The following is a 56,394-nucleotide window of genomic DNA, read 5'->3' as shown; positions in this document are numbered from 1 at the left end:
GACCTGGAGGCCATCCGCGGCGGCGCCGGGGAGGGCCGGGTGCTCGTGGTCTTCCAGCCGCACCTGTTCAGCCGCACCCAGGAACTGGGCACCGAGATGGGCGACGCGCTCACCCTCGCCGACGCCTCCGTCGTCCTCGACATCTACCCGGCCCGCGAGGACCCCGTCCCGGGGGTCACCAGCGCCCTGATCATCGACGCGGCCGCCGCCCGCGGCGCGGACGTCACCGCCGAGCACGACAAGACGGCCGTCCCGGACCTGATCGCAGGAATGGCCAAGCCCGGTGATCTCGTTCTCACCATGGGGGCGGGCGACGTGACCGAACTGGGCCCCCGCATCCTGGCCCGGCTGGAGGACAGCGGCCTCGCCCGCCCGACGAGCTGAGGAGAGGACCGACATGGCGTACGACGTCGACAAGCCGGACGAGCAGTGGCGCGCGGAGCTGACCCCCCAGGAGTACGCGGTGCTCCGCCGGGCCGGCACCGAGCCGGCGTTCACCGGTGAGTACACCGACACCACGACCACCGGGGTCTACGCGTGCCGGGCGTGCGGCGCCGAGCTCTTCCGCTCGGACACCAAGTTCGCCTCGCACTGCGGCTGGCCGTCCTTCTACGACCCGAAGGACACCGACGCGGTCGAGCTGATCGAGGACCGCTCGCACGGCATGGTGCGCACCGAGGTCCGCTGCGCGCGGTGCGGCTCCCACCTGGGCCACGTCTTCGAGGGCGAGGGCTACCCGACCCCGACCGACCAGCGCTACTGCATCAACAGCATCTCGCTGCGGCTCACCCCGGACGGGAGCTGACGAGGCCCACGGGAGCCGACGGGACCGGGCGGGCCGGAGGAGTCCTCCCGCCCGTCCGGGCACGCCGCCCCCGGCTCAGTGCGCCCCGTCCGGGACCTCCGCGGTCAGCGGGATCCGCCGCAGCGGGGTGCGCGGCGGCCGGGGCCGCCACTCGCGCGGGTAGCCGAGCGACACCTCCTCGAACCGGACGCCGTCGTAAGTCGTCACCCGGGGGATGTGCAGATGCCCGTAGACGACGGCGGCCGCCCGGAACCGCCGGTGCCAGTCCGCGGTGAGCTCGGTGCCGCACCACTGCGCGAACTCCGGGTAGCGCAGGATCTCCGTGGGGTGCCGCACCAGCGGATAGTGGTTGACCAGCACCGTGCGGTGGTCCTCCGGAACGGCGGCGAGCCGCTCCTCGGTGCGGCGCACCCGCTCCCGGCACCAGGCGTCCCGCGACGGATACGGGTCCGGGTGCAGCAGGTGTTCGTCCGTGCAGACGATGCCCGAGTCGTGGGCGATGCGCAGCGACTCCTCCTTCGTCGTCGCGCCCGGCGCCCGGAACGAGTAGTCGTAGAGGACGAACAGCGGCGCGACCGTCACCGGTCCGCCCTCCCCGTGCCACACCGGGTACGGGTCCTCCGGGGTGTGGACGCCCAGGCTCCGGCACAGCTCGACCAGGTGCGCGTAGCGCGCCTCGCCGCGCAGCTCGACCGGGTCGCTCGGATGGGTCCACAGCTCGTGGTTGCCGGGCGCCCAGACGACCTCGGCGAACCGGTCCCTGAGCAGCGTCAGCGCCCACTCGATGTCGGCGTACTTCTCCCCGACGTCACCGGCGACGATCAGCCAGTCGGCGTCGGTGCCGGGGCGCAGGGTCTCGACGATCTCCCTGTTCTCCGCGTAGGCGATGTGCAGATCGCTGATCGCCAGCAGGTCTCCGTGGTGCACAACTGCTCCTGATCCTCGTGATGTTGTCCATCATGAGAGGCCCGCCGGGCGGACGCCACGGTTCCGCGGCGCGGCGCGGGGCCGTGTCCTTCGGTCGGCAGAGGTGTCATCGGTGGGCAGGGGGCCCGTCGGCCGGCAGGCGCGACCGTCGGCCGGCGGAGCGATGCCCGCCCGGGAACGGCCCCCGCCGGGCCCCGGTGGCGCCGGATGAGGCCCCTGGACGGACGAGCGCGTCCGCAGGCAGCCGGAACGATTCCGTGCCAGGATCCGGAAAGGTCCAGATGTGGCGTCAGGACCCGTCCGTCCGGCGGAGGGACTCCATGGAAACCGTGCTCTTCCTGCTGCTCCTGCTGATCTGGTGCGCGCTGCTCGCCCGGTGGAGCCGGCCCCGGATCCTGCTGCTCTGGGGCCTCTGCCTGACGGGTGCCGTGCTGCTGCTCTCCTCCCGCCTCACCACCCCGCTGGATCTGAGCTTCTGACGAGGAACCCGTATGCACGACATGACCGTCCTCCGGTTCAGCACCCCGGCCCCGTCCGTCTCCCGGCTCACCAACCTCTGGGGACTCTGGTTCACCCATGTGTACGTGCTGCTGGCCACGGCACTGCTCGCGGGCGCCCTCGCCCACGAGTTCGCCGCCGCGCAGCCGCCCACCGCGCTCGGCGCCCTCCAGCGGCTGTTCCTGGCGCTGGCGGCACTCGGCCCCGCCTCCGTCGTCGCCGTCGCCCGCCACCGACCGGTCACCACCGGGGACTTCGCCACCGGCTGGGGGATGAGCGTCCTCGCGTCCGTCTGCGGGGCGGCCACCGCCGGGCGCCAGGTCCTGCTGCACATCAAGCCCGGAGCGCCGGGCCAGGGCGCCGTCCTGGGGGGCCTGCACCTCTACACCTGGACGTTCCTGGTCTTCGTCGCGGCGACCGTCGCCGCCGGCGTCATGCTCGTGCTGACCGACGAGACCGAACCGCTGGACAACCGCGGCCCGGTCCTGACCCTGTGCACCCTGGGGCTGCTGGGGCTGGTCCTCGCGGCGAACGTCGTCACCGTCTTCGCTCTGCAGGGCTTCCGGTTCGCCCTGCCCGAGATCCCGGCCGGGTACGAGCTGCTCCATCAGCTCGGCATCCGCTGAGCCGCCGGCCCCATAGCCGGCCCCATCGGCGGGGCCGTCCGGGGCGGCCGACGGGGCGGGTGCGCGCTCCGGGGCCGCGTACCGTCACCCGCTGACCGTCAGCACCGCCGCGGACTGCGGAGGCAGCCGGACCAGGCCGTCGCCCTCCGGCGCCCCGCACGGCTCCCAGGCGGCCAGCACCGTCGCCTGCGGGGCCCCCACCGGCACCTTGACCTCGCCCTCCGCGGAGAGGACGACCGCGACCCGCACCCCGCCCCGCCGCACCACCAGCCACCCCTCCCGGGCGTCGTACTCCACCCCGGTCCCGCCGAGGCGGGGGTCGGTCAGCTCCGGGCGGGCGCGCCGCAGGGCGATCAGTTCGCGGTGCCAGGCGAGCAGCCGGGCGTGCGGCTCGCGCCCCGGCTCCGACCAGTCGAGACAGGAGCGGTCCCGGGTGGCCGGGTCCTGCGGATCGGGGAGGTCGGACTCCGCCCAGCCGTGCCCGGCGAACTCCCGGCGACGGCCGCTGCGGACGGCCTCGGCCAGCTCCGGGTCGGTGTGGTCGGTGAAGAACTGCCAGGGCGTCCGCGCTCCCCACTCCTCGCCCATGAACAGCATCGGGGTGAACGGCGAGGTGAGGACCAGCGCGGCGGCGCAGGCCAGCAGCCCGGGGGAGAGGCGGGCGGAGAGCCGGTCGCCCAGGGCGCGGTTGCCGATCTGGTCGTGCGTCTGCGCGTAGGCCAGGAGCCGGTGCGCGGCCGCCCCGGCGCCGAGCGGGCGGCCGTGCGACCGGCCCCGGAAGCTCGACCAGCTGCCGTCGTGGAAGAACCCGCGGGTCAGGGTCTTGGCCAGGGCGGCCGGGGCGTCCTCGGCGAAGTCGGCGTAGTAGCCCTGCGACTCGCCGGTCAGCGCGGTGTGCAGGGCGTGGTGGAAGTCGTCGTTCCACTGGGCGTGCAGACCGTGGCCCCCGGCCGTGCGGGCCGCGGTGGTGCGCGGGTCGTTCAGATCGGACTCGCCGATCAGGAACAGCGGCCGTCCGGTCTCGGCGGCGAGCGCGTCGACGGCGGCGGAGAGCTCGGCCAGGAAGTGCTCGGCGCGGGTGTCGTGCAGCGCGTGCACCGCGTCCAGCCGGAGCCCGTCCAGCCGGTAGTGGCGCAGCATGCCGAGCGCACTCCCGAGCAGGAACGCGCGCACCTCGTCCGACCCGGGGGCGTCCAGATTGACGGCCGAGCCCCACGGGGTCCGGTGCGTCTCCGTCAGATACGGGCCGAAGGCGGGCGCGTGGTTGCCGGCCGGCCCGAAGTGGTTGTGCACCACGTCCAGAACCACGCCCAGGCCCAGCTCATGGGCCCGGTCCACGAACCGCTTGAGCCCGTCCGGCCCGCCGTACGGCTCGTGCACCGCCCACAGCGACACGCCCTCGTAGCCCCAGCCGTGCCGGCCCGGGAAGGGGCAGACCGGCAGCAGCTCGACATGGGTGACGCCCAGCTCCGCCAGGTGGCCCAGACGGTCCGCGGCGGCGTCGAACGTGCCCTCGGGGGTGTACGTCCCGATGTGCAGCTCGTACAGCACCGCGCCGGGCAGTGGCCTGCCGTACCAGGGCCGCCGCCACCGGAAGCGGGTGTGGTCGACGACGGCGCTGAGCCCGTCCGGGCCGTCCGGCTGCCGCGGGGAGCGCGGATCGGGGAGCACGGGGCCGTCGTCGAGCGCGAAGCCGTACCGGCTGCCGTGTCCGGCCGGGGCCGCCACCCGCCACCACCCGGTGCGCGCCGGATCGCGCTCCATCGGGCGGGCACCGCCCTCCAGCGTGAGGACGACCCGCTCCGCCTCCGGTGCCCACACCTCGAACAGCATCGATGCTCCTCGTCGGTCGAGAGGCCGACTGCCGGGAAGGCCGGCTGCCGGACAGGTCAGCTGAGGTCATCCTCGGTCAGCGGGCCGCCGTCGCCCGCCGACACGTCCAGGGTGTGCACCGTGCCGTCCGGCTTTATCTCGATGACCGGCACGGCCTTGCGCCGCGGGGAGCCGTCGTTCTCCAGGGAGATCAGCCCGCTGGCGCCCTTCACCGACTCCACCCCGTGCAGCGACGTCCAGCTCTGAATGGTCTGGGAGCCGGTCACCCGGCTGTTGGACGCCGCGGCCATGCGCACCGCCGCGACCGTGGTGAGCACCGCGTCGTGGCCCATGATGGCCTGGCCGTCGTGCAGCGGCTCGTCGGGGAACGCCGCGCGGTACTGGCCCTTGCCCCCGAACGACTGCGCCGCCCAGCCCGGGTAGGCGCCCTTCATCCGCTGCCATGCCTCGGGGTGCGCGAGACCGGTGTACAGCAGCCGGACGTTGCCGCTCTGCAGCGTCTCCTTGATCTCCTCGAACCCGTCGGCCTGCGACACCTGCGAGGCGTCGTCCCCGGAGACGACCACCAGCTTCCGGTCGGTGCACGGACGGTTCTTCAGCGGCGCGAGGAAGTTCGGCAGGTCCACGCCCCGGCCGGCGAAGTACACGACGTCCGGCTTCGCGGCGCACAGATTGGCCATCCGGCTCTTGAAGGCGGTGGCCACGCCCTCGTGCGAGGAGTCGTACTCCTCGATGTGGTCCACCCGCCGCTCCTCGGGCAGCTCGCGCAGGAACGCCTTGGCGAGGGTGCTGGTGTACTGGTCGCCGGGGCGGGAGTCGCGCACCACCAGGACCCGCCGGGCGTAGGGCTTGTCCTTGAGGTACGCCGCGGCGGCGGCCGCCTCGTCGGAGTTGGTCGGTGCCACCCGCACCAGGCCCTTGATCCTGTGCAGCGTGTCCGCGGTGAGGACGGCGCCCGTGGCGGCCAGGTTCAGCCCGTCCTTTCCGCTGGAGGTGATCCTCCTGATCATGCGTGCGGTGGCGTCGGTGCTGGTGCCCAGGCCCGAGACGGCGACGATGTGGTCGGTCCCGATGCGGTCCCGGATCCGGTCGAGGACGGCCTTGTGCTGCTCGGCGGTGTTGCCGCTGTTCGCCAGCAGCAGCTTGATCTTCGGGGCGTTGCCGTACTTCGCGGTGCGGTTCGCCTCGTACTGCGCGGTGTACGCGCCCTCGATCTCGTGGCGCACGGAGTCCGGGGTGTTGGTGTCCTGCGGCCGGGGCCGCAACGGCATCAGATAGACGATGCCGACATGGCGCGGCGGGGTCTTCCCGCCGGCCTTGGCGTCCTGCTTCTCGTCGGTCTCCAGCTGCTTGTTGAGCTGGTGGATGCGCTGGGAGACCGGGCGCAGGTTCTCGGTGAAGGCGTACGAGCCGTCGGTCACGCCGATGCACTGGTCACCGACCTTCTCCACGCCCTCGGCGCAGGTCCGGTCGGGCGGGACGAGGACATACGCCACGACGCCGGCGACCAGGGCGAGCAGGGCGACGCCGGATACGGCGTTCCAGGGCCAGCGGGCCCACAGCGGGCGGTTCTCCACCCAGGATCCGGGGGACATGGCGGCATCTCCTCGTTCGGCGCGTGCGGTGTGCGGTGGGTTCGGTGCCCGGCCCGGTCCGGCGCCCGGTGCCGCGGCGCGGGCCGGGCGGGGCCGGTCCGCGGCCGGGGCCCGCGGCTCGGCCCGGTGGCGCTCAGTCGTAGCGGGCGGCCTCGTCCAGCAGCGTGTCCGCGTCGTCCGCGGCCATGGCCAGCTGCCGGAACATCGCCCCGATCTTGTAGTTCAGCTCCGGGTCACCGGGCGGCAGCCGGTTGCGCGGGTCACCGGCCAGCCAGAGCGCCGCGCACAGCTCGGCCAGCGGACGGAGCCGGGCGCGGTCCTCGTGCGCCCGGGGCGCGTGCTCCTTCGCCAGCTCCCCGGCCCGGCGCGACGGCGTGGCGTCGGACAGCTGCGCCCGGTACACCGGCGCCGCCGTCACGTGGTACAGCTCGCGCAGCCACGGACGCAGATCCGGAGCGGACAGCCCGGCCGCGAAGTGCTCCACCACCGTCTCCAGCCGGTCACCGGCCAGCCGGTGGTAGAGCGCGTCGAGCGGCTGGCCGTGCTGCTCGTGCCAGTCCGCCAGCCTGCCGTGCAGCGCGTCCCACACCTCCCGCGAACCGTTCGGCGGTCCGGACAGGTCGTCCAGGAGCAGCAGCCGCAGCCAGGGGTGGAGCACCGGGCGGCCGTCCCGCGTCGGGTCCCCGCCCTGGCCGGCCTGCTCGCCCGACAGTCCGGTCGCGGGCAGCAGATAGCCCGACGGGCCCCGGCCGCCGCGGGTATTGGCGTCCTCCGGGACCGGGGTGGACAGCCACAGCCGGTTCCGCAGCTCCCCCATCACGGTGTCCCGGGCGTGCTCCAGGCGGTGGTCCAGCAGGCCGGAGTTGACGGCGGCCTTGGGCGTGCGGGCGGCGGCGATCCGGGTCGCCGCGGCGCGCTGATCGGCGGTCAGCCCGGTCAGCAGCCGGTCGAGGACGGCCCGGCCGATCCGGGGACCCTGGGCCGGCTCCCCGTCCATCGCGGTGCCGGGCAGCGGCACCCGCATGTCCAGCAGCCCGCGCAGGTCCTCCGGTGCCCGCCCCCCTAATCGGTCGATGGCGGCGTGCAGTTGGGACACGCTCCACGGGTGCCCGTAGGTGAGCCGGTGCACGAGCGGGGTGCTGCGCGACAGCACGCCGGTCTCCGGCCGGTCCGCCCGGTGCGCGGCGGCCGACTCGTGGCGCGAGGCCTCCAGCGCCACCTCCACCGCGTCCAGGTCGCGCAGCCGGACCGGGTACCACCAGTCCGACAGCGGCGTCCCGGCCCGCTCCCGCCAGCCGGACCAGCCGGCGGCCGCGGCGTGGTGGAGGTGCGGGTCGTCGGGGCTGCCGTCGCACGGACCGGGCACCGCCTGGGTGGTGCCGCTGGTGGCCACCACGAGCAGCGGGTCGTGGTGGCCCGCCCGGGCCCGCTCGGTGCGCAGCACGAGCAGGGCCTCGAGGAAGCGGGTGGCGCCGTCGTTCAGGTCGATGTCGTCCAGCAGCGCGAGGCTGCCGTGCGCGCGGCGGCCGCGGGCGTACCCGGCGCACAGGTCGTCGAGGAAGGCCCGGCACAGCCGGCGGTCCACGAAGTCCTGACTGGCCTCGACACCGCTGCGGGCGCGCCGGTTGAGCTCCACCAGCTCCTCCAGGGCGCTGCCGGGCCCCGACGAGCCGTACGAGACCAGCGCCCGGTTGAGGAAGGTGCCGGCCGGCATGTACTCGAAGCCGCGCAGCAGCACGCCCACGATCATCTCGACGCCCGGCACCGGCGACAGGCCGAGGGTCTCGACGAGCTTCGCCAGCCCTTCGCCGGCGTCCGCCGCTGCCCCCCGGTTGCGCGCCTGGCGCAGGGCCTGGCGCAGTTCGCGGTTGGCCTGGCCGCGGTCGGTCAGCGACAGCTCGGGCTGGACCGCGAGCAGGCCGAGCAACAGCCGCGGGAAGCGGAGCGGCTTGCTGCCGCGGTGCTTGCGGGACAGCAGGAAGGCGAGGCGCAGGGCCACCTCGTGCGGACGCTGCTCGGCGGCGGACGCGAAGTCGATCCTGGCCGTGGGCGCGCCGTCGGTGACGGCCTCGAAGTGGTCCAGGGCGTGGGTCTTGCCGCTGCCGGGACGGCCCAGCAGCGTGATCACCGGCAGCGGACGGTCCGGCGCGGCCGGATCGCGCAGCCAGCACTCGTGGACCAGGCCCGCCACCTCCCCCAGACCGACCGGTGGAGCCTGTGGGCTCTGCGGCATGGAATCCCCCTTTCCAGCACGCGGACGCCGTGGTGCACAGGTGGCACAACGTGACTTCGGTCATGCATGGTGTCACGAAGTGCGGGACGACAGATAGCGATTGGACGACCTCACGCCGTCATCCCGCGCGTGTCGTGCGCCCGCGCGCCCCCTCGTCACCCGGACCCGCGGCCGGCACGACGGTGACGGACCGCGGGGTGCATGCTGCCGGACAGCGCGTCGTACGGGACAGCTGTGCATTCGGTCCGGCAGCGAGGGACCATGGAGTCATGGCCAGGAAAGTCTGCGCCGGAAGCAGGGCCCGGCGGGCCGCGCTGACCGCGGTCCGGGAGGCACTGGAGCGCGGCGAGGTCCCGGTGGACGCCCCCGAGCTCGTCCAGCTGGACGCCGAGTGCTGGCTCGGGCCCGACGGCAGGCTGTACGTACGGTCCGCGCCGCTCCGCCCCGCCGGTGCGGTCCGGCTCCCGTTCCCCGCCGCTGCGGAGCGGGTGGTCGACCCCCGTGGCTGCTCCGCCGGCGAGCCGTCCTACGCCCCGGACTGGCGGCGGCTCACCCCGTGGATCGACGATCTGTCCCGGCTGTCCCGGTGGCGGGAGGCCGACGGCAGCTGGCTGGTCATCGACGAGGTCTGAGCCCGGCGAGCCCCCTGCGGGCGCGGCGCGGAAGAGCCCCCGGCCGGACGGCACGCCCGGACCGGTCCGGCCCACCGCGCACGCCCCGGCCACTCCTCACTCCCGGACCAGGAGCGCCACCGGCGTGCCGTCGAGCAGCCCGCCGAGCGGTACCCGGCCGCCCCGGACCGGCCGGCCCGACAGCAGGTCCGTCCAGGCCCCCTCCGGGAGTTCGAGCTCGGTGTCCCGCCAGCCCCCCGCCTCCGCCAGACGCAGGGAGAGCCGGGTGACCACGGTGACCGCCCGGCCCGCGCGGCAGAACGCCACCCCGTGCACGGCCCCCGGCCCCGTCGCGAGCAGCGGGCGGTAGCCGCCCGACTCGCCGAACCAGGCCGGGTGTTCCCGGCGCAGCCGCAGCGCGGCGGCGGTCAGCCGGAGCTTCTCCTCCGGCAGGTCCCGCGGCGCCCGCCCGCCGTCCAGCGCGGCGAGCGCCTCCGCGGCGAAGCCGGGCGGGCGGCGGTTGTCCGGGTCCACCAGCGCGGCGTACACCTGCTCCGTGTCCTGGTAGAGGTCCGGGACGCCCGGCATGGTGAGCTGGAGCAGCGCGGCGCCCAGGACGTTGCCGCGGACGCCCGCGGCGACCGACCGCTCGAAGGCCGTGACCTCGGCCGCGTCCATCGCGCCACCGCACGGCCCGGCCGTCACGAACGCCTCCACCGCCGCCTCGTACGCCGGGTCGCCCTCCGTCCACGAGGTGCGCAGCCCGGCCTCCCGGACGGACTTCAGCAGGGACGGCACGAGCCGCTCCGGATCGCCGGAGCCGAGGCCGAAGGCCGTCTGCCAGGCCGTCCAGGCCGTGTGCCGGTCGGGCGCCGGGGCCTCCCGGTCCGCCGCCTTCGTCAGCTCGCCCAGCAGCCCGGCCCAGGCGTGCGGGACCTCGGTCAGCAGCGCGATCCGGCTCCGGACGTCCGCACTGCGCTTGGTGTCGTGGGTGGACAGCACCGTCGAGCCGGCCGGCCAGTCGCGCAGCATCCGGGCGCAGTGGGCGTGGAACCCTTCGACGGACGTCGCCGGGCTCCCCGGGTCGCCGCCCACCTCCCCGGCCGACAGCAGCGGCGCGTACCGGTAGAACGCCGTGTCCTCCACCGACTTGGCGCGCAGCGCGGCGGAGGTCTGGGCGAAGCGGGAGCAGAACGCCCGGTGGTCCTCGCCGTCGCCGAGGACGCCGAGCGCCAGATCGCGGACGCGGTCCACCGCGTCCGCCTCCTCGGTGACGGCGAACGCCCCGCGGGCCTCCTCGGCGGCCGCCCGGAGCAGCTCGGCGTCCCGCTCCGGCAGCCGCTCACCCGGGACGGTGTAGGGGCGGTAGACCGGCATCCGCACCAGGAGTTCGGTGACCGCCGTGCGCAGCGCCCACGGCGCGTGGTCGCGGAGTGCCGGGGCCGCCGCGCAGATCCGGGCCGCCGTCCGGGCGAGCAGCGAGACCTCCGCGGCCAGTTCGTGGGTGACGACCTTGTACCCGGCCCGGCGCACGGTGGCCGCCCACGCGCCGCCCCGGTCCGCGGGCTGGTCCGTGAAGCGCCGGTACGCCCCCAGCAGGTCCGCCGCCCCCGCCGGGTCGACGAACAGGCCGTCGATGCGCCGCAGGGCGTCGTAGCCGGTGGTGCCGGCGACCGGCCAGTCCGCCGGCAGCCGCTCCTCACCGGTCAGGATCTTCTCCACGACCGTCCAGCGGCCCCCGGTCGCCCGGTCCAGCCGCCGCAGGTAGCTCCCCGGCTCGGCCAGGCCGTCGGGGTGGTCGACGCGCAGCCCGTCCACCACGCCCTCGTGGAGCAGCCGCAGCACCGTGGCGTGTGTCGCCTCGAACACCTCCGGGTCCTGCACCCGCACCCCGATCAGCTCGGAGATGGAGAAGAACCGGCGGTAGTTGAGCTCGGTACGGGCCAGCCGCCACCAGGCGAGCCGGTACCACTGGGCGTCGAGCAGCTCCGGCAGCGGCAGCTGCGCGGTGCCCGGCCGCAAGGGGAAGGCGTGGTCGTGATAGCGCAGCAGGTCCCCGTCCGGGACGAGGTGTTCCAGCTCGTCCCCCAGCCGGCCGCCCAGCACGGGCAGCAGGACGCGGCCGCCGTGCCGGGTCCAGTCGATGTCGAACCAGCGGGCGTGCCGCGAGTCCGGCCCGTCCCGCAGCACCTCCCACAGCGGCCGGTTCAGCCGCTCCGGCACCGGCACCGCCATGTGGTTGGGCACGATGTCGATCACCAGCCCGAGGCCGTGCCGCCGGGCGGTCCGGGCCAGTGCCCGCAGCCCCTCCTCGCCGCCCAGCTCGGCCCGGACGGCCGTGTGGTCCACGACGTCGTAGCCGTGCGCCGAGCCGGGAACGGCCTCCAGTACCGGCGACAGGTGCAGGTGGGAGACCCCCAGCGACGCCAGATACGGCACGGCCGCCGCGGCGGCGGAGAAGGGGAAGTCCGGCTGGAGCTGGAGCCGGTACGTGGCGGTCGGCGGGGCGCTGGGGCCGGGGCCTGGGGGACCTGCGGCGGCCTCCGGAGCCGCGGACGGCCGGGACGGCCCGGGCTGAGGCTGCTCGGGGCGAGGCTGCTCGGGGTGGGACGGCTCGGGGTGGGACGGCTCGGGCTGAGGCGGCTCGGGCTGAGGCGTCATGGCCAGTAGGTACCCGCCGCTACGGGATCCGTGCCTGCCGTGAGCACCCGGGTGGCGGGTACGCACCCCGCCCGGCCCGGCCCGCTCGGGGAGCGTCCCCCGCCGACCGCCGACCGCCGACCGCCGACCGGTGTCAGGCCGGGCGCTGGAGCACCGTCAGACTCCGGTCCACCAGGGTCAGCCGGTCCCCGGCCTTCACCCGCCGCCCGGCGCCCGGCTCCGGCACCTCCGTCCGCGCGGTGTCCACCACGATCCGCCACTGCCGCCCGTGGTTCACCGGCACCGTGAAGTCCAGGGGTTCGTCGCTCGCGTTGAACATCAGCAGGAACGAGTCGTCGGCGATCCGTTCACCGCGCGGGCCCGGCTCGGAGATGGCCCGGCCGTTGAGGAAGACCGTCAGCGAGCGGGCGGACGCCGCCTGCCAGTCCCGCTGCTTCATCTGTTCACCCTCATGAGTGAACCAGGCGATGTCCGACAGCTCGTCGTGCGTCCCCTCCGCCGGGCTGCCCTGGAAGAAGCGGCGCCGCCGGAAGACCGGGTGGTCGCGCCGCAGCCACACCATCGTCCGGGTGAACTCCAGCAGGTCCCCGTCCCCGTCCGCGTCCGGCCAGTGCACCCAGGACACCTCGCTGTCCTGGCAGTACGCGTTGTTGTTGCCGCCCTGGGTGCGCCCGAACTCGTCGCCGTGGGCCAGCATCGGCACGCCCTGCGACAGCATCAGGGTGGCGATGAAGTTCCGCTGCTGGCGGGCGCGGAGCGCCAGCACGCCCGGGTCGTCGGTGGGCCCCTCCACGCCGCAGTTCCACGACCGGTTGTGGCTCTCGCCGTCCCGGTTCCCCTCGCCGTTGGCCTCGTTGTGCTTCTGGTCGTACGCCACCAGGTCGTGCAGCGTGAAGCCGTCGTGGCAGGTCACGAAGTTGACGGAGGCGATGGGGCGGCGCCCGTCGCTCTGGTAGAGGTCGGAGGAGCCGGTCAGCCGGGAGGCGAACTCGGCCAGGGTGCGCGGCTCGCCGCGCCACAGGTCCCGCACCGTGTCCCGGTACATGCCGTTCCACTCGGTCCACAGCGGCGGGAAGTTCCCCACCTGGTAGCCGCCCTCGCCCACGTCCCACGGCTCGGCGATCAGCTTCACCTGACTGACCACCGGGTCCTGCTGCACCAGGTCGAAGAACGACGACAGCCGGTCCACCTCGTGGAACTGCCGGGCCAGGGTCGCCGCCAGATCGAAGCGGAAGCCGTCCACCCGCATCTCGGTCACCCAGTAGCGCAGCGAGTCCATGATCAGCTGGAGCACGTGCGGGCTGCGCATCAGCAGCGAGTTCCCGGTGCCGGTGGTGTCCGTGTAGTGGCGGGGATCCTCCGCCAGCCGGTAGTACGAGGCGTTGTCCAGGCCGCGGAAGGACAGCGTGGGGCCCAGGTGGTTGCCCTCGGCCGTGTGGTTGTAGACCACGTCGAGGATGACCTCGATGCCGGCCGCGTGCAGCGCCCGGACGGCGGACTTGAACTCCAGCACCTGCTGCCCGCGGTCGCCCCAGGAGGCGTAGGCGTTGTGCGGGGCGAAGAAGCCGATGGTGTTGTAGCCCCAGTAGTTGGCCAGCCCGGCGTCCACCAGCCGGTGGTCGTTCACGAACTGGTGCACGGGCATCAGTTCGAGCGCCGTCACCCCCAGCTCGGTGAGGTGCTCGATGACCGCCGGATGGGCCAGCGCCGCATAGCTGCCCCGCAGCTCGTCCGGCAGCGCCGGATGGAGCATCGTCAGCCCCTTCACATGCGCCTCGTAGAGCACCGTCCGGTGGTAGTCGGTGCGCGGCGGCCGGTCGTCCCCCCAGTCGAAGTACGGGTTGACCACGACGGACGTCATGGTGTGCGGCGCGGAGTCCAGGTCGTTCCGGTCGCCCGGCCTGCCGAAGGGGTAGCCGTAGACCGCCTCGTTCCAGTCGATCCGGCCGCTCACCGCCTTGGCGTACGGGTCCAGCAGCAGCTTCGCCGAATTGCAGCGGTGCCCGTGCGCCGGCTCGTACGGCCCGTGGACCCGGAAGCCGTACCGCTGCCCCGGCATCACCCCCGGCAGATAGGCGTGCCGCACGAACGCGTCGGACTCGCGCAGCTCCACCGCCGTCTCCGAGCCGTCGTCGTGCAGCAGGCACAGCTCGATCCTGCCGGCGGCTTCGGAGAACACCGCAAAGTTCGTCCCGGCGCCGTCGTACGTGGCGCCGAGCGGATACGCCTGTCCCGGCCAGACCTGCATGATGTCGACTCTTCCACTTCGGATCCGGGCTCCGCGAGACGGCACATCCCCTGCCGACCAGGAAACCTTGTCCAACCAGCACAGATTCGGGGCACTTTCGTCAGATCTTCCTGGAAAGCCGGGCAACCTCCTACGACAACCACTCGTCCTCTTGGGTGACCGATGCATCGTTGTATGCAGCTATCTGGGGAGATAGGGGACAGGGGGGTCATGTGCGCATCATGATGCGTCGCCACCTGGGCAAGGTGGTGGCGGGGGCGGCCATTGCGGTGACCGGCACCGCGGTGATGATCGGGGTGACGCTGCCGAGGGAGGCCGGAGCCGCGGGCGAACCGGGGGGTCTGCGGGCGGAACCCGCCGCGGACGGCCGGGGCTCGCTCGCCGAACAGGGACAGCAGGGCGGGCAGGCGGAGAGCCGCGTGGAGCCCGGCGTCGTCGAGGAACGGGCCCCGACGGGGGAGCAGGGCACCGGCCGGGACGCGCTCACCGACGACGAGCTGGAACGCGTCGAACGCCTCGCCCTCGACCGGGGCCTGCGTTCGAGCAGCAAGAAGGCCGACGGCGACACCGGGCCGCAGTGGCTCAGCACCGACCTCGCCGAGCTGCGGCCCTCGGAGGCGGGCGCCGCCGCACCGCCGCGCCGCGCCGAGGTCTCGTACTACGACTACCGGGACGACACGCTCGTCCTCAAGACCGTCAACCTCACCTCGGGCAAGGTCGAGGACACCGACACCCGGCACGGCGAACAGCCCCCGGCGACCCGGGCCGAGGCCGCCGAAGCCGCCTCCGTCCTCCTGAAGAGCCCGCTGAGCGCCGGCCTGAAGAAGGACTACAAGGACGCCACCGGAAAGGCCCTCTCCGACGCGGAGCAGCTCCAGACCACCGGCATGATCTACCGGGTCGACGAGGAGAACGACGGCCCCGCCGCGCTGCGGAAGTGCGGCGAGCACCGCTGCATGCGGCTGTTCACCAAGGTGCGCAACGGGCCCTGGATCGACACCCGCCACCTGGTCATCGACCTCAGCGCCCGCACCGTGGGCCGCATCCGCTAGCCGTCCGGATCCCCGGACCTCCGGACGGCACGTCCGGACGAGACAACGGAGTCACCTGTCATGCGCGAAGGCATGAACACCGGCGGGCGGAGAGCTGCCCGCAGAAGGGGCCGCGGCCGTCTGAGCGGCACGGCGGCCGTCGGCCTGGCGGCACTGCTCGGCGGGGCGCTGGCCGCGGCCGGCCCGGCCGGCACCGCCCAGGCCGCACCGCAGGCCCCCGCACCCGCCGCGGACTGCAGCGCCGCCTCCCGGATCGAGCAGAAGCTCGCCGGCGGCACCACCTGGCGGATGTGCTGGCACTACGAGTCCAAGGCCGGCCTGGTCCTGGACAAGGTCACCTACCAGCCCAAGGGCGAGGCCCGGCCCATCCAGGTCCTCACCACCGCCAAGCTGGGCCAGATCCACGTCCCCTACGACGACGGCAAGAACGAGTTCGACGACCTGACCAGCTACGGCTTCGGCGAGGGCGTCCAGAACCTCTCCCCGCAGGAGTGCCCCGGCGGCACCCTGAAGAAGGTCAAGCTCCCGCACGCCGCGGCCGTCAACGGCCTGTGCACCACCACCCGCGCCCGCGGCCACGCCTACCGCGCCGCCGCCGACGAGGGCACCAAGGTCTGGTCCGCACAGGGCAAGGACCTGCTCGTCTACGGCGTGAACAAGGTCGGCTGGTACGAGTACATCACCGAGTGGCGGTTCTCCGACGACGGCACGATATCGACCCAGGTCGGCGCCACCGGCAACCTCTCCCCGTTCGACTACGACGCCGGGGACGGCCGCGGCTGGCCGGTGGGCCGGGGCGCCAAGGCCTACGCCACCAGCCACAGCCACAACATCTTCTGGCGGCTGAACTTCGGCCTCGACGGCGCGCCCTCCAAGGTCCAGCAGTTCGACGCGACGACCACCGAGCGCGGCCGCCGCACCCCGACCACCAAGACCCGGCGCACCGACGTCACCAGGGAACTGGCCGGGAACAACGCGGCCCAGCGCTGGTGGCGCGTGGTGAGCACCCGGGGCAAGAACCAGGACGGCCACGCCCGGTCCTACGAGATCGTCCCCGGGCACACCAACAAGTACCCCGGCCGCCCCTACACCCGTAGGGACGTCTACTTCACCGAGTACGACGCCTGCCAGCAGTTCGCCAGCCACAACCGCAACTGCGGCGGCACCAGCGTCGACAAGTGGGTCAACGGCCAGCGGCTCAAGCACCCGGTCACCTGGGTGAACGTCGGCTTCCACCATGTGGCCCGGGACGAGGACCAGACCCCGATGCCCGTCCACTGGCAGGGCTTCCAGCTCGCCCCGCGCGACGTGACCGCCATGAATCCGCTGACCCCGGCCGACCTCGCGGCACAGAACGGCCAACCGGTCTTCCCGTAAGGGGAGTTGGTACAGCAGTCAACGGATGAGGGTGCACCGCCCTCCGCCCAGGCAGTACCCTTCCTTGATCGTGGAACGGGGGCGGAAGGCGGTGCACTGGTGAGCTCGGGCGGGCTTGAGCTGCCCCCTGGTGACGGTGGTCAGCAGGGAGGTGCCGCCGACGTCCCACCGGGAGCGGTGTCCCTGGCACGGCCGATGGAGATCGGAGCGGAGCTGGACTGGGGCGCCGACGCCTGGACCGAAGTACGGACCCGGGCCCGGCGCGCCGGCCGGGCCTACATCTGGCTGAACCTCGTGGAACAGCGGCTGCGCGCCGTCGTCGCCGCGGTGCTGCGGCCCGTCTACGAACCGGTCCACGGCGACGAATGGGTGGTCGCCGCGGCCGGCCCGGCCGGACACGAATGGGTGCAGCGCGCCGTCGCCGTACGCGAGGTGAGCCGGCGCAAGGGTTACCTCCTCGACCCCGCCGACGACAACGTTCTCAGCTTCCTGACCCTGCCCCAGCTGCGCGAGCTGATGGTGCAGCACTGGCCGTGCTTCGAGCCCTACCTCGACGACCGCCGCGACCTCGAACTCGCCCTCGACGAGCTGGAGGTGGCCCGCAACGTCGTCTCCCGCAACCGGGCGCTCTCCGTCACTGTGCTCGCCCAGGCCGAGCGGGCCGCCGCCCGGCTGCTGGAGATCCTCGGCGGCGGCGCGGGCACCCCGTCGGCCGACCGGCTCCCCGTGGACGCCGTGGAGGACCTCGTCGGCGACCGGTACGCGGACGTCGTCGGCGTCCACACCGACCGGGTGCGGCTGCAGCGGCAGCTGCCCGTGGAGGACCTCTTCGGGGGCGCCCGCCGCCTCGACGCCATCGGCATAGGCCTGAACCTGCTCGTGCAGAACTACTCCGGCCGCCGGATGGTCCGGCTCGCCGAGGCGGGCTGCCGGACCCGGCTGCTCTTCCTCAACCCGGCGAGCAGCGCGGTGCGCCGCCGGGAGCGCGAACTCGGCCTGAAGAAGGGCGAGCTCAGCCGCTCGGTGGAGACGAACATCATGCACATGCGCCGGGTGCGGGCCCGGCTGCGGGACACCGGCGGCTTCGAGATCCGCGTCTTCGACGAGACGCCCCGCTTCACCGCCTACCTCGTCAACGGGGACGGCTCCGACGGCCTGGCCGTCGTCCAGTCCTATCTGCGGAGGGCGCGGGGCATGGAGGGCCCGGTGCTGGTGCTGCGCGGCGGACGGCGCGACGTGGTCCCCGACCGCGGCGCGGAGGCGGACAACGGACTCTTCCAGACCTACCGGGAGGAGTTCGAGAGCGTCTGGACCGATTCGCGTCCTGTGTCCTGATGGCCGGCCGGTCGGCCGGTTCGGTGAGGGGGCGGCCGGGTGCAACGGCCGGGCGGGGGCGATGAGACGAGAGCGGCCGGACAGGACGGGGCAGGTAGCCACCGGACGGGGAGCCACCGGACGGGAACGGTCGCTCCTGTGGGCCCCGGGTGCCGAGGTCCTTCCCCGTGGCGCACTGCTTGTCAGTGGCCCGTGGGAGGGTGAAGGCCGTCAAGGGGGATGCACCACAGCACCGCAGAAGAGGGGGGCCGCGCCCATGGGCTGGCACCGTGAGCCGTTGACGGGTTTCGATCTGGAGACCACCGGCACGGACATCGAGCACGACCGGATCGTGACGGCCGCACTCGTCGGCATCGGACCGGACGGCGCCCCGGCGGAGCGCCGGACCTGGCTGCTCGACCCGGGCGTGCCCATTCCGGAGGACGCCACCGCGATCCACGGCATATCCACCGAGCAGGCGCGCGAGCGGGGCACCCCGGCCGGGGAGGGCGTCGGCGCGATCGCCGAGGCCGTGGCCGACGTGCTGCGCGCCGGGCGTCCGCTGGTGGTGATGAACGCCCGGTACGACCTGTCGCTGCTGGACCGGGAGTGCCTGCGGCACGGCATCGCGCCGCTGTCCGCCCGCCTGGGCCGGGCGCCCGGCCCGGTCGTCGACCCGCTCGTCCTGGACAAGCACGCCGACCGGTACCGCAAGGGCAAGCGCACCCTGGAAGCGCTCTGCGCGCATTACGGGGTGCGGCTGGACAGCGCCCACGACGCCGGTGCCGACGCCCTCGCCGCGGCCGAAGTGGCCCTGCGCATAGGGCAGAAGCACACGGCGCTGGGCTCGATCGATCTCGCGGCGCTGCACGACCTCCAGATACGCGCGGCGGCGGAGCAGGCGAAGTCCTTCCAGCAGTATCTGCGCCGGACCTCGAACCCCCAGGCCTACGTGGAACCGGCCTGGCCGCTGATCCCGGCCCAGCGGACGTCCCCGGGCTCCGCGTAACTCCGGGTTCCGGACGGCCTCCGGGCCGGGGTGACGCCGTCGCGGGGTGCCGGCCGCCTACCGGGTCGACACCCTGGAGCGTTCCTCGTCGGTGCCGGTGCCGGTGCCGGTGCCGGTGCCGGTGTCGGTGTCGGTGCGGGGGTCGCTGCGGGGGTCTGTGCCGGTGCGGTGGGCCGGGGTGGCGCCTCGCCTCCGGCATCGGCCCGGGTCAGAAGGGGTGCCAGCGGACCGCGGTGTTCCCGGTGCGCAGCGATTCGACCCGGCGGCGGAACTCGGCGCGGGCGGCCGGGTTCCCGGGGGCGTGCTGGGCCACCCAGGCGCAGCCGGCCGTCTCCCGCGCGCCGCGGAGGGTCGCGCAGCCCTCCCACTCCCGTACGTCCCAGCCGTACTCCGCCGTGAAGCGGTCGTACTCCTCGGGCGGCAGGCCGTAGCGGTCCCGGGCCAGTGCCATGACCACGAGATCGTGCTCCCGCAGATCGTCGGCGAAGGTCTCCAGGTCGACCAGGACCGGCCCGTCGGGGCCGACGTGCACATTGCGGGGGAGCGCGTCGCCGTGGATCGGGCCCGGCGCCAGCCGGGGCGTCAACGTCCCGGCGGCCGCGGCGAACCGGTCGCGCCGCTCGCGCAGGTACGCCGCGTCGGCCGGGTCGATCGCGTCCCCGGCGAGCCGGAGCCAGCGCTCCACACCGCCCAGCAGATCGCGCCGGGGCAGGGGATGCGGCGGCGCGGGCAGCCGGTGCACGCTCCGCAGCAGGATCGCCAGATCACCGGCGCCGGCCGGCCGGACGGCCGGCGGCAGACGCAGCCACTCCGTCACCGGATGCCCGTCCACCAGCCGCGCCCCGCCCGGTTCGCCGGCCCCCGGGACGTCGGCGGGCCGTACGGCCGGCACGCCCTGCTCCGCCAGCCAGACCGCGGTCCGCACCTCGTGGCGCATCCGGTCCAGCAGCTCGGCGCTGCGGCCCACGCGCACCACCGGCCCGTCGGAGCCCAGCGCGAAGACGGCGTTCTCGCCGAGGGCGAGCAACTCCGCCTCGGCGGCACGGTGTCCGGCGTGCGCGAGTACCTGCCGGGCCCGCTCCTCGGTGAAGGGGACCGATCCCGCCCGTGCCATGCGCCGCCTCCACTGCCCGCTGCCCGCTGTCGTGTCCGTGCACCCGCCCCGGTCCGTGGGGGCTGTAGCGGCCTCCAGTCTCCCAGTCGTCGGTGGCGCTGCCTCGCCCACCGGCGGCGCCCGCCGGAAAACAAGTTGCACGATACGTTTCGTCTCGCCTACTGTCCCGGCATGCCCTTCCAGATCTACGAGTGACGGCTCCTCGAACCTCGCGTCCAGCTCACCAGCACGTGCGGCCCGGCCGCACGACGGGAATCAAGGAGGGTGCGCCCATGCAGCGCGCCGGTAAGCCCGCTCACATCGCGATGTTCAGCATCGCCGCCCACGGGCACGTCAACCCGAGCCTGGAGGTCGTCCGGGAGCTCGTCGCCCGCGGCCACCGCGTCACCTACGCCATTCCGGAGTCCTCCGCGGACACCGTCGCCGCGACCGGCGCCGAACCGCGGATCTACACCTCCGTGCTCCCCACCGACGACGAACCGGAGGCGTGGGGGACCGAACTGATCGACAACGTCGAGCCCTTCCTCACCGATGCCATCCAGGCACTCCCGCAGCTCGCCGACGCCTACCGGGGTGACGAACCCGACCTGGTGCTCTACGACATCGCCTCCTACCCGGCGCGGGTGCTCGCCCATCAGTGGGGCGTGCCGATCGTGCAGCTCTCGCCCGCCATGGTCGCCTGGGAGGGGTACGAGGACGATGTGCGGGAGATCTTCGCCCCGATGCGGGAATCCCCGCGGGGCAAGGCCTTCTACCAGCGCTTCTCGGACTGGCTCTCCGCCGAGGGCGTTCCGCTCGACCCGGACACCTTCGGGGGCCGCCCGGACCGTTGCATCGCGCTGATCCCCCGGGCCATGCAGGCGAACGCCGAGCGGGTCGACACCTCCACCGTCACCTTCGTCGGCCCGTGCCGGGGCGACCGGTCCGACCGGGGGGACTGGCGGCGTCCGGCCGGCGCGGCGAAGGTCCTGCTGGTCTCCCTCGGTTCGATGTTCACCAACGAGCCCGCCTTCTACCGCGAGTGCGTCACGGCGTTCGGCGGCCTCGACGGCTGGCACGTCGTCCTGCAGATCGGCAAGCACGTCGACCCGGCGGAACTCGGGGACGTCCCCGCCAACATCGAGGTGCACCGCTGGGTGCCGCAACTGGCCGTGCTCGAGCAGGCGGACGCCTTCATCACCCACGCCGGCATGGGCGGCAGCCAGGAAGGGCTCTCCTGCGGGGTGCCGATGGTGGCCGTTCCGCAGGCCGCCGACCAGTTCGGCAACGCCGACACCCTGCAGTCCCTGGGTGTGGCCCGGCACCTCCCCAAGGAGGAGGCCACGGCGGAAGCCCTGCGCGAGGCGGTGCTGGCCCTCGTCGACGACCCCGAGGTGGTCGCCCGGTCCCGGAGGATCCAGCAGGAAATGGCCGCCGAGGGCGGCACCCGCCGGGCCGCCGACCTGATCGAGGCGGAACTGAGGGACTGACCGGGCGGGCCGGTCGGAAGTGTCGTCGGAGGAGGCGGCGTCGGGGGCGACTTCGGGCCCCCGTCATCTCCCGGGCCGGGCGCCGTACCCCGGCCCGGGAGGCCGGTCGGCAGGCCTGAGTGGACGGCCGCACCGGCCCGGTGCACGCCCGGCCGGCCCGGAGCTCCCGGCCGTCCCCGGACTTCCGGGTACGGCGCGGGGGCCGGCGCTCCGCACGGGAGCCCGAACCGGTGCTCGCCACGGAGCCTGAAAAGGCCGTCGACCCGAGCAGAAGAGGAGACCGTTACCCCCACGGAAAGGTTGTACTTAGCACATCTTGTCCTTTCAATGACCGACTTTCTAACGTCGGGTGAACAGATACCTGCCGCCAGGAAGTTGACCATGCCCCGAGAGATACCGCCCCTCGCCGAGGTGCGCCGCACCACCGAGAAGAAGCGCGACGCGTGGTGGACCGTGCTGCTGGTGGACCCGGTCGCCACCCCGCTCGTCCGCTGGACGGCGAGGTGGACCCGGATCACCCCCAACCAGATCACCTGGTTCGCTCTCCTGCTCGGCCTCGGCGCCGCGGGCTGCTTCGCGGCCGGCAGCTGGGGCTGGCTGCTGGCCGGCGCGGCGCTCTACCACGTGAGCTTCATCCTGGACTGCATGGACGGGAAGCTCGCCCGGCTGACCGGGACGGGCTCGGTCTTCGGTGCCTGGCTGGACTACGTCTTCGACCGGGTGCGGGTGCTGGCCTGCGCGGTCGCCCTGATGGGCGGTCAGTACCACCGCACCGGTGACGTGCTGTACCTCTGGCTGGCCCTCGCCGTCGTCTTCCTCGACATGCTCCGGTACATCGACGCCTTGCAGATCTTCAAGATCCGCCATGGGATGCGGAAGCAGATCAAGGCGCGCGTGCGGGCGGCCCGCCGGGCCGAGAACGCCCGGGAGCTCGCCTTCATGGAGGATCTGCTGCGGGACAATCCGGAGGCGGACGCCGAACACGGCGCCGTACCGGCCGACCTGGCCGCCACCGGGGTGCCGGTCGGGGACGGACTCGCTTTCGACGATGCGGCCGCCGGGGCGTTCCAGGACGGCCGGGCGGTGGCCGCGACGTTCCCGCAGGCCGGGGTCGGGGCCCGGCCCGGTGCCGTCGCCGTGCCGCTGCCGCTCACACCGGCGGTGTCCCGGGCCGAGGCCGGCGCCGACGCCGGAGACCTTCCGGAGGCGGTCGCCGTCGAGCCCTTGGCCGAGGGCGTGCACCCGGGCGAGGTCGTGCCGTTGAAGCGTCGCCCGCAGGTCGTCGATCTGCACCAGGAATTCCGGCACCGCTTCCCCTGGTACATCCGCTTCCGGTCCTTCCTGCTGCGTCATCGCATCCGTACGCACCTGGTCAGCGGTATCGAATTCCAGATGGCGGTATTCATCGTCGCTCCCCTGGTGGACGCGGTCGCTCCGGTCACCGTCGGCGCCGGTGTGCTGTTGCTGGTCTTCGAACTGGCCATCATCTACAAACTGTTGCTGTCCACGCGCGACTTCACGCGCACCATGGCGTCCTTCGAGAAGACCGCCTGACCGCGGAGCCGTTCACGCGGCGTTCGCCATTCGCGACACTCTGTCGATGATGCTGCTCCATGACCCTCGGGCCCTTTGTTCCCGCCTTTGCGAACCGTGGTGCGCGACCCCCTGGCTCACGGCCCGGGGGTCGCGCCATGTCCGGGATATCCGTACCGCGGGTAGCAAATCCCCTCCCGGGGAACGGCCGGATCGCCCGCAGGTAAAAGGAGTTGAGGCGGGGGGCCTCAACTGGGTCCAGTTTGGTGCGGTTTGGATTTCCGTAAACCTGTTGTCTCCGTCACACCTGCCGGATGTCACACCGTTGTCATTGAATTGAGCGCGTCAATCGGCCAGGGTTTCGAATCACCCGGACGCAGATCTTCCTGCGGGCCGGGGCGATTGCAACAACGCTTCAACCCCCCACAGCAATCGAGGAGACCTCTCTTCATGGCTTCACACAAGCGTTACAGCAAGCGTCGGTTGACCGTGGCGATATCCGCCACCGTGGCCGTGGCCGCGGGCGGCACGCTGCTGACCCTTCCCGCCGGCGCGAGCACCACCCCCACGGGCAAGATCTACGGCGCCAACGCCGAGAACGCCGTGAGCGGCAGCTACATCGTCCTGATGGACGACAGCGCCAAGACCATGGCCGCGAAGGACGCCAAGTCCGACCTGGCCAAGGAGTACGGCGGCAAGCTCAAGCGGAACTACTCCTCCGCCGTCAACGGCTTCTCGGCCAACGGTCTCACCGAGGCCGAGGCCAAGAAGCTCGCCGCGGACCCGTCCGTCGGCAAGGTGGTGCAGAACAAGAAGTTCCACATCAACGCCACCCAGGAGAACCCCCCGTCCTGGGGCCTGGACCGGATCGACCAGGAAGAGACCAAGGGCGACAAGAAGTACGCCTACCCGGAGGGCGCCGGTGAGGGCGCCACCGCGTACGTCATCGACACCGGTGTCCGCACCACGCACAAGGACTTCGACGGCCGCGCCACCTCCGGCTTCGACGCCATCGACAACGACAAGGACGCCGACGACGGCAACGGCCACGGCACCCACGTCGCCGGCACCATCGCCGGCGCCAAGCACGGTGTCGCGAAGAAGGCCAAGATCGTGGCCGTCCGCGTGCTGGACGACGAGGGCTCCGGCTCGACCGAGCAGGTCGTCGCCGGCATCGACTGGGTCACCAAGAACCACCAGGGCCCGTCGGTCGCCAACATGAGCCTCGGCGGCACCGTCGACGAGGCCCTCGACGCGGCCGTCAAGAAGGCCGTCGCCGCCGGCGTCACCTTCGTCGTGGCCGCGGGCAACGAGTCCTCCGACGCCGGCCAGAGCTCCCCGGCGCGGGTGAAGGAAGCGGTCACCGTCGCCTCCAGCACCGAGAAGGACGAGCAGTCCGACTTCTCCAACTTCGGCAAGGTCGTCGACCTGTACGCCCCCGGCTCGGACATCACCTCCGACTGGAACGACAGCGACACCGGCACCAAGACCATCTCCGGCACCTCGATGGCCACCCCGCACGTCGTGGGTGCCGCCGCGGTCTACCTCGGCTCCCACAAGGACGCCACCCCGGAGCAGGTCTCGAAGGCCCTCACCGACGGTGCCACCCCTGACAAGATCAGCAACCCCAGCGAGGGCACCCCGAACAAGCTGCTGAAGGTCACGAAGTAACCCTTCGCACACCCCAGTAGCAGACGGCCGCCGCGCTCTCCCCCACGGAGCGCGGCGGCCTCCTTGCGCCTCCGGCGTGCTGCTCAGGAGCATTGGGCCCGCGCCGAGACCGGGACCTCATGGTCCCTGTCGGCCGGGCCGGAGCCGTGGCTCCGTCCGTTGGGCCGCCCGATGAGAAGTCCGAGCCTGCTTCTGCCACGAGCGGCCCGCGCTTCTCATCCGCGGCGACCAGCCGCCGGATCGTCCCCAGCCGTGGATCACTCCGGGCGGGAGGCGTGGGACCGGCCCAACTGCATGGACCTAGACCGTTTCCCGCTGGTCACGCAGAGCCTCCACGTCCGCCCGGGCGAAGCGTCCCAGCAGTCCGGGCCGCACCCCGCGACGTTCTGCGGTCACCTCGAACTTCCCGACGGGCCAGCCCAGGGATTCCGCCGCTTCCTTGGCCGACCAGCTCGACTCGATCCAGGCATGGCGGTCGCGGACCGTGGCCTCGACGTGCTCCTCCGGGAGCTCGTCGAGGTCGTCCACGGCGAACATGGGGTGTCCCCTGAATTCGCCCTGCGGCCGCAACAGGCCCTGATCGGCGAGGGTCTGCACGTCGACACGCTCGACTTCCCGCTGAAGGCGTAAGGACAGATGCTCTGCCGCCTTGATCGATCCGAGCCCGGGGTGGTCGCCCACGGCGGCCCTGATCTCTTCGACGCGATCGGGCAGCGTTTTCGCCACCCCGTACGACCAGCGCTTGGCATTCACATCCGGGGGCGGAATCACGCCGTGCTGCACCGCCCGGGGGACCTGCCAGCTCTTCAGCCCCAGCCACTGCGCCAGTTGAACGGGGCCGAAGTCCCGTCCTCGGGCGGCCTTGCCACCTCCGGTCCCGCCGGTGGACGACGAGCTGTCGGGCGGCGGCGCCGCTGCGGTGGCGTGTCCGGTCCCCAGGGCATCCCTGATGCCCTCGAGGCGGTCCGGCAGCGTCTTGGCCAGCACCAGCGACCACCGCTCGTCGTCGATGTCCGGCGGCGGAATGAGCCCCCGGGCCTGGGCGCGTCGGAATTGCTTCGGTTCGAGCCCGAGCCAGTCAGCCAACTGGTGCGGACCGAAGTCCCGTTCCTTGGCCACAATCCCCTCCCGTGCGATCGTCGGACACTCGGCCGCGCACGTCAGCGCGCCCCACTGGAGTCCCCAACAGCCTAGGTCCCGGGTCTGACAGTGGGGCCTTCCGCAAGTGCCCCGGAGCGGGCGGGAGTTGCCGGAATCCAGGAGACACCGTCCCGCCCGTCGGTGAACCTGTTCGATCCGCTCGGATCCGCGCGCTCCTGCGGGTCGTCACCGGCCGATACCGGTTTCTGCGGGCCGTACCGTGCACAGAGACCGACGTGCCCCCTTCGCCCTCCCCGGTGCACCGCACGCCACCCGGAACACCGCTCCCACCTGCGCTTACGCGCCCGGTCGCGGTCCCTGCGGCGGAGTTTTCCACAGGCAACGGCGGCCATCGGCGCGAAGCCCGAGACCCGGCTACCGTCAGTGACCAACAGACGCCACAACCACCGGACTCGAAGGAGCACGAGATGCACGGGGGCCTGCCGTTCATCGGCCTGAGCACCATCGTCTACGGCGTCGTCGCGCTGATCACCGTCATGGGACGCGGAGTCCTGCGACGCGGAACGAAGCGGGGGAGCGAATCATGCGCAGCCTTACGGTCATCGTCCCGGCACACAACGAGGAGGAAGGCCTCCCGGCCACGCTGGAATCCGTCTTCCGGCAAACCGTGCCGCCCGACGCAGTCATCGTGGTCGACGACGGCTCGGCCGACCGCACCGGCGACGTGGCACGGTCCTTCGGCGCCACGGTCCTGACACCACCGCACAACCTGGGCAGCAAGGCGAAGGCACAGAACTTCGCCCTGCCCCACTGCTCGACCGAGCTGGTCCTCGCGGTCGACGCCGACACCGTCCTCGCGCCCGACTACATCGAGCGCATCACCCCCGCCTTCGACGACCCCGCAGTGGTGGTCGCCGCCGGCAACGTGCAGACCCGGCACACCCGCACGGTGTGGGAGCGCGGCCGGTCCGTCGAGTACCTCTTCGGATTCCACTGGCACCGGCCCATCCAGAACGGCGCCAACAGCCCCGTCGTCTGCTCCGGTTGCTGCTCCGTCTTCCGCCGTGGCGTCCTGGCGGGCTTCGGTGGCTTCCCCGAGCGGACCATCGTCGAGGACATGGACTACACCTGGTCTCAGCAGATCGCGGGCCGCCGGGCCGTCTACGTCGCGGACGCCGAGGCGTGGGCGGCCGACCCGGAGACCCTGACGTATCTGCGGAAGCAGGTCTGGCGGTGGATGGCCGGCTTCTGCCAGAACGTCCGGCTGCACCTGGGCCGGCTGATCCTCCGCAAGCCGCTGCTCGCCGTGTGGATCCTGCTGGCGATGGTCGAGATTCTCACCGCGCCGCTGTGGTGGGCCACTCCGGTGATCCTCGCCGCGACCACGGATCAGACGCTGCCCTCGGCACTGGGCTGGTGGGCCGGGGCCGACATACTCCTCACCGTGCCGCCCCTGGTCTATGCGGCCAGGCGGCGGAAACTCCCGGTCCGCAGGGTGCTGCTCAACATCCCCTGTGTCTACCCGGCGAAGGCGGTCAACCTGTACTACGCGTGGAAGGCCGTCTGGGTGGAGCTGGTCCTGGTCCCGCTCCGCCTCTCCCGGGGGCTCACGGTCTACGAGAAGGGCCGTGCCCCCACGCCGCTCGCCGCAGGGTGAGCACCTGGGTCGTACTGCCGTCGTCCTCCACGATGTCCCGCACCGGGACGAAGCCGACGCGTGCCAGCAGCGCCAGCGAGGCGCTGTTCGGCGCGGCGACGGTGGCGTGCACCTCGGCCAGACCCAGGGTGCCGAAGCCATGGGCGAGGAGGGCCCCGGCCACCTCGGTGCCGAGGCCCCCACCCCAGGCCTCGGCCGCCAGGGCGTAGACGACCTCGTACCCGTCGACCGTGTCGGTGTGTTTGATCTCGGCGTGCCCGACATACCGGCCGGGCGCGTCCGCTCCCGCCAGACGGACGGCCCACACGTCGAACAGCCGCTGGGCGTAGACCTTGCTGAAGATCCGTCCGAAGAGAGCCCGGTCCTCCGCTTCGCTCGACGGGCCGTCCCCCATCCAGCGGGACACCCGGGAGTCCTGGAAGAGCCGGACGAAGTCCTCTTCGTCAGCGGGGGTGTACGAGGTGAGCCGGAGGCGTTCGGTGTGCAGCGGAGGCGGGGTCACGGCCGAGAGGTTATGCCGCGTAGCACCGGACAAGCCATCGGATTGCCGGGCACTGTCGGTCCCTCTCGGTAGGGTGCCGCCGTGACGAGCTATGTGGCATTGCTGCGCGGGATCAATGTGGGCGGGCACAAGAAGGTGCCCATGGCGGCGCTCCGCGAGCTGCTGACGGGCCTGGGGCACGGGGCGGTCCGTACGCATCTGCAGAGCGGCAACGCGGTGTTCACCAGTGCCGAGCAGGATCCGGCGCTGCTGGTGGAGGAGTTGGAGCGGGCGATCGAGGACCGGTTCGGCTTCGAGGTGCGGTGCATCGTGCTCAGCGCGGCGGAGCTGCGGGCGGCGGCCGGCCGGAACCCGTTCCCGGCCGCGTCGTTCGAACCGTCGAAGCTGGTGGTGATCTTCCTGTCGTCACCTCCTGACCTCGGGCGGCTGGGCACGATCGATGCGGGGAAGTACCGCCCGGACGAGTTCCGTCCGGGCGAGCGGGAGATCTTCGTGCACTGTCCCGGGGGTCTCGGCACCAGCAAGCTCATGCCGGTGCTCGGGAAGGCCACCGGCGATGCCGTGGCCACCGCGCGGAACTGGAACACGGTCGTCAAGCTGCTGGCGATGAGCGAGGGCTGATGTCCGACCGCGGGTGAGACGCGGCCGGCGGTGGAGGGCCGGACCGACGTGAACCGAGGGCGCGGCCGGCAGCGCTGGGACGTGACCGACGTACCGACGTGACCGATGTGATCGAGGGGCAGGGGCGGGGAGGGGGTGGGGGCGGGCCCCCCGGGGACGCCGCCCTCGTCAGGCCGAAGCCCGCAACCCGACCCCCCGCTCCCCGCAAGCCCCCTCGTACCGCTGGAGCACCAGCCGCGCGACGTCCGGGGCGTCGCCGAGGGCTTCGGCGAGGAAGTCGGCCCCGGCTTCGCGTGCGCCGGTGACGATCCGGTCCAGCAGGAAGCCGGGGGCGAGGACGTAGGGGGCCACGGCGACCCGCTCCGCGCCCTCGGCGCGCAACTGCCGGACCGCGTCCGCTGTGCGGGGGAGAGATGCGGAGGCGAACGCAGGCCGCACGGCGCACCAACCGGTGTGCCGCCACTCCCGCGCGATTTCAGCGATCACTGCGATCGCCTCCGGGTCGGAGGAGCCCGCCGAGGCCAGGACGACCCCGGTCGAGCGCCGGTCACCGGGGCGCACCCCGGCTTCGTACAGCCGCCGTTCGAGGGTGGCGGTCAGGAGGGGGGACGGGCCGAGCACGTCGGCCTGTCGCAGGGAGAGGTGCGGCAGCCGGCCCGACATCTCGTGCAGCACGGAGGGGATGTCGGACTTCGCGTGGAAGGCGCGGGTGAGCAGCAGCGGCAGGGCGACCACGCCCCGTACGCCCTCGGCGGCGAGGCGCTGCAGTACCTGGGGCACGCTCGGCGCGCAGAAGTCCAGGTAGCCGGTCTCCACGCGCAGCCCGGGCCGCAGCGACCGTACCCGCTCGGTGAGTGCGGTGACGGTCGCCGCGTGCCGCGGGTCGCGGCTGCCGTGGGCCACGAGCAGCAGCACGGGGGCCGTGGGGCGGACGCGGCGCAGGTCCGGGCGGAGGGGGTGCGGGGTGTGCATGGCGGGGGTCAGCTCTTGACGAGGAGGCCGCGGCTGCGAAGGACGCGCCGCTCGATGGGGGCGAAGACGAGGAGTTCGATGCCGATGCCGACGATGAGGATGAGCAGGATCGCGGAGAGGACCCAGGACATGTCCTGGAGTTCCCGGCCCTGTTCCAGCAGCTGGCCGAGGCCGACGCCCAGGTCGCCGGCGTTGACGATCAGTTCGGCCGCCATCAGGGAGCGCCAGGAGAAGGCCCAGCCCTGCTTGAGTCCGGCGATGTAGCCGGGCAGGGCGGCCGGGAGCAGGATGTGCCGTACGGCGTGCAGCCCGTTGGCTCCGATGACCCGGCCGGCGCGCAGATAGAGCGGCGGGATCTGGTCGACGCCGGAGACCAGGCCGTTGGCGATGGAGGGGACGGCGCCGAGCAGCACGACGGCGTAGATGGTGGCGTCGGTCAGCCCGAACCAGATGATCGCGGCGGGCACCCAGGCGACGGACGGCAGTGACTGCAGTCCGGACAGGATGGGGCCGATCGCGGCGCGTACCGGCTTGACCCGGGCGACGATCAGGCCGAGCGGGGTGCCGATCGCCACGGAGATCAGGAAGCCGAGGCCGCCGCGGGAGAGGCTGGTCCACACGTAGCTGAGGAGGGTGCCCTCCAGCCATTTCTCCTGGAGGGAGCGGCCCACGTCCACCGGGCTGGGGAGCAGGTAGTGCTCCTTCAGCTTGAAGTGGTAGGCGAGCTGCCACAGCACCAGGACGATGGCGACGGCGATGATCGGCGGCACGGCCTTGGACAGCAGGGTGCGGCCGAGCGGCGCGCGCTGGGACGCCCGGGTCTCCAGGGCGTCGAGGCCTGCCTCCAGGCCGGCGAGCTGGTCGGGGGCGGTGGCGTCGGGGGCGGAGTTGTCGGTGGCGGTGTTGTCGGAGGCGGCCGGGTCGGCGCCGGTGCGCTGCTCGGTGTCAGTGCTGGCCATGTCGGCGGATCTCTCCCCGCAGCTGTTCGGTGATCTCGATGGACAGGTCGGCGACCCCGGAGTCCTCGATCCGGCGCGGCTGCGGGATGTCGACCTTCCACTCGCGGGCGATGCGGCCGGGGCGGGACGACAGCAGGACGACCCGCTCGGCGAGGCGCACGGCCTCGCGGACGTTGTGGGTGACGAAGAGGACGGACAGGTTCGTCTCCCGCCAGATGCGGGTCAGTTCGTCGTGCAGGACGTCGCGGGTGATGGCGTCGAGCGCGGCGAACGGCTCGTCCATCAGCAGCAGCCGGCTGTCCTGGGCGAGGGCCCGGGCGAGGGCGACGCGCTGCCGCATGCCGCCGGACAGTTCGTGGACGCGCTTGCCGTATGCGCCCTTGAGGCGGACGAGCTCCAGCAGACGCTCGGCCTCGGGGCGCCGTTCGGCCTTGGGCAGGCCGCGCATCCGCAGGGCGAGTTCGATGTTCCGGCCCGCGGTGAGCCACGGGAAGAGGGCGTGCTCCTGGAACATCAGGGCGGGCCGGCCGCCGGGGGTCTCGATGGCTCCGGCGGACGGCTTGTCGAGCCCGGCGACCAGGTTGAGCAGGGTCGACTTGCCGCAGCCGGAGGCTCCCAGGAGGGTCACGAACTCGCCGGGTGCCACATCGAGGCTGATGTCGTCCAGGACGAGCTGCTGGGCTCCGGGCCGGCCGAACGACTTCGACACGTGGTCGATGCGCGCGACGTGGGACACCGCCGCGTCGTCCACGGCGGGGGTCTTGGTGAGCGTGGTGATGGCCATGAGTGTCACCTCCTGGGAGCGTTCCGGTGGATTACTTGGTGCCGAGCCCGGCGTCGTCGACCGGCTGCTTGCCCTCGGCCTTCAGCACCTTGTTGAGCAGCCGGAGGTCGTAGATGCCCTTGAGGTTCGGCTTGTCGAGCAGGCCGGCCTTGACGGCGTGGCCGGCCTCGGTGCCGAGGGTGGAGGCCAGCGGGTCGTCGGTGACCTCGACGTGCCGGAACGCCGGGTCCAGCACCTCGGGCGGCAGGGGCTTGCCGGCCTCCGCCTTCAGGGCGTCGTTGATGGCCTTCTTGGCGGCGTCCGGGTTGCCCTTGATCCAGTCGTTGGTCTTCACCGAGCCGCGCAGCACGGCCTCGACGACGTCGGGGTGCTCCTTGAGGAACTTCTGGGAGACGATCAGGTTCGTGATGACGAACTTGCCGTCCTTCCACAGCTTCTTCTCGTCGAGGAGGACCTTGCCGCCCTCGGCGACCAGCTTGGACGCGGTGGGTTCGGGCACCCAGGCCCCGTCGACGCTGCCGCTCTTGAAGGCGACCGGGGTCACCTTGTTGTCGGTGCGGGCGACGGTCACGTCGCCCTTGCCGGAGTTGGGGTCGACCTTGTAGCCCTTCTCCGAGAGGTAGTTGAGGAGCGCCACGTCCTGGGTGTTGCCGAGCTGCGGGGTGGCGATCGTCTTGCCCTTGAGGTCGTCCAGGCTCTTGATCTTCTTCGGGTTCACCACGAGGGAGACGCCGCCGGACGCCGAGCCGGAGATGATCTTCAGGCCCTCGCCGTGGGACTTGGCGTAGCCGTTGATGGAGGGGGACGGGCCGATCCAGCCGATGTCGATGCCCTCGGAGTTGAGGGCCTCGATCTCGGCCGGGCCCGCGTTGAAGACCCGGGGCGTGACCTTGGTGCCGCCCAGCTCCTTCTGGATGAGGCCCTTCTTGCCGAGGCCGACCAGCGCGGTGGCGTGGGTGGTGTTCGCGAAGTAGCCGATCTTCACCTCGTCGAGGCCGTCGAGCTTCTTGCCCTTGGCGGCCGGTGCCGCGTCCTCCGCCGTGGCCTTGGAGCCGTAGCCGCAGGCGCCGAGGGAGACGATCAGCAGCGGGAGGGCGGCGGCGGCCGCGACGGCGCGGCGGGCCGCCGGCCGGGCGAGGGTGGAGCGAACGGCAGTCACGGGAGGTGTTCCTCTCGGTGGGCCGGTACGTCGCGGGGACGCCCGGCGGTGCGGTGCTACCGCTCGGCGGCAGCGGGGGAGGGTCTTCGTCGGGGGAGCGGGTGCCTGCGGTGCTCAGGTGTCAGCACGCACATCGCCCCACTCCGCCCTGACCGCTCCCGAGGGCGCCGCTGCCGACGCGGCCGCCCTCCTTCGCGAAGGTGGAGAAGATGTCGGTCATCAGAAGTCCCACCCGTCGTCGTCGCGGGTGCCGACCTCGGCCTCGGAGTCGGCGAACGCCGCGCCCGCCATGCCCGCCGTGAGGGTGGAGCCGTCGGACGGGTCGATCAGCAGGAACGATCCTGTGCGCCGGGAGTCGGCGTAGGCGTCGAGCGCCAGCGGCTCGGAGGTGCGCAGCACGACCCGGCCGATGTCGTTGGCGACCAGCTCGCCGGGGGCGGGGTGCTGGGAGAGGTCGTCCAGGGTCAGCCGGGACGGGATGTCCTTGACGATGGCCTTCACCGTGCGGGTGGTGTGCTTGAGCAGCACCCGGGCGCCCGGCGTCAGCGGCTGGTCGTGCAGATGGCAGACCGTGGCGTGGATGTCCTGGGTGGCCTCGGGGGCGGAGGCGGTGGCGACGATCGTGTCGCCGCGCGAGATGTCCAGGTCGTCGGCGAGCCGGACGGTCACCGACTGCGGGGCCCAGGCCTGCTCGACGCTCGTGCCGAGCGCGTCGATGCCCTCGACGGTGCTGGTCAGCCCGGACGGCAGCACGGTCACGGCGTCGCCGGCGCGCAGCACGCCGGACGCCACCTGGCCCGCGTAGCCGCGGTAGTCGGGGTGCTCGGCGGTCTGCGGGCGGATGACGTACTGGACGGGGAAGCGGGCCGGGTCCGTGGACGGGTCGGTGCCCACCGGCACGGTCTCCAGGTGCTCCAGCACGGTGGGGCCGCCGTACCAGTCCATGTTCGCGGAGGCGGTCACGACGTTGTCGCCGGCCAGTGCGGAGATCGGGATCGCGGTGATCTCCGGGACGCCGAGCGAGGCCGCGTAGCGGGTGAACTCCTCGGCGATGGCGGCGAAGACGGGCTCCGCGTAGTCGACGAGGTCCATCTTGTTGACCGCGAGGACGACGTGCGGGACGCGCAGCAGCGCGGCGACGGCGGCGTGCCGCCGGGTCTGCTCGACGACGCCGTTGCGGGCGTCCACCAGCACCACGGCGAGTTCGGCGGTGGAGGCGCCGGTCACCATGTTGCGGGTGTACTGCACGTGGCCCGGGGTGTCGGCCAGGATGAACCGCCGCCGCGGGGTGGCGAAGTAGCGGTAGGCGACGTCGATGGTGATGCCCTGTTCCCGCTCGGCCCGCAGCCCGTCGGTGAGCAGCGCGAGGTCCGGGGCCTCCTGGCCGCGGGAGCGGGAGGCGTGCTCGACGGCCTCCAGCTGGTCGGCGAGGACCGACTTGGAGTCGTGCAGCAGCCGCCCCACCAGGGTGGACTTGCCGTCGTCGACGGATCCGGCGGTGGCGAAGCGCAGCAGCGACGTGGCCGCGGTCTGATCGGCGATGGTGCTGGTCATGGTTAGAAATACCCCTCGCGCTTGCGGTCCTCCATGGCGGCCTCGGACAGCTTGTCGTCGGCGCGGGTCGCGCCGCGCTCGGTGAGCCGGGAGGCGGCGATCTCGGCGATGACCTGCTCGATGGTGGCGGCGTCGGAGTCGACGGCGCCGGTGCAGGACATGTCGCCGACGGTGCGGTAGCGCACCAGCCGCTTCTCCACGGTCTCGCCGTCCTTGGGGCCGCCCCACTCGCCGGGCGCCAGCCACATGCTGTTGCGGGCGAAGACCTCCCGCTCGTGCGCGTAGTAGATCTCCGGGAGTTCGATGTCCTCCCGGGCGATGTACTGCCACACGTCGAGTTCGGTCCAGTTCGACAGCGGGAAGACCCGCACGTGCTCGCCGGGGGAGTGCCGGCCGTTGTAGAGCTGCCACAGCTCCGGGCGCTGCCGGCGCGGGTCCCAGCCGCCGAACTCGTCGCGCAGCGAGAACACCCGCTCCTTGGCGCGGGCCTTCTCCTCGTCGCGCCGGCCGCCGCCGAAGACCGCGTCGAACCGGCCCTGGTCGATGGCGTCCAGCAGCGGGACGGTCTGCAGCGGGTTCCGGGTGCCGTCGGGGCGCTCGCGCAGCTTGCCGGCGTCGATGAACTCCTGGACGGACGCGACGTGCAGCCGCAGCCCGTGCCGGGCGACGGTGCGGTCCCGGTAGTCGATGACCTCGGGGAAGTTGTGCCCGGTGTCCACGTGCAGCAGTGCGAACGGCACCGGCGCGGGCGCGAACGCCTTCAGCGCCAGGTGCAGCATGACGATGGAGTCCTTGCCGCCGGAGAAGAGGATCACCGGCCGCTCGAACTCGCCCGCCACCTCGCGGAAGATGTGCACCGCCTCGGACTCCAGGGCGTCCAGGTGGGACAGCGCGTACGGGCTGTCGGTGCTCTCGGTCCGGTCTGTCGCGGTGGTCACGCCAGTCCCCTCTCGGTCAGCAGCGCGTGCAGCTGGGCGGCGGAGTCCTCGACGGTCCGCTCGTGCGTCTCGATCCGCAGGTCCGGGTCGGCCGGTGCCTCGTAGGGGTCGTCCACGCCGGTCAGTCCGGAGATCTCGCCGGACGCCTGCTTGGCGTACAGGCCCTTCACGTCGCGCACCGAGCACACCTCGACCGGTGTGGCCACGTGCACCTCCAGGTAGGGGGTGCCCTCGGCCTGGTGGCGCTTGCGCACCGCCTCCCGGCTGTCCGTGTACGGGGCGATCACCGGCACCAGGGCCTTCACGCCGTGGGAGGCGAGCAGTTCGGCGACGAAGCCGATCCGCTGCACATTGGTGTGCCGGTCCTCGCGGGTGAAGCCGAGGCCCGCGGAGAGGAACTCGCGGATCTCGTCGCCGTCGAGCACCTCGGTCCGGTGGCCCTCGCCGCGCAGCCGCTCGGCCAGCGCGTGCGCGAGCGTCGTCTTGCCGGCGCTCGGCAGGCCCGTGAGCCAGATCGTGGCGCCCGTCGCGGGCGCGCTCGCCCCGCCGTCCGTCAGGCCCATGTCCGGTATCCCATCCGCCTGTATCCCATCCGTCCGTTCGCTCATCAGCCGTGCAGTCCGCACTCGGTCTTGTTGCTCCCCGCCCAGCGGCCGGAGCGGGCGTCCTCGCCGTCCAGGACCCGCCGGGTGCAGGGGGCGCAGCCGACCGACGCGTAGCCGTCGCTCAGCAGCGGGTTGGTGAGCACGCCGTGCTCCGTCACGTAGGCGTCCACGTCGTCCTGCGTCCAGCGGGCGATCGGGGAGACCTTGACCTTGCGCCGCTTGGCGTCCCAGCCGACGACCGGGGTGTTCGCCCGGGTGGGGGACTCGTCGCGGCGCAGGCCGGTCGCCCACGCGTCGTAGCCGGTCAGGCCCTCCTCCAGCGGCTGGACCTTGCGCAGCGCGCAGCACAGGTCGGGGTCGCGGTCGTGCAGCTTCGGCCCGTGCTCGGCGTCCTGCTCGGCGACGGTCCGCCGCGGGGTGAGCGTGATGACGTTGACGTCCATCACGGCGTCGACCGCGTCCCGGGTGCCGATGGTCTCCGGGAAGTGGTAGCCGGTGTCGAGGAACACCACGTCCACGCCGGGGGCGGCCCGGGAGGCGAGGTGCGCCACGACGGCGTCCTCCATGGAGGAGGTCACGCAGAACCGGCCGCCGAAGGTGTCGGTGGCCCAGCGCAGGATCTCCAGGGCGGGCGCGTCCTCCAGCGCGCGGCCCGCCTCTTCGGCGAGCTGCTGGAGTTCGGCCGCGGTGCGTTCGGGTGCGGTGGTCATGCGGTGCTGCCCCCTTCGTCGTGGTCGCGCTGCAGGCCCTTGGCGAGCAGCCCGAGGAACGAGAGGCGGAACGCCCGGTTGCAGGAGGCGCATTCCCAGGCCCCGTGGCCTTCCTCGGAAGGCCGCAGGTCCACGTCGCCGCAGTACGGGCAGTAGAAGGGCGCGGCGCGCTCGCTCATGACAGGGCCTCCTGGTCGGCGCGGGCCGCCCACTGGGCGAACCGCTCGCCGTCCTCGCGCTGCTCCTGGAACCGGCGCAGCACGCGCTCGACGTAGTCCGGGAGTTCGTCGGAGGTGACCTTGAGTCCGCGGACCTTGCGGCCGAAGCCGGGCTCCAGGCCCAGCGCGCCGCCCAGGTGCACCTGGTAGCCCTCGACCTGGTTGCCGTCGGCGTCCAGGACGAGCTGCCCCTTGAGACCGATGTCCGCGACCTGGATACGGGCGCAGGCGTTCGGGCAGCCGTTGACGTTGATGGTGACCGGCTGGTCGAACTCCGGGAGGCGGCGCTCCAGTTCGTCGATGAGGGAGGAGCCGCGCGCCTTGGTCTCGACGATGGCGAGCTTGCAGAACTCGATGCCGGTGCAGGCCATGGTGCCGCGCCGGAACGGGGACGGGGTGACCCGCAGGTCCAGCGCCTCCAGCCCGGCGACCAGCGACTCGACCTGGTCCTCGGCCACGTCGAGCACGATCATCTTCTGCTCGACGGTGGTGCGCAGCCGGCCGGAGCCGTGCGCCTCGGCCAGCTCGGCGATCTTGGTGAGGACGGTGCCGTCGACGCGGCCGACGCGCGGCGCGAAGCCGACGTAGAACCGGCCGTCCCGCTGCCGGTGGACGCCGATGTGGTCGCGCCACTCCTGCGGCGGCTGCGCCGGGGCGGGGCCGTCGGTGAGCTTGCGCTCCAGGTACTCGTCCTCCAGCACCTGGCGGAACTTCTCCGCACCCCAGTCGGCGACGAGGAACTTGAGCCGGGCGCGGGTGCGCAGCCGGCGGTAGCCGTAGTCCCGGAAGATGCCGATGACCCCGGCCCAGACGTCCGGCACGTCGGCCAGCGGCACCCAGGTGCCCAGCCGGACGCCGATCTTGGGGTTGGTGGACAGCCCGCCGCCGACCCACAGGTCGAAGCCGGGGCCGTGGTCGGGGTGGTCCACGCCGACGAACGCGACGTCGTTGATCTCGTGCGCCACGTCCAGCAGCGGCGATCCCGAGATCGCGGTCTTGAACTTCCGGGGGAGGTTCGAGAACTCCTTGCTGCCGATGTACCGGCTGTGGATCAGGTCGATGGCGGGGGTGCCGTCGATGATCTCGTCCTCGGCGATCCCGGCGACCGGCGAGCCGAGGATGACGCGCGGGGTGTCGCCGCAGGCCTCGGTGGTGGACAGACCGACGTTCTCCAGCCGCCGCCAGATCTCCGGCACGTCCTCGATGCGGATCCAGTGCAGCTGGATGTTCTGCCGGTCGGTGATGTCGGCGGTGCCGCGGGCGAACTCCTCCGAGATCTCGCCGATGACCCGCAGCTGCTCGGTGCTCAGCCGTCCGCCGTCGACGCGGACGCGGAGCATGAAGTACTTGTCGTCCAGCTCCTCCGGCTCCAGGACCGCGGTCTTGCCGCCGTCGATGCCGGGCTTGCGCTGGGTGTAGAGGCCCCACCAGCGCATCCGTCCGCGCAGGTCCTGCGGGTCGATGGAGTCGAATCCGGCCTTGGAGTAGATCGTCTCAATGCGTGTCCGCACATTGAGACCGTCGTCGTCCTTCTTGAACTGCTCGTTGCCGTTGAGCGGAGTGAAGTGCCCCACGGCCCACTGGCCCTCGCCGCGGTGGCGGCCGGCCTTGCGGCGGGACGTGGCAGCGCTTGCGCGTTCTGGGGTGGCGGCCATGGGTGTCTGTCCTTCGGGGCGGCTCAAGGCAGCGGACGGTAACGATGGCACCCCTGTTGACCTGCGCATACGTGCGTGAGCTCGGCACGGCGTGGGGGCGCGTGCGGCAAGGTGGGGTCAGGGGTGCACACTCGTCCGCGGCGGTGGGGACGGTGCTGAAAGCGGCGGTGCTGTGACTGTCAGCCCGCCGGACAGATGGCGCTGGACATGCGGCCGAGGTCGACGTGCCGCCGACTCACCAAGGCAATTCCAGCTCGAGACATGACGGAAGCGTGTCACGCAGATCTCGGGAGCGTCCACCGCCATCCACTATTCGGACAAGACTGTCCCGCTGGTCGAGACGTTGTGGCCCCGGTCACGCGCGCGGCCCGCGCCCGGCCCGCATCCGGAAGTGCAGGCCGGGGCGGGCGGGTTCGGGGACGCGCCGCCAGGAGGACGGTCAGCCGTGTGCGCCGGGCCACGGGCCGGGAGTGGGGGCGTCCGCCTCCTCCTCGACCGCGGTGTCGAAGATCCGGAAGCCCCGGCGCCGGTAGTTGTCGACGGCGTGCGGGCCGTCCTTGCTGCAGGTGTGCACCCACACGCGGGTGGTCGGGGGCAGGCCGTCCCACCGCTCGGCGAGGTCCCAGGCGCGGGCCGTGCCCTCGCTCAGCAGATGGCCGCCGATCCGCCGGCCCCGGAAGGCGGGGAGCAGCCCGAAGTAGCTGATCTCCACCACGCCGCCGTCCTGGGCGGCCAGCTCGATGTACCCGGCGGGCGTCCCCCGGTCGTAGGCGACCCAGGTCTCGGAGCCGGGGCGCTCCAGGACCTCCTGCCACCGCGCGTACGGCCAGTCCAGCCGGTCGGCCCAGTGGATGTCACCGCCGACCGCGGTGTACAGGAAGCGGCTGAACTCGGGGGAGGGCACCGCGGACCGCACGATCCGTATGCCCCGGCCGTCCTCGGGCGGGGCGGCGGGTGTGAGGTCGGCGGGCGAGGTCTGTTCCAGGGACCAGGTGGTCACGGTGATGCTCATGCCGTCAGCCAACCACGGCCCGCAGGACCCGGTCCGGGGCCCCTGCACGGGGGCCCCGCACGGTGCTCCTCACCCGGTGGCCCCGCTGTCCGGTCGTCTCGCCGGCCGGTACGAGTTGCGCCTGCCTCCCGGGTGCGCCCCTTCCGCCCTGCTCGGGCGACCACGGGCCGGCGCGGGGCCCGGCTCGACCCGCACCCCGCGCCGGGCCCCGGCGCGGCGCCCACGCCCCTGCCCACGCCCCGGGCCCCGGTCAGCGCACCTCGACCAGCTTGGCGAACACGACGACGTTCCCGTTGTAGCCCTGCCCCTTGGAGTAGCCGCCTCCGCAGGTGATGACCCGCAGCTCCGGCTGCCCGGTGTCCCCGTACACGCGCTCCGCCGGGAAGTTCCGCTTCTCGAACACGTCGATGCCGTAGATCTCGAACACCGCGGTGCGGCCGTCCTGCCGGACCGCCTCCACCCGGTGGCCCTTCTTCAGGGCTCCGAGGTTGTAGAAGACGGCCGGCCCCGAGGCGTTGTCGACATGGCCGACGACGACGGCCGTGCCCTGCTCGCCCGGGGTGACCGCGTCCTTGAACCACCCGGCCAGGTTCTTGTCCGCCGCCGGCGGCGAGGCGATCCCGCCCTCGGCGTCCAGGCCGACCGCCATCAGCGGAGCGTCCACCCTGATCGCCGGCACCTTCACCCGGGCCGGTGTGGACGCCGGCAGCGGCGTGACCGCGGCGGGCCCCGCCGCGCCCGGCACGGTGCGGCCGACCGCGGCGGACTCGGCCGTCGGCTGCGGGGGGCCGCCCGCCTCCTCGGCGCCGTTCCGTATCAGGGCCGCACCGGCGAGCAGGACGAGCGCTATGGCCCCCCAGGGCGAGGAGCGGCTGCGCACCGGCGTGTAGCGGCCGCGCACCCGGCCCCGCCTGTCCTTCGCGCCCATCTCTCTCCCCTCGGGGAGCGCGGGGCAGCCGCGCTCCGCACCGGCCTCTGACGGAACGTTATGGCCGCCCATGTCGCGCTGCGACAGCAGCAGGGGCGAACGGGTGGCGCCGGGCGCAGGCCGACGCCGTGCCGAGACCGGGGCGTGGCGGCCCCCGGGGGAGCGGAGGGGCGCCGCACGACCACCGCAGGCCCGCTGCCCGCGCCGTACGCCCGGCCCGGAGCGCCGTCTCCCCGCCGTCCGCGCGCTCCGCCGCACGGGGGGAATCGGCCCCGTTCGGACCAGCAGCACCGGGCACCGGTCCGCCCGCCGGGAGACGGTCGACGTGGACGTGTCCCGACGGCCCCGGGCCGCCGCTCCCCGCGCGTCCGCCGAAACGCCGAAGGAGTGCCATGCCCGTGCCCCGAGTCGCCGTGGCCGTCGCCCTCGCCGGAGCCGTACTCGTGCTGCCGGGCCCGCCCGCCGCCGCCGATCCGGTCGACGCGGGACCGAGCAACATCGTCGTGGTCCCGGCCGCGGTGGAGCAGGGCGCGATCGTGACCATCACCGTCGACGGCACCGCCTGCCGCGGCATCGGCCGGATGTACGACGCGATCGTCGAGTCGAACGCCTTTCCCCGCACCCAGCTCACCGGACTGCCGGACCGGCGGAAGACGTCCGCCGCCCGGCCCACGGTCTTCGCCGCCGCCGAGCCGGGCACGCACACCGTCTCGGCCACCTGCGGCGGAAGGACGATCACCGGTGGGCACTTCCGGGTGGTGCCGCCCCGCAACGCATCGGCCGCGCCCGGGACCGGAGCGGGCAGCGGCACGGCCACGGCCGGCTCCGCGGCGCCCTCCTCGCCCGCCGGCTCCGCGACCGCCCCCGGCACCGGCAGCAGCCCCGGCACCGGCTCCGGCACCACCGGGACCGACAGCGGCACCGGCACCGGCACGAGTGCCGCCCCGCACCACCCCGGGGCCGCCCCGAGCGGCCGTACGGAGGCCGGGCCCCGTGACAGCGCCCGCCCCGACCCGGGCCGCACCCGGCACCCCGCTCCCGGGGCGAGCGCCGGGGCGGTGCCCGACAGCGCCGCCAACGCCGGGGTCGGCAGCGCCGACCGCTCGACCCCGTTCGGGGTGGCCCTCGGTGGCGGACTGGTCATGGTGTCGGCGGCGATCGTCGGCTACTGCCTGGTCCGTCGCCTCCGCCGCTCCGGCTGAGCCCCCGCCGCCACGGCCGCCCGGCACGACGGCGCTCACCCCCCACTGCCCAGCCGTCCGGAACCCGCACCGTGCCGGCCGGCCCGTGCCCCGTTCACGGCCCCGCACCGGGCCCGTCACGCCATGCCCCGGCTGACGGCCCGCACCTGGCCACCGTCCCCCGGACCACGCCCCGCGCCTCTCCGGTCAGTCCCCGGAACCCTCGCCCCCGCCGGAAGCCGCCCGGACCGCCGGTGCCGTCGAGTGCGGCAGCAGGTCGCCCGGGTGGTCCGGGGTCAGCAGTTCCACCGCCACCCCGTCGGCGAACCGGTACGGCCGGTGCGCCAGCACGCCCGCCAGGGTCCGCCGGACCCGGGACATCTCGGCCCGCACCGTCACCGTGCGGGTGGCGTCGCCGAAGAGGTCGTCCGCGAGCTGCGCCGCCGTCCGGCCCTCCGGGCAGCGCGCCAGCACGTACAGCAGCTCCGCGTGGCGCGGGGACAGGTCCTGGGTCCAGCTGCCCGCCCCGCCCGTCACGGAGAGCGTCCACCGCCGGGGCAGCCGCAGGTCCAGGACGACCCGGCTCGGCTCCGCTCCCGGCCCGGCGGCGTCCGCGCCGGTGGCGTCGACCCGGAGCAGCCAGCCGTCCGGCAGCGGCTCCACGGTGCACAGGCCGAGCGAGGGGAGCCATATCTGTCCCGGCCGGACGGACTTGGGGAGCTGCACCCGGTCCACCGGCGGCATCCCGGTGACGGCGGCCGGCCAGCCGTTCCGGTCCACCACCAGGGCCCGGCCGCCGATCCGGCACAGCACCGGCGCGGCCACCGTCCGCAGCCGGTCGATCGACGCCCGGTGGAGATCCCGCAGTTCGCTCTCGGCCAGCCGCGCCACCGTGCCGACCAGGGCCAGCGTCGCCGGGTGGACGGTGGTGGCGGGCCCGCTCACATCGACCGCGCCGAGCAGCCGCCCGTCCCGCGGGTCGTGCAGCGGCGCCGCGGCACAGGTCCACGAGTGATGGCTGCGGACGAAGTGCTCCGCCGAGTACACCTGGACCGGCCGGCGGGCGACCAGCGCCGTGCCGACGGCGTTGGTGCCGACGCTCTCCTCGGCCCAGCTCGCGCCGGGGGTGAAGCCGATCCCGTCCGCCTGTCGGCGCACCGCCGCGCTGCCGTCCCGCCACAGCACCCGGCCCTCGGGGTCGGTGACGACCATGATGTGCTGCGCCGCGTCCGCCACCGCGACGAGGCCCTCGCGCAGGGTGGGCAGGACGGTGGCGAGCGGCGAGGACTGCCGCCGGTGCTCGATCTCCTCCAGCGCCAGCCGCCCGGTCGGCGTGCCCCGGTCGGGGTCCACCCCGAGCCGTAAGGTCCGCTTCCAGGACTCGCCGATCACCGGCCGCGGAGCCGTCGGCGGGCGGTCCCCGGCGAGTGCGGCGGCGCGTGCGCCGCTGATCAGTCGGGCGGCCCGGCGGGGGTCCACGCCCGACAGCCGGGCCACATCCAGCGATTCCTCGTTCACGGGGTCGGTCTCCGAAGGGGCAGGGGCCGGAGGGGCCGGTCTGTTCAGGGTGCTGTTGAAAGCCGCAACTCCGACGGTACTCGGTCCTGTTGGTGCAACCCGTCGCAACGTTTGTGCACCCCGCTCCCCGGCAGCAGAGTGATGACCACGCCACCCGGTGCGCTCGTACTGCCCGTCACGGTGGCGCTGCCGGACGAGGGTGGTGCCGTGTCGGCGCAGCATCACCCTCGTCCGGAACGGGCCGCTCCCGCGCCCCTAGACCGGCACCCGCGAACGATCCACGATCGACGCCAGGTCCAAGGTGTGCGGGAGCGTGCCGAACGTTCCTCCCCAGTCGCGGCCCAGCCGTGAGGCGCAGAACGCGTCGGCCACCTCCGGGGGCGCGAACCGTACGAGCAGCGCTCCCTGGAGCACCAATGCCATCCGCTCGGCCACCCGGCGCGCCCGGGCCTCGATGCCGCTCAGGTCGGCCAGTTCGGCGAGCAGGTCCTTGATCCCGGCGTCCAGCCGGTGGTCGGCGCCGCGGGCCCGGCCGATCTCCAGCAGAAACGCGTTGAGCGCGGCGGGCTCCCGCCTCAGGGCGCGGAGCGCGTCGAGCGCCTGGATGTTCCCGGCGCCCTCCCAGAGGGAGTTCAGCGGCGATTCCCGGAGCAGCCGGGGCATGCCCGACTCCTCCACGTAGCCGTTGCCGCCCAGGCACTCCAGGGCCTCGCCGACCAGCGGCTGGCAGCGCTTCGTCACCCAGTACTTGGCCACCGGCACGGCCAGCCGCAGCAGGTGCGTCGCGTTCTCGTCGCCGCCGTCGGCCGCGTCCTGGGCCGCCGCCAGCCGCATCGCCAGCGCCGTCGCGGCCTCCGACTCCAGGGCCAGGTCCGCCAGCACGTTGCGCATCAGCGGCTTGTCGATCAGCGGCCCGCCGAAGGCGCTGCGGTACGCGCTGTGGTGCACGGCCTGGGCCACGGCCTGCCGCATGAGCGAGGCCGACGCGGTCACGCAGTCCAGCCGGGTCGCCGCCACCATCCCGATGATCGTCGCGATGCCGCGCCCCTCCTCGCCCACCCGCCGGGCCCAGGTGCCGTCGAACTCCACCTCGGCGGAGGCGTTGGAGCGGTTGCCGAGCTTGTTCTTCAGCCGCTGGACGGCGAACGTGTTGCGGGTGCCGTCGGGCAGCACCCGGGGGAGCAGGAAGCAGGTCAGGCCGCCGTCGCCGCGCGCGGAGGACGGCACCTGGGCCAGTACCAGGAACGCGTCGGACATCGGCGCCGAGCAGAACCACTTGTGTCCGGTCAGGAGGTATTCGCCCGGTGTGTCCAGTGGGTCCGCCCGTGTCGTGTTCGCCCGGACGTCCGAACCGCCCTGTTTCTCCGTCATGGCCATCCCGAACAGGGCGCCCGGCTTGCGGTCCGCGGGCAGCAGCTCCGGCACGTACGCCCGGGAGGTGAGCCGCGGCTCCCAGACGGCGGCCAGCTCCGGGTCGGTCCGCAGCGCGGGCACCGCGGCGTGGGTCATCGACAGGGGGCAGCCGTGCCCCGCCTCGGCCTGCGTCCAGACGAAGAAGCCCGCGGCGCGCCGCAGCTGCCCGTGCGGCCGGGTCCGGGCGTCGGTGAGCCCCGCGGAGACGGCATGGCCGAGCAGCCGGTGCCAGGAGGGGTGGAAGTCGACCTCGTCGATGCGGTGGCCGTAGCGGTCGTGGGTGCGCAGCACCGGGGGGTTCTCGTTGGCGAGCGCACCCCACTTCTGGCCCTGGGAGGAACCCGCGGCGCGCCCGAGTTCGCCGAGCTCCTCCCGCACGCGGTCCAGGTGCTCGGCGCCGGTGTGGCGCGTCACGGCCTCCGAGAGGGCTGTATCCGCCGCGAAAACGTCGTAGCCGACCAGGGGCGGAGCCTGGTTGGTCACCATGTGGGTCGAGGCTGCCATGGCAGATACGTTAAGGAGGTGTCGGCAGCAGAGTCATCCCCCAGCAGAGCCGCGGGCCGCCTCCGGCGAGCCCGTGCCCTTTATCCCCATGTGTCCAAACGCCAGGTGGCGTGGCTGCTGCTGAAGGACACGGTCAACTCCTGCATGGAGTACCGCATCGTCGGGCTGGCCGCCGAAGCGGCCTTCTTCACCCTGCTGTCGCTGCCGCCGCTGCTGCTCGGCCTCATCGGACTCCTCGGCTACCTCGATCCGTGGATCGGCATCGAGACCATCGACCACGTGCGGGAGAACATCCTCACCGCGTCCGGCACCGTCCTCTCCGACCGCGGCGTCGAGGACATCGCCCGCCCGCTGCTGAACGACGTCACCCGCGGCGGCCGGCCCGATGTGATCTCGCTCGGTTTCGCCTTCGCGCTCTGGTCCGGCTCCCGCGCGGTCAACGTCTTCATCGACACGATCACCGTGATGTACGGGCTGGACGGCAAGCGGGGCATCGTGAAGACCCGGCTGCTGGCGTTCGGGCTGTATGTGATCGCGCTGGTCATCGGGGCCGTGGTGCTGCCGCTGATGGTGGCGGGCCCGGACGCGGTGATGGAGTTCCTGCCGTGGAGCGGGGCGGTCGTCCGGGTGCTGTACTGGCCGGTCGTCCTCGTCCTCTCGGTGGTCTTCCTGACCACGCTGTACCACGTGTCGGTGCCGGTCCGGTCGCCCTGGGCGGAGGACATCCCGGGGGCGCTGGTCGCACTGGCCATGTGGGTGCTCGGCAGCTTCCTGCTCCGGATCTACCTGATCAACACGGTCGAGGGCCCGACGATCTACGGCTCGCTGGCCGCGCCCGTCGCCGTCCTCCTGTGGATCGGGGTCTCCGCGTTCGCCGTGCTGGCCGGGGCCGGCGTCAATGCCGCCATCGACCGGGTCTGGCCCTCGGTCGCGACCGCCGCCGCGCGCGAGGAGAACGCCCGGGCCCGGGAGAAGGCCGCCGCCGAACTGATCGCCCAGGCGGCGGCCCAGCGCGCCGCGGCCCTGCCCTCCGCGGACGACGCCGACGACACGGACACCTGGGACGAGGCTGTGGACGGACCGGACACCGAGCCGCCGTCGGAGTACCCCGAGCGCTGGGCGCAGTTCCTGCCCCCGGAGGACATCCGCTCGCGGCTGCCCCACCTCCGCAGGACCGCCCCCTCGCCGGACACCGAGGAGCGGCCGGAGCCGGTGGACGAGACCTGAGCGGTGTCCCGGGGACTGCCGAGCGCCCACCCGGAATGCCATCCGGGCCGCCGCGTGCCTGCCCGGGGCGTCCTCCGGGCTGCCGTGTACCCACCCGGGGACGTCCTCCGGGCCGCCGCGTGTCCACCCGGAACGTCATGTCCGATTCCCGCCGGTCGGCCGTCCGCCGATGGCCGAGACTGGAGGGGTGACGGACGACGAGGACACCAGGTACGAGGCGGTGCGCAGCCGTGATGCCCGCTTCGACGGGGAGTTCTTCTTCGCGGTGGTGACGACCGGCATCTACTGCCGCCCGAGCTGCCCCGCCGTGACCCCGAAGCGGCAGAACGTCCGCTTCCACCCCACGGCCGCGTCCGCGCAGCGCTCCGGGTACCGGGCCTGCCGCCGCTGCCGCCCGGACGCGGTGCCGGGCTCCGCCGCCTGGAACGCGCGGGCCGATCTCGTCGGCCGGGCGGTGCGGCTCATCGGCGACGGCGTCGTGGACCGCGAGGGCGTAGCCGGGCTGGCCGCCCGGCTCGGCTACAGCGCCCGCCAGCTCCAAAGGCAGCTCACCGCCGAGCTGGGGGCCGGGCCGATCGCCCTGGCCCGGGCGCAGCGCGCCCACACGGCACGGGTGCTGCTGCAGACCACCGGCCTCCCGGTCACCGACGTCGCCTTCGCCTCGGGGTTCGCCAGCGTCCGGCAGTTCAACGACACCGTGCGGGAGATCTACGCGGCCTCCCCGAGCGGGCTCCGGGCGGCGTCCGGCAGCGGCGCACGGCGAGCCGCCGGCCCGGCTCCGGGGCGCCGGCCGACAGCCGGACCGCACCGGCCGTCCACCGGCGGTGGACCGGCCGCCGGGACGGACGCGCACACGGCGGCGGCCGACCGCGTCGCCCGGCTCGGCATCCCGCTGCGGCTCACCCACCGCGGCCCGTACGCCGTGCGGGAGATCTTCGACTTCCTGGCCGCGCGGGCGGTCCCCGGCGTGGAGGAGGTGTCGGGGGACCCCGGTGACCGGGTCTACCGCCGCACCCTCGCCCTGCCGCACGGCACCGGCGTCGCCGCCGTCCGGGAGCGGACCGGTGCCGGATCGGTACGGAACGGCGGCGGCTCGGGGCGGACCGGTGCCGGGCAGGCCGGCAGGGGAGCCGCGGACCGGCCGTCCGGGGACGGCGGCTGGCTCGAGTGCCGGCTCCACCTCACCGATCTGCGCGACCTCACCACCGCCGTGCAGCGGCTCCGCCGGCTGTTCGACCTCGACGCCGATCCGTACGCCGTCGCCGAGCGGCTCGGGGCGGACCCGGCGCTGGCCCCGCTCGTCCTGGCCCGGCCCGGACTGCGCTCCCCGGGCACGACGGACCCGCACGAACTCGCCGTACGGGCCGTCCTCGGCGAGACCTTGGGGGCGCTTCCCCTCGGCAGGATCCCGGGTACGTCCGGGGGCGGCGGGGCGGCCGGTGCCGCCGCCGGTGCATCGCCGGACCGGGGAACGCCGGCGGATCCGGAAACGGCGTCGGGCCGGGGAACGGCCCGGGGCCCGGCAACGTCGTCGGACCCGGGGGCGGCTCGTGACGGGGAGGCGGCTCGTGATCCGGGGGCAGCGCATGACGGGGGGCCGGCCCGTGACTCCGGGGCGGTCCGTGCGGTGGCGGCGGCCCTCGTCGCGGCTCACGGGCAGCCGCTGCCCGCACCCGACGGCACGCTCACCCACCTCTTCCCGGCAGCCGACCGGCTCGCCGAAGCACCCCTCGACGACCTGGACCTCCCCGAACCCCGCCGCCGTACCCTGCTCGGGCTCGTCGCAGCCCTCGCCGACGGCACCCTGCGCCTCGACGCCGGCGCCGACCGCGACGCCGCCGAGCGGGGCCTCCTCGCCCTGCCGGGCATGGCCCCGGCGACGGCGGCGGTCATCCGGATGCGGGCGCTGGGCGACCCCGACGTCCTGCCGCTCGCGGCGGCCGGGACACCCGGCGTCCCGGCCGCCGAACACTGGCGGCCCTGGCGCTCCTACGCCCACCACCTCCTGACGGCCACGGCGGCCACGGAGACGGCCGCCCCGACCACGGAACCGGCCACCCCGGCCACGGAATCTGCCACCGCGACCACGGAGAAGGCCACCGCGACCACGCAGACGGCCGCCCCGACCACGGACAAGGACGCCACGACCATGGAGAACACCGCACCATGACGCTCTGGACCACCCTCGACAGCCCGCTCGGCGAACTGCTCCTGACCGGCGAGGAGTCGGCCACCGCCCCCGGCGGCACCGCCCTCACCTCCGTGTCCGTGCCGGGGCAGCGGTCCGCACCGGACCCCGGCCCCGCAGCAAGCCGCGCCCCCGCCGCATTCACGGAGGCGCGGCGGCAGCTCGAGGCGTACTTCGCCGGTGAACTCCACACCTTCGGCCTGGAGTTCGTCACCCACGGCAGCGCGTTCCGGGAGCGGGTGTGGGCCGCCCTCGACAGCGTCCCGTACGGCACCACGACGACCTACGGCGCGGTCGCCACGCGCATCGGAGCCTCACGGGCCGCGGTCCGGGCCATCGGCGGAGCCATCGGGGCGAACCCGCTGCTCGTCGTCCGCCCCTGCCACCGCGTCATCGGCGCCGACGGCACCCTCACCGGCTACGCGGGCGGGCTCGACCGGAAGCGGACGCTGCTGGCGCTCGAAGGTGCCGGATAGGGGCGGTCACCCGGCGGGCTCGTCCAGACCCCAGCTGTGGATCTTCCGCGGATGGATCCGGATCACCTGGTCGCTGACGAACGGCCCGAGGTCGTGCGGCTCGGTGAGCAGCTCGGCCTCGCCCCGGATCTCCACCCCGCGCACCCGCCACGGATCGACACTGGCGATGTCGTCGACGACCAGCGCGACCTTGGGGTTGGCCTGCAGATTGCGCCACTTCTTGCTGGCGCCCAGCGCGTATCCGCCGATCAGCACCGTCCCGTCGGCCTGCGGGAAGAACCCGACCGGGTTCGCCTGCGGCTGCCCGCGCGGATCGACGGTGGCCAGCCGCCCGAGGCGCTGGGTCCGCAGGTAGGCGTGTTCGCTTTCACTGAAGGCGGTCATGGCCCCAGGCTTCCACCGCGCGCCGCCCGGCGCATCGGACGCCCGCCGTACGTCCTGCGCCCTACGGCCTCCGAACGGGAGCGCGGCCTCCCCGGGCCCGCGGCGGCCTCCGCGTACCGAGGGGCTCCCCGGAGCGGCCGCCCGGGACCGAGGGGCTCCCCGCGGGCCGTCCGCCGGGCCGACGCTCCAGGCTCCCCGCGCCGGACGCCGGACGCCGGGACCGGCCACCAGGACGCCTCAGCCCGCCACGACCGCCCCGATCCAGGCCCCGAGCACCAGCAGACAGGCGAAGAGTTCGATCAGCACGCCGATCCCGATCGCCCGCATCGCGGTGCGGGTCGACGCCCAGGCGGCGCCGTGACCGCCCAGCCGGGCACGTTCGGCGCCGTACACCCCGGCGACGAACCCCAGCGGCGCGCCCAGCACCGGCACCACGAAGAACCCCACAACACACGCCCCGCCGCCGATGTACAGCGTCCGCCAGGGAACCCCCGACTCCCTCATGCGGCGTCCCGGGAGCAGCAGCTTGAGCGTCTGGTTGAGCAGCAGCAGCGCGGTGGCGCCCATCAGCAGCCACCAGGCGAGACCGGTCTTCTCGGTCAGGGCCCACCACACCACCGCGGCCCAGACCACCGGCGGCCCGGGCACGCCGGGGATCAGCACACCCAGCAGGCCGAGCAGCATCAGCAGCCCGACCGCGATCAGCTGCCAGGTCCCCATGGGCCCAGCGTGCCGGACGGGCGGCCGGGGCGCTTCCCGGCACCCGGCGCGGGCCGCGCCGAGCGAACGGACATCGGTCCAGGTCAGGAGGGCTGAGTCGGGGCGGGGACGAAAGGCCCCGACCCGGGTGGTTCCGGCTCCGGGTCCGGACTCGGAGCCGCGCCCGGACCCGGCGGGCCCGGCACCGGACGCCCGCCCCCGTGGCCCGCCTCCCGGGACACCCAGCCCAGCTCGTAGGTGTGCCAGCCCAGCTGGAGCCGGGTGGCCACCCCCGTCAGCTCCATCAGCCGCTTCACCCGGCGCTGCACGGTCCGCAGCCCCAGGTCGAGCTGTTTGGCGACGCTGGCGTCGGTCAGCCCGGCCAGCAACAGCGACAGAATCTCCAGGTCGGTGTCGTCCGGGCCGTCCGGCTCCGCCGGTCGCGGCAGGCCGTCGGAGCCCAGGCGCAGCGGCAGCGCCGACCGCCAGATGCCCTCGAACAGGCCGACCAGCGATTCCAGCAGCCCGCTCGCGTGCACCACCAGGGCCGCGGGCTCGGAGGAGCGTCCGGTCAGCGGGATCATCGCGAGCCCGCGGTCGGCGACCACGAGTTGCGTCGGGACGGCGTCCACCACCCGCACCTGCTCGTCCCGGCCGAGCGCCGCGGACAGCTCCATCACCCCGGACGGACGTGCCAGCACCGCACGCTCGATCACCACGCGATGGCGGGCCCCGCGCGACACGACGCGCTCGCCGGGCTCCCGGTCCCCGCCCGGCAGGCCGGCGAGGGCCTCGGCCGGGCCGGTGACCAGCGTGCACACCTCCTCGGCCGCGCTCAGCCGTAGTTGCAGGAAGCGGTGCGCGACGGCGCTCGCCCCGGTCACGACCTCCACGAGATCGTGCACATCAGGCTCCGTGCCCCCGGTGCGGTACTCCTCGGCCAGCCGCACGGCGGCCCGTTCGGCCTGTTCCAACTCCCGCCGCTGCCGCGCGAGGAGGGCACCGAGCGCGGCGGCCGGCGGGGCCGCGACCCACCGGCCCGGCCGGGCGGAGGACCGGGCTGCCAGCCCCTGCCGCTCCAGCCGGTGCAGCACGCGTAAGGCCTCCGCCTGGGGCAGCGTCAGCCGGTCCGCGATGTCCGGGACTTCGGCGGCGCCGAGCACCACCAGCGTGCGGTACGCCGATTCCTGCACCTCGTCCAGGCCGAGCGCGCTCAGCATCCGACTCCTCCGGGCTCTCCGCCGACTCCTCCGGGCATGCGCCGTCCCCGGGCACCGGTACGGTGCGGCGGCGTGGCGGGGACGGGCCACGGCAGCTGTCCGCCGCGGACATCATCCCCGCACCACGCCGCACTCTGCCACGGTCTGCGCCGGCCACCGCCGGCCCCGGTCCGACCGGTTCCGCCGAGTGCTCTCCCCGAACGGCCGGACAAGAGGCGCAACCGCGCCAACCGTGCATGGATGGACGAGAGCCGAACCGACCCGAAGGGTGTGCCGGACATGGCGAAGCAGAATGTGGCGGAGCAGCTCGTCGACATCCTCGCCCGGGCGGGAGTCCGGCGCCTCTACGGCATCGTCGGCGACAGCCTCAACCCGGTCGTGGACGCCGTGCGCCGGCACTCCGGCATCGACTGGATCCAGGTCCGCCACGAGGAGACCGCGGCCTTCGCCGCCGGCGCCGAAGCCCAGCTCACCGGGCGGCTCGCGGCCTGTGCCGGGTCCAGCGGCCCCGGCAATCTGCACCTCATCAACGGCCTGTACGACGCGCACCGTTCGATGGCCCCGGTCCTCGCCATCGCCTCGCACATCCCCAGCACCGAGATCGGCACCGGCTACTTCCAGGAGACCCACCCCGATCAGCTGTTCCGCAACTGCAGTCACTACTGCGAGCTGATCTCGAACATCCAGCAGATGCCGCGGGTGGCGCAGACGGCGGTCCAGCACGCGGTGGGCCGCGGCGGCGTCAGCGTGCTCGCGCTGCCCGGTGACATCGCCGGGCAGCAGGCGCCCGACCGGCCGATCGAGCACGCCCTGGTCACCTCCCTTCCGACGGTGCGCCCGGGTGACGCGGAGATCGAGGAGCTCGCCCGGATGGTGGACGAGGCGAAGACGGTGACGCTGTTCTGCGGCAGCGGCACGGCCGGTGCGCACGACGAGGTCATGCGGTTCGCGGAGCGGGTGAAGTCCCCGGTGGGGCACGCGCTGCGCGGCAAGGAGTACATCCAGTACGACAACCCGTACGACGTCGGCATGAGCGGGCTGCTCGGCTACGGCGCCGCCTACGAGGCCACCAACGAGTGCGATCTGCTGATCCTGCTGGGCACCGACTTCCCGTACAACGCCTTCCTCCCGACGGACAAGAAGATCGTGCAGGTCGACGTGCGGCCCGAGCACCTGGGCCGGCGCTCCCAGCTCGATCTCGCGGTGTGGGGCGATGTGCGGGAGACCCTGCACTGCCTCATCCCCCGGGTGAAGGCGAAGACCGACCGCCGCTTCCTCGACAGGATGCTGAAGAAGCACGCCGACGCCCTCGAAGGAGTCGTCAAGGCCTACACCCGCAAGGTCGAGAAGCACATCCCGATCCACCCGGAGTACGTGGCGTCGGTGCTGGACGACGAGGCGGCGCCGGACGCGGTGTTCACCGTCGACACCGGGATGAACAACGTGTGGGCGGCACGCTATCTGACCCCCAACGGCCGGCGCCGGGTGATCGGCTCCTTCACCCACGGCTCGATGGCGAACGCGCTGCCGCAGGCGATCGGAGCGCAGTTCCTCGACCGGAAGCGCCAGGTGATCGCCATGTCCGGGGACGGCGGCTTCGCCATGCTGATGGGCGACTTCCTCACCCTGGTGCAGTACGACCTGCCGGTGAAGGTGGTGGTCTTCAACAACTCCTCGCTCAGCATGGTCGAGCTGGAGATGATGGTCGCCGGACTGCCCTCGTACGGCACCGGCAACCGCAACCCGAACTTCGCCGAGCTGGCCACCGTCGCCGGCGCCTACGGCGTCCGGGTGGAGAAGCCCAGGCAGCTGCACGGAGCGCTGAAGGACGCCTTCAAGCACAAGGGCCCGGCGCTGGTCGACGTCGTCACCGACCCCAACGCGCTGTCCATCCCGCCGAAGATCCGGGCGGAGATGGTGAGCGGCTTCGCCGTCTCGGCCAGCAAGATGGTGCTGGAGGGCGGCGTCGGCCGGATGGTGCAGATGGCCCGCTCGAACCTGCGCAACGTCCCCCGCCCCTGAGGCCCCGCCCGCTGTCTCCTCGGCCGGCCCGCTGTCTCCTCCGCCGTCCGGGGTCCCCGGTGCGCCGTACGGGTGGAACACGTGCCCGAGTGGAATGCCCCGGAGGGCCACACGGAATGGCTCCCCGTGTCGACTGTCGCGCCGCTGGTGACCGCGGCGGCCGTCCTCCCCTGATGCCCGGCACCGTTCTCCCGGCGGTGCCGGGCATTGCCGCGCCCGGGCCGCCCCGCGGGTTCTCCCCGCCGGCTCCTCCCAGCCGATTCCCCCGCGCCGATTCCCCCGCGCCGGCTCCCCCACAGGTACCTCCCCGCAGGCTCCTCCGAACCGGGCACCACGGCCCGCGGGCCGCCCGCACGGGCATGTGCCGTTGACGCGTGTCCCGGTCCTGTCCGGAGCGCGGACCGCGGCCCGGAGGAGTGGCCCGGTGCCGGTTGGGAATGCATGAGCGTGTGCCTGTTCGAGGTGGATCAGACCGATTCGGGTTACGGGGCGGAGTGGATGGCGCATCAGCGCGAGGAGTCCGTACTGAACAAGCGGCTGCGGGAGTCCGACCTGACCGCGGTCTCCGACGTGCGGCACGCACTGCGCGAACTGCTCGGGAGGTGGTCGTGGGGCGGTCCGGACCAGGCGGACGTGGCGGAGCTGCTCATCAGTGAGCTCGTCACCAACGCACTGGTGCACACCGACAGCGGTGCGGAGGTGAGAGCGGTTCTGGTGCGGGGCCGGGTGGCGCGGACCGCGGACCGGCTGCGGGTGGAGGTGCGGGACTTCGTCTCGCGGCGCCCCGCGGTGCGCAAGCCGGGCAGTGAGGCGACCGGCGGCCGGGGGCTCGTGCTGGTGGAGTCGCTGGCGGACTCCTGGGGCGTCCAGCCGCAGGGCCCGGGCAAGGTGGTGTGGTTCGAACTCGAGGGCCGGGCCGCCGCCTGAGCGGACCCGCCCCGGGCGACCGTCACCGGGGCGCCCTGCGCGTCCGAGCGGTGAACCGGGTCCACCGGTCCACCGCTCGGTTCAGCCGAACTGCTGCTCGAGGTCCTTGAGCTTCCGTTCCAGGGAGTCGAGCCGGGGGATCGTCAGGGTGTCGTCCTCGGCGGTCAGATCCACCGTCCGTGGAGACCCGTCGGCGGTCGCCTCCACGGTGCGCGGTGACCCGCCGGTGCCCGCCTCGGCCGTCCGCGGCGGCCGGTCCGGCGTGTCCCCGGGGGAGTCCGGAGCGGCCGGTCCGGCGTCACCGCCGGTCATGGCCTGGAGGGACGGACGCGAGAGTGCGGGCGGCGGTCCGGGCGCCACTATGGCAGGTTCCGCGCCGACCTGGGCGGGTGCCGCGGCCGACGCCTGCTCGAGCCGGCGCCCGGCGCGGCTCCGGAGCACCCGGTGCTGCCGGTTGATCGCCTTGAGCTGCGCCCGTTCCCGCTTCTCCCGATCGCGCCGCCGCCGACGGTCCTCGTCCTTCTGCCGACGGTCCTCGCGCACCTCCTCCACCGCCTCGTCCAGCGTCCGCACGCCCTCCAGCAGCATCAGCGACCACGCGCCGAAGGTCTCGCGCGGTGCCCGCAGCCAGCGGACGATCCGGATCTGCGGCAACGGCCTTGGTACGAGCCCCTGTTCGCGCAGCGCCGCCCGGCGGGTCTGCTTCAGCGCGCGGTCGAAGAGCACCGCCGCCGACAGGGACATCCCGGCGAAGAAGTGCGGGGCGCCCGCGTGGTCGATGCCGCGCGGTGCGTGCACCCAGTTGAACCAGGCGGCCGCGCCCGCGAACGTCCAGACCAGCAGGCGCGATCCGAGCGCCGCGTCGCCGTGGCTCGCCTCGCGCACCGCGAGCACCGAGCAGAACATCGCGGCGCCGTCCAGGCCGAACGGGACGAGGTACTCCCAGCCCCCGGAGAGGTTGAGGTTCTGCTCCCCGAAGCCGACCAGCCCGTGGAAGGAGAGCGCGGCGGCGACCGCCGCACAGCAGAACAGCAGGACGTAGGAGGCGGTGCCGTAGACGGCCTCCTTGCGCCGGCGCCGCTCCTCGCTGCGCTCCCAGGTGTCGGCGCCCGCGTTCTCCCCGGTGCGCCGGCCGCGGCCCCGGACCACCACGGCCGCCGGCACGCCGACGAGCAGTACCAGCACCGGGAGCAGCCAGTTCAGCGATATATCGGTCATTCTCATCCTGGTGATCCCTTTGCCTCGGTCCGCGATGTGCGCGCCATCTTGACGGAACCCGCTGCCGTAACCGAGGCATTCGGAACAGGACGACGCCAAGGGGTGCGAAGAAGCCGCTTCGGTGTCGAACTGGCCTTCTTTTCTGCGGAGTTGTGTTCGAGCGAAACCACCCGGGCGGGTGGCGTGGGGAACCGGGGCGTGAGGGCGAGCGTCGATTCGTGCCTGCGCACCGTGCCGCGGGGCCGTCTCGTCGAGAGTGATCGTGCGTCCGATGTGTGGCCACCTCCGGGCGCTTTCGGCAGCCCTGATGCTGACCCGATGCCGCGTCTGGCCACGGCAGCAACCACCCCGGGGATTCCTGAGCGCGACCGGGCGCCGCATCCCGGTAACCGTCGCAGGGCAAGCTCAGGGGCAGGGGATGTGTGCAGAAGTGGGGTGGTTCGGCGGGTCGTGGTGGATGTGGCCGCGGGTGAGGAAGTCCTGGAGCTCGCGGTGGCGGAACTGGTAGGCGATCCCGGCGGTGCGCGTCAGACCCACGTCGCAGCACCAGTCGAGGAATCGGCCGAGGCGCCAGGGCAGTGGCTGGTCGGACCACCAGGGGCGGGTGCAGAGGAGGAGAGATGTGTAGCGGACACCTGCGGCGCCGAGGGCTGGGCCGGCGCCGGTCCGGAACAGGGGGCCGAACGCACGCCAGGGCCTGAAAAGCGAGTCGAGCGCACCCCGGTAACCGCATCTGAACAGGCGGTTGTAGAGGATGGCGAGCGCCCGCCCGCCGCCGAGACCGAACAGAAGCATGTAGATGATTACTGCCCCGAGCGCGAGTGCGGGCCCCAGGGCGAACCAGTAGAAAGGGACGAACCCGAGCCCGACCACGAGGCCGGTCGCGAGCCCGGTCACGAGGTCGTCCCGCACCATGCCGCGCGGCGACGCGTTTCCGTGTGACCTGCGAACCTCGGGTGCGTCCGAGAGCACGCCCGCCAGCCCCACCGCGACCATCGCTCCACCGGCGAGCCCTACCACCAGTCCGTATACGAGCCCGATCGCCGGCCCGACCACATCCCCCAGGTCGGCCACGACGGCGAGCACTCCCCAGAAGAGCCCACCCACAAGCCCGTTCACGAACTGGCGTCGGCCGGCGGGAGTTCGGGCAGTGACTCGTTCCAGCCGAGACGGTACGGGCCAGGGAGGGATTCCGATGAGAAGGCTGCCCACCACCATGAGTGCCACGTTCGCTGCGTACACGTTCCAGCTGTCGAGCAGGACGGCAGGCAGGTCAGCGGTGGCCCACACCGCGATGGTCAGGAGGACGTGGACGGTACGGGCGCGGCGGTGGCCGGTGAGCGGCCACAGTTCATGGAGTACGAGGTCGGTGCCTGAGAGACGCCGTCCGGCGACTTCGCCGGTGCTGGTGGTGTTGGCGTGCAGGTGGCGGGCGAGGACTGTCAGCCAGGTATGTACCTGTTGCC

General features: G+C 73.2%; 48 protein-coding genes and 1 pseudogene (2 of these 49 cut by a window edge). 20 read left to right on the top strand and 29 right to left on the bottom strand.

All coding sequences use genetic code 11. The annotated features are described in order from the left end of the window. A protein-coding gene (gene murC, locus ACFYYR_RS05450) for a UDP-N-acetylmuramate--L-alanine ligase (RefSeq protein ID WP_388847154.1) crosses the window boundary here: on the top strand, positions 1-384 show its 3' end. It extends 1,035 nt beyond the left edge of the window; 384 of the gene's 1,419 nt are visible here — the last part of the coding sequence; its start codon lies beyond the left edge, outside the window; the stop codon is at positions 382-384. A 13-nt stretch (positions 385-397) separates the two neighbouring features. Next, complete coding sequence (gene msrB / locus ACFYYR_RS05445) at positions 398-805, top strand: peptide-methionine (R)-S-oxide reductase MsrB (RefSeq protein WP_388847152.1); 408 nt, start codon at positions 398-400, stop codon at positions 803-805. Between the two features lie 75 nt (positions 806-880). On the opposite strand, the gene ACFYYR_RS05440 is transcribed toward msrB, so the two are convergent. After that, positions 881-1,732 (bottom strand): metallophosphoesterase family protein, encoded by an 852-nt coding sequence (locus tag ACFYYR_RS05440; protein WP_388847150.1) that lies wholly within the window; start codon positions 1,730-1,732, stop codon positions 881-883. Positions 1,733-2,052: 320 nt separating this feature from the next. Between ACFYYR_RS05440 and ACFYYR_RS05435 the strand changes: the two genes are divergently transcribed. Then, positions 2,053-2,211, top strand: a complete 159-nt coding sequence (locus ACFYYR_RS05435; protein WP_351508423.1) for a hypothetical protein — start codon at positions 2,053-2,055, stop codon at positions 2,209-2,211. A 12-nt stretch (positions 2,212-2,223) separates the two neighbouring features. Then, a complete protein-coding gene (locus ACFYYR_RS05430) occupies positions 2,224-2,856 on the top strand; it encodes a disulfide bond formation protein B (protein WP_388847148.1) in 633 nt (210 codons plus the stop codon). Positions 2,857-2,940: 84 nt separating this feature from the next. On the opposite strand, the gene treZ is transcribed toward ACFYYR_RS05430, so the two are convergent. From treZ to ACFYYR_RS05415, 3 genes are all read right to left on the bottom strand, one after another. Next, the gene (treZ, locus tag ACFYYR_RS05425) at positions 2,941-4,689 is read right to left on the bottom strand and encodes a malto-oligosyltrehalose trehalohydrolase (RefSeq protein WP_388847146.1); all 1,749 of its coding nucleotides are present in this window, start codon (positions 4,687-4,689) and stop codon (positions 2,941-2,943) included. A gap of 56 nt (positions 4,690-4,745) precedes the next feature. After that, entirely contained in the window at positions 4,746-6,284 is a 1,539-nt protein-coding gene (locus ACFYYR_RS05420; RefSeq protein WP_388847144.1) for an ABC transporter substrate-binding protein, read from the bottom strand. 133 nt (positions 6,285-6,417) lie between these two features. Beyond that, positions 6,418-8,517, bottom strand: a complete 2,100-nt coding sequence (locus ACFYYR_RS05415) for a hypothetical protein (RefSeq protein ID WP_388847142.1) — start codon at positions 8,515-8,517, stop codon at positions 6,418-6,420. 269 nt (positions 8,518-8,786) lie between these two features. On the opposite strand from ACFYYR_RS05415, the gene ACFYYR_RS05410 reads away from it, so the two are divergent. Then, the gene (locus ACFYYR_RS05410; protein WP_388847140.1) at positions 8,787-9,149 is read left to right on the top strand and encodes a hypothetical protein; all 363 of its coding nucleotides are present in this window, start codon (positions 8,787-8,789) and stop codon (positions 9,147-9,149) included. 96 nt (positions 9,150-9,245) lie between these two features. Here ACFYYR_RS05410 and treY read toward each other — a convergent pair whose 3' ends face one another. Then, on the bottom strand, positions 9,246-11,789 hold the full coding sequence (gene treY / locus ACFYYR_RS05405; protein ID WP_388847138.1) for a malto-oligosyltrehalose synthase: 2,544 nt from the start codon (positions 11,787-11,789) through the stop codon (positions 9,246-9,248). Positions 11,790-11,922: 133 nt separating this feature from the next. Then, on the bottom strand, positions 11,923-14,037 hold the full coding sequence (glgX, locus tag ACFYYR_RS05400; RefSeq protein WP_388847136.1) for a glycogen debranching protein GlgX: 2,115 nt from the start codon (positions 14,035-14,037) through the stop codon (positions 11,923-11,925). 221 nt (positions 14,038-14,258) lie between these two features. Between glgX and ACFYYR_RS05395 the strand changes: the two genes are divergently transcribed. The 4 genes from ACFYYR_RS05395 (at position 14,259) to ACFYYR_RS05380 (ending at position 18,789) form a co-directional block, all read left to right on the top strand. Next, positions 14,259-15,089: a Tat pathway signal sequence domain protein gene (locus ACFYYR_RS05395; protein ID WP_388847134.1), complete on the top strand. Its 831-nt coding sequence runs from the start codon at positions 14,259-14,261 to the stop codon at positions 15,087-15,089. Positions 15,090-15,149: 60 nt separating this feature from the next. Beyond that, a complete protein-coding gene (locus ACFYYR_RS05390; RefSeq protein WP_388847132.1) occupies positions 15,150-16,466 on the top strand; it encodes a copper amine oxidase in 1,317 nt (438 codons plus the stop codon). Positions 16,467-16,565: 99 nt separating this feature from the next. Continuing rightward, positions 16,566-17,801: an SAV2148 family HEPN domain-containing protein gene (locus tag ACFYYR_RS05385; protein ID WP_388847130.1), complete on the top strand. Its 1,236-nt coding sequence runs from the start codon at positions 16,566-16,568 to the stop codon at positions 17,799-17,801. A 256-nt stretch (positions 17,802-18,057) separates the two neighbouring features. Beyond that, entirely contained in the window at positions 18,058-18,789 is a 732-nt protein-coding gene (locus ACFYYR_RS05380; RefSeq protein ID WP_388847128.1) for a 3'-5' exonuclease, read from the top strand. 208 nt (positions 18,790-18,997) lie between these two features. On the opposite strand, the gene ACFYYR_RS05375 is transcribed toward ACFYYR_RS05380, so the two are convergent. Continuing rightward, positions 18,998-19,903, bottom strand: a complete 906-nt coding sequence (locus ACFYYR_RS05375; RefSeq protein ID WP_388847126.1) for a phosphotransferase enzyme family protein — start codon at positions 19,901-19,903, stop codon at positions 18,998-19,000. A gap of 272 nt (positions 19,904-20,175) precedes the next feature. Here ACFYYR_RS05375 and mgt point away from each other — a divergent pair, with 272 nt between their 5' ends. From mgt to ACFYYR_RS05360, 3 genes are all read left to right on the top strand, one after another. Next, positions 20,176-21,372: a macrolide-inactivating glycosyltransferase gene (gene mgt / locus ACFYYR_RS05370; protein WP_388847124.1), complete on the top strand. Its 1,197-nt coding sequence runs from the start codon at positions 20,176-20,178 to the stop codon at positions 21,370-21,372. Positions 21,373-21,753: 381 nt separating this feature from the next. Beyond that, on the top strand, positions 21,754-22,926 hold the full coding sequence (locus ACFYYR_RS05365) for a CDP-alcohol phosphatidyltransferase family protein (RefSeq protein WP_388847122.1): 1,173 nt from the start codon (positions 21,754-21,756) through the stop codon (positions 22,924-22,926). A 429-nt stretch (positions 22,927-23,355) separates the two neighbouring features. Beyond that, entirely contained in the window at positions 23,356-24,576 is a 1,221-nt protein-coding gene (locus ACFYYR_RS05360) for a S8 family peptidase (protein ID WP_388847120.1), read from the top strand. 300 nt (positions 24,577-24,876) lie between these two features. Here the strand turns inward: ACFYYR_RS05360 and ACFYYR_RS05355 are convergent, their stop codons facing one another. After that, complete coding sequence (locus ACFYYR_RS05355) at positions 24,877-25,695, bottom strand: hypothetical protein (protein WP_388847118.1); 819 nt, start codon at positions 25,693-25,695, stop codon at positions 24,877-24,879. A 565-nt stretch (positions 25,696-26,260) separates the two neighbouring features. On the opposite strand from ACFYYR_RS05355, the pseudogene ACFYYR_RS05350 reads away from it, so the two are divergent. Next, positions 26,261-27,049: pseudogene (locus ACFYYR_RS05350) on the top strand (glycosyltransferase family 2 protein); the annotation flags it as partial. 235 nt (positions 27,050-27,284) lie between these two features. Here ACFYYR_RS05350 and ACFYYR_RS05345 read toward each other — a convergent pair. After that, positions 27,285-27,836 carry a GNAT family N-acetyltransferase gene (locus ACFYYR_RS05345; protein WP_388847116.1) on the bottom strand — a complete coding sequence of 184 codons (552 nt, stop codon included), beginning with the start codon at positions 27,834-27,836 and terminating at the stop codon, positions 27,285-27,287. Positions 27,837-27,917: 81 nt separating this feature from the next. Here ACFYYR_RS05345 and ACFYYR_RS05340 point away from each other — a divergent pair, with 81 nt between their 5' ends. Continuing rightward, a complete protein-coding gene (locus tag ACFYYR_RS05340) occupies positions 27,918-28,457 on the top strand; it encodes a DUF1697 domain-containing protein (RefSeq protein WP_388847114.1) in 540 nt (179 codons plus the stop codon). A 168-nt stretch (positions 28,458-28,625) separates the two neighbouring features. On the opposite strand, the gene ACFYYR_RS05335 is transcribed toward ACFYYR_RS05340, so the two are convergent. The 13 genes from ACFYYR_RS05335 to ACFYYR_RS05275 all read right to left on the bottom strand — a co-directional run bounded on the left by ACFYYR_RS05335 (position 28,626) and on the right by ACFYYR_RS05275 (position 39,951). Next, on the bottom strand, positions 28,626-29,429 hold the full coding sequence (locus tag ACFYYR_RS05335) for a sirohydrochlorin chelatase (RefSeq protein WP_388847112.1): 804 nt from the start codon (positions 29,427-29,429) through the stop codon (positions 28,626-28,628). 8 nt (positions 29,430-29,437) lie between these two features. Beyond that, positions 29,438-30,388, bottom strand: coding sequence for an ABC transporter permease (locus tag ACFYYR_RS05330; RefSeq protein ID WP_388847110.1), 951 nt, complete (start codon positions 30,386-30,388; stop codon positions 29,438-29,440). Beyond that, positions 30,375-31,172, bottom strand: coding sequence for an ABC transporter ATP-binding protein (locus ACFYYR_RS05325; RefSeq protein WP_351508382.1), 798 nt, complete (start codon positions 31,170-31,172; stop codon positions 30,375-30,377). The genes ACFYYR_RS05330 and ACFYYR_RS05325 overlap by 14 nt, the downstream gene beginning before the upstream one ends. A gap of 31 nt (positions 31,173-31,203) precedes the next feature. Further along, positions 31,204-32,331, bottom strand: coding sequence for an aliphatic sulfonate ABC transporter substrate-binding protein (locus ACFYYR_RS05320; RefSeq protein ID WP_388847108.1), 1,128 nt, complete (start codon positions 32,329-32,331; stop codon positions 31,204-31,206). A gap of 219 nt (positions 32,332-32,550) precedes the next feature. Continuing rightward, a complete protein-coding gene (locus ACFYYR_RS05315) occupies positions 32,551-33,885 on the bottom strand; it encodes a sulfate adenylyltransferase subunit 1 (protein WP_388847106.1) in 1,335 nt (444 codons plus the stop codon). A gap of 2 nt (positions 33,886-33,887) precedes the next feature. Next, the gene (cysD, locus tag ACFYYR_RS05310) at positions 33,888-34,823 is read right to left on the bottom strand and encodes a sulfate adenylyltransferase subunit CysD (protein WP_388847104.1); all 936 of its coding nucleotides are present in this window, start codon (positions 34,821-34,823) and stop codon (positions 33,888-33,890) included. Further along, complete coding sequence (gene cysC / locus ACFYYR_RS05305) at positions 34,820-35,386, bottom strand: adenylyl-sulfate kinase (protein WP_388847102.1); 567 nt, start codon at positions 35,384-35,386, stop codon at positions 34,820-34,822. The genes cysD and cysC overlap by 4 nt, the downstream gene beginning before the upstream one ends. 44 nt (positions 35,387-35,430) lie before the next feature. Further along, positions 35,431-36,138 (bottom strand): phosphoadenylyl-sulfate reductase, encoded by a 708-nt coding sequence (locus tag ACFYYR_RS05300; RefSeq protein ID WP_388847100.1) that lies wholly within the window; start codon positions 36,136-36,138, stop codon positions 35,431-35,433. Continuing rightward, complete coding sequence (locus tag ACFYYR_RS05295; protein ID WP_388847098.1) at positions 36,135-36,317, bottom strand: hypothetical protein; 183 nt, start codon at positions 36,315-36,317, stop codon at positions 36,135-36,137. The genes ACFYYR_RS05300 and ACFYYR_RS05295 overlap by 4 nt, the downstream gene beginning before the upstream one ends. Beyond that, on the bottom strand, positions 36,314-38,011 hold the full coding sequence (locus ACFYYR_RS05290) for a nitrite/sulfite reductase (protein ID WP_388847096.1): 1,698 nt from the start codon (positions 38,009-38,011) through the stop codon (positions 36,314-36,316). Before ACFYYR_RS05290 ends, ACFYYR_RS05295 begins: the two co-directional genes overlap by 4 nt. A gap of 179 nt (positions 38,012-38,190) precedes the next feature. Continuing rightward, on the bottom strand, positions 38,191-38,274 hold the full coding sequence (locus tag ACFYYR_RS05285) for a putative leader peptide (protein ID WP_309471194.1): 84 nt from the start codon (positions 38,272-38,274) through the stop codon (positions 38,191-38,193). Positions 38,275-38,450: 176 nt separating this feature from the next. After that, the gene (locus ACFYYR_RS05280; RefSeq protein ID WP_388847094.1) at positions 38,451-39,023 is read right to left on the bottom strand and encodes a GNAT family N-acetyltransferase; all 573 of its coding nucleotides are present in this window, start codon (positions 39,021-39,023) and stop codon (positions 38,451-38,453) included. A gap of 250 nt (positions 39,024-39,273) precedes the next feature. Then, a complete protein-coding gene (locus tag ACFYYR_RS05275) occupies positions 39,274-39,951 on the bottom strand; it encodes a class F sortase (RefSeq protein ID WP_388847092.1) in 678 nt (225 codons plus the stop codon). A gap of 392 nt (positions 39,952-40,343) precedes the next feature. Here ACFYYR_RS05275 and ACFYYR_RS05270 point away from each other — a divergent pair, with 392 nt between their 5' ends. Next, positions 40,344-41,153 (top strand): hypothetical protein, encoded by an 810-nt coding sequence (locus ACFYYR_RS05270; RefSeq protein WP_388847090.1) that lies wholly within the window; start codon positions 40,344-40,346, stop codon positions 41,151-41,153. A 186-nt stretch (positions 41,154-41,339) separates the two neighbouring features. Here ACFYYR_RS05270 and ACFYYR_RS05265 read toward each other — a convergent pair whose 3' ends face one another. Together ACFYYR_RS05265 and ACFYYR_RS05260 are read right to left on the bottom strand one after the other, a co-directional pair. Then, positions 41,340-42,650 (bottom strand): GAF domain-containing protein, encoded by a 1,311-nt coding sequence (locus ACFYYR_RS05265; RefSeq protein WP_388847088.1) that lies wholly within the window; start codon positions 42,648-42,650, stop codon positions 41,340-41,342. Positions 42,651-42,905: 255 nt separating this feature from the next. Then, a complete protein-coding gene (locus ACFYYR_RS05260; RefSeq protein ID WP_388847086.1) occupies positions 42,906-44,567 on the bottom strand; it encodes an acyl-CoA dehydrogenase family protein in 1,662 nt (553 codons plus the stop codon). A gap of 18 nt (positions 44,568-44,585) precedes the next feature. Here ACFYYR_RS05260 and ACFYYR_RS05255 point away from each other — a divergent pair, with 18 nt between their 5' ends. The 3 genes from ACFYYR_RS05255 (at position 44,586) to ACFYYR_RS05245 (ending at position 48,458) form a co-directional block, all read left to right on the top strand. Continuing rightward, on the top strand, positions 44,586-45,794 hold the full coding sequence (locus ACFYYR_RS05255) for a YihY/virulence factor BrkB family protein (protein ID WP_388847084.1): 1,209 nt from the start codon (positions 44,586-44,588) through the stop codon (positions 45,792-45,794). 187 nt (positions 45,795-45,981) lie between these two features. Then, positions 45,982-47,964 carry an AlkA N-terminal domain-containing protein gene (locus ACFYYR_RS05250; protein WP_388847082.1) on the top strand — a complete coding sequence of 661 codons (1,983 nt, stop codon included), beginning with the start codon at positions 45,982-45,984 and terminating at the stop codon, positions 47,962-47,964. After that, positions 47,961-48,458: a methylated-DNA--[protein]-cysteine S-methyltransferase gene (locus tag ACFYYR_RS05245; RefSeq protein ID WP_388847080.1), complete on the top strand. Its 498-nt coding sequence runs from the start codon at positions 47,961-47,963 to the stop codon at positions 48,456-48,458. The genes ACFYYR_RS05250 and ACFYYR_RS05245 overlap by 4 nt, the downstream gene beginning before the upstream one ends. Positions 48,459-48,464: 6 nt before the next feature. On the opposite strand, the gene ACFYYR_RS05240 is transcribed toward ACFYYR_RS05245, so the two are convergent. From ACFYYR_RS05240 to ACFYYR_RS05230, 3 genes are all read right to left on the bottom strand, one after another. Then, positions 48,465-48,842 carry a PPOX class F420-dependent oxidoreductase gene (locus ACFYYR_RS05240; protein WP_388847078.1) on the bottom strand — a complete coding sequence of 126 codons (378 nt, stop codon included), beginning with the start codon at positions 48,840-48,842 and terminating at the stop codon, positions 48,465-48,467. Between the two features lie 237 nt (positions 48,843-49,079). Continuing rightward, a complete protein-coding gene (locus ACFYYR_RS05235; RefSeq protein ID WP_388847076.1) occupies positions 49,080-49,562 on the bottom strand; it encodes a DUF456 domain-containing protein in 483 nt (160 codons plus the stop codon). A gap of 83 nt (positions 49,563-49,645) precedes the next feature. Then, positions 49,646-50,761 (bottom strand): helix-turn-helix domain-containing protein, encoded by a 1,116-nt coding sequence (locus tag ACFYYR_RS05230; RefSeq protein WP_388847074.1) that lies wholly within the window; start codon positions 50,759-50,761, stop codon positions 49,646-49,648. A 279-nt stretch (positions 50,762-51,040) separates the two neighbouring features. Between ACFYYR_RS05230 and ACFYYR_RS05225 the strand changes: the two genes are divergently transcribed. Both ACFYYR_RS05225 and ACFYYR_RS05220 read left to right on the top strand, forming a co-directional pair. Further along, a complete protein-coding gene (locus ACFYYR_RS05225; protein ID WP_388847285.1) occupies positions 51,041-52,783 on the top strand; it encodes a pyruvate dehydrogenase in 1,743 nt (580 codons plus the stop codon). 441 nt (positions 52,784-53,224) lie between these two features. Then, on the top strand, positions 53,225-53,710 hold the full coding sequence (locus tag ACFYYR_RS05220; RefSeq protein WP_388847072.1) for an ATP-binding protein: 486 nt from the start codon (positions 53,225-53,227) through the stop codon (positions 53,708-53,710). Between the two features lie 81 nt (positions 53,711-53,791). Here the strand turns inward: ACFYYR_RS05220 and ACFYYR_RS05215 are convergent, their stop codons facing one another. Beyond that, positions 53,792-54,934: a DUF2637 domain-containing protein gene (locus ACFYYR_RS05215; RefSeq protein WP_388847070.1), complete on the bottom strand. Its 1,143-nt coding sequence runs from the start codon at positions 54,932-54,934 to the stop codon at positions 53,792-53,794. Positions 54,935-55,333: 399 nt separating this feature from the next. After that, positions 55,334-56,394 carry the 3' portion of an NACHT domain-containing protein gene (locus ACFYYR_RS05210; RefSeq protein ID WP_388847068.1) on the bottom strand. It continues 1,147 nt past the right edge of the window, so 1,061 of the gene's 2,208 nt are visible here — the last part of the coding sequence; its start codon lies beyond the right edge, outside the window — the gene reads right to left on this strand; the stop codon is at positions 55,334-55,336.

This window comes from Streptomyces sp. NPDC001922 (genome assembly GCF_042891165.1).
GTDB lineage: Bacteria > Actinomycetota > Actinomycetes > Streptomycetales > Streptomycetaceae > Streptomyces.
This window is presented reverse-complemented; position numbering and strand designations above follow the sequence as displayed.

What these genes read in the sequence shown, in the direction of transcription:
- msrB (WP_388847152.1), top strand. Translation starts at nt 398, where the DNA reads ATGGCGTACGACGTCGACAAGCCGGACGAGCAGTGGCGCGCGGAGCTG.
- ACFYYR_RS05435 (WP_351508423.1), top strand. Translation starts at nt 2,053, where the DNA reads ATGGAAACCGTGCTCTTCCTGCTGCTCCTGCTGATCTGGTGCGCGCTG.
- ACFYYR_RS05430 (WP_388847148.1), top strand. Translation starts at nt 2,224, where the DNA reads ATGCACGACATGACCGTCCTCCGGTTCAGCACCCCGGCCCCGTCCGTC.
- treZ (WP_388847146.1), bottom strand. Translation starts at nt 4,689, where the DNA reads ATGCTGTTCGAGGTGTGGGCACCGGAGGCGGAGCGGGTCGTCCTCACG.
- ACFYYR_RS05420 (WP_388847144.1), bottom strand. Translation starts at nt 6,284, where the DNA reads ATGTCCCCCGGATCCTGGGTGGAGAACCGCCCGCTGTGGGCCCGCTGG.
- ACFYYR_RS05415 (WP_388847142.1), bottom strand. Translation starts at nt 8,517, where the DNA reads ATGCCGCAGAGCCCACAGGCTCCACCGGTCGGTCTGGGGGAGGTGGCG.
- ACFYYR_RS05410 (WP_388847140.1), top strand. Translation starts at nt 8,787, where the DNA reads ATGGCCAGGAAAGTCTGCGCCGGAAGCAGGGCCCGGCGGGCCGCGCTG.
- treY (WP_388847138.1), bottom strand. Translation starts at nt 11,789, where the DNA reads ATGACGCCTCAGCCCGAGCCGCCTCAGCCCGAGCCGTCCCACCCCGAG.
- glgX (WP_388847136.1), bottom strand. Translation starts at nt 14,037, where the DNA reads ATGCAGGTCTGGCCGGGACAGGCGTATCCGCTCGGCGCCACGTACGAC.
- ACFYYR_RS05395 (WP_388847134.1), top strand. Translation starts at nt 14,259, where the DNA reads ATGATGCGTCGCCACCTGGGCAAGGTGGTGGCGGGGGCGGCCATTGCG.
- ACFYYR_RS05390 (WP_388847132.1), top strand. Translation starts at nt 15,150, where the DNA reads ATGCGCGAAGGCATGAACACCGGCGGGCGGAGAGCTGCCCGCAGAAGG.
- ACFYYR_RS05380 (WP_388847128.1), top strand. Translation starts at nt 18,058, where the DNA reads ATGGGCTGGCACCGTGAGCCGTTGACGGGTTTCGATCTGGAGACCACC.
- ACFYYR_RS05375 (WP_388847126.1), bottom strand. Translation starts at nt 19,903, where the DNA reads ATGGCACGGGCGGGATCGGTCCCCTTCACCGAGGAGCGGGCCCGGCAG.
- mgt (WP_388847124.1), top strand. Translation starts at nt 20,176, where the DNA reads ATGCAGCGCGCCGGTAAGCCCGCTCACATCGCGATGTTCAGCATCGCC.
- ACFYYR_RS05365 (WP_388847122.1), top strand. Translation starts at nt 21,754, where the DNA reads ATGCCCCGAGAGATACCGCCCCTCGCCGAGGTGCGCCGCACCACCGAG.
- ACFYYR_RS05360 (WP_388847120.1), top strand. Translation starts at nt 23,356, where the DNA reads ATGGCTTCACACAAGCGTTACAGCAAGCGTCGGTTGACCGTGGCGATA.
- ACFYYR_RS05335 (WP_388847112.1), bottom strand. Translation starts at nt 29,429, where the DNA reads ATGCACACCCCGCACCCCCTCCGCCCGGACCTGCGCCGCGTCCGCCCC.
- ACFYYR_RS05330 (WP_388847110.1), bottom strand. Translation starts at nt 30,388, where the DNA reads ATGGCCAGCACTGACACCGAGCAGCGCACCGGCGCCGACCCGGCCGCC.
- ACFYYR_RS05325 (WP_351508382.1), bottom strand. Translation starts at nt 31,172, where the DNA reads ATGGCCATCACCACGCTCACCAAGACCCCCGCCGTGGACGACGCGGCG.
- ACFYYR_RS05315 (WP_388847106.1), bottom strand. Translation starts at nt 33,885, where the DNA reads ATGACCAGCACCATCGCCGATCAGACCGCGGCCACGTCGCTGCTGCGC.
- cysC (WP_388847102.1), bottom strand. Translation starts at nt 35,386, where the DNA reads ATGGGCCTGACGGACGGCGGGGCGAGCGCGCCCGCGACGGGCGCCACG.
- ACFYYR_RS05300 (WP_388847100.1), bottom strand. Translation starts at nt 36,138, where the DNA reads ATGACCACCGCACCCGAACGCACCGCGGCCGAACTCCAGCAGCTCGCC.
- ACFYYR_RS05295 (WP_388847098.1), bottom strand. Translation starts at nt 36,317, where the DNA reads ATGAGCGAGCGCGCCGCGCCCTTCTACTGCCCGTACTGCGGCGACGTG.
- ACFYYR_RS05290 (WP_388847096.1), bottom strand. Translation starts at nt 38,011, where the DNA reads ATGGCCGCCACCCCAGAACGCGCAAGCGCTGCCACGTCCCGCCGCAAG.
- ACFYYR_RS05285 (WP_309471194.1), bottom strand. Translation starts at nt 38,274, where the DNA reads ATGTCTCGAGCTGGAATTGCCTTGGTGAGTCGGCGGCACGTCGACCTC.
- ACFYYR_RS05280 (WP_388847094.1), bottom strand. Translation starts at nt 39,023, where the DNA reads ATGAGCATCACCGTGACCACCTGGTCCCTGGAACAGACCTCGCCCGCC.
- ACFYYR_RS05275 (WP_388847092.1), bottom strand. Translation starts at nt 39,951, where the DNA reads ATGGGCGCGAAGGACAGGCGGGGCCGGGTGCGCGGCCGCTACACGCCG.
- ACFYYR_RS05270 (WP_388847090.1), top strand. Translation starts at nt 40,344, where the DNA reads ATGCCCGTGCCCCGAGTCGCCGTGGCCGTCGCCCTCGCCGGAGCCGTA.
- ACFYYR_RS05260 (WP_388847086.1), bottom strand. Translation starts at nt 44,567, where the DNA reads ATGGCAGCCTCGACCCACATGGTGACCAACCAGGCTCCGCCCCTGGTC.
- ACFYYR_RS05245 (WP_388847080.1), top strand. Translation starts at nt 47,961, where the DNA reads ATGACGCTCTGGACCACCCTCGACAGCCCGCTCGGCGAACTGCTCCTG.
- ACFYYR_RS05240 (WP_388847078.1), bottom strand. Translation starts at nt 48,842, where the DNA reads ATGACCGCCTTCAGTGAAAGCGAACACGCCTACCTGCGGACCCAGCGC.
- ACFYYR_RS05235 (WP_388847076.1), bottom strand. Translation starts at nt 49,562, where the DNA reads ATGGGGACCTGGCAGCTGATCGCGGTCGGGCTGCTGATGCTGCTCGGC.
- ACFYYR_RS05230 (WP_388847074.1), bottom strand. Translation starts at nt 50,761, where the DNA reads ATGCTGAGCGCGCTCGGCCTGGACGAGGTGCAGGAATCGGCGTACCGC.
- ACFYYR_RS05225 (WP_388847285.1), top strand. Translation starts at nt 51,041, where the DNA reads ATGGCGAAGCAGAATGTGGCGGAGCAGCTCGTCGACATCCTCGCCCGG.
- ACFYYR_RS05220 (WP_388847072.1), top strand. Translation starts at nt 53,225, where the DNA reads ATGAGCGTGTGCCTGTTCGAGGTGGATCAGACCGATTCGGGTTACGGG.
- ACFYYR_RS05215 (WP_388847070.1), bottom strand. Translation starts at nt 54,934, where the DNA reads ATGAGAATGACCGATATATCGCTGAACTGGCTGCTCCCGGTGCTGGTA.